The organism is Limnohabitans sp. TEGF003 (genome assembly GCF_055395455.1).
In genome coordinates, this window is record NZ_AP029225.1 from 1,550,919 (window position 1) to 1,604,747 (window position 53,829).

Consider the following 53,829-nt stretch of genomic DNA (forward strand, 5'->3'; position numbering starts at 1 on the left):
TTGCTGCCACAGGTCCATGAGCCGATCACCCCAGCGGTCGGTGCCCAGACGTGTCAGGTAGGCCACACGGGCCCCAGCACGTGCTGCGGCAATGGCGGCGTTGCTGGTGTCGCCGCCAAAGCCTTGCAGGTAGAGCGGGGCATCGTCGGCATGTTCATGAGGCCGCTGGTTGAACTCGACCATGGCTTCGCCAAGCGCCACGATGTCCAGAGTTGGGGTGGTGTGGTTCATGTCAAAAAAGGGCAGCGGGGCTGAATTGGAGGTGGGAGAATCATCGGCAAACTTGGATCGCCATGGGCGACATATTGGAGACGATCAACATGTGGACAGCAGGCATAGAGAGCGATTTTGTACTGAACGCGAGCTGCAAGGGCTTTCCCTTGACGGCGGAGCCTTGTCGTGTGTCCGAGCTGGGGCAACGTGGCTGGCACCTGCTCGATGATGCGCTGGCTTACCCGGTGGCCGTGCTGCGCCGCCCAGCCCTCACTCATAATCTGGCCTGGATGCAGGATTTTGTGCAACGCAAAGGTGTGGCCCTCGCCCCGCACGGCAAAACCACCATGTCGCCCGAGCTGTTTCGCCTGCAGTTGCAGGCAGGCGCCTGGGGCCTGACTTTTGCCAATGTGCACCAATTGCGCGTGGGCCTGGCGGCGGGCGCGCAGCGCGCCATCATCGCCAACCAGCTGGTGTCCGATGCTGATCTGGACGGGTTGGATGCTTTGTTGCACCAGCACCCTCAAGCGCGTGTCTGGTTTTTGGTGGATTCGCTGGCGCAGCTGGACGCACTGGCCGATTGGGGTGCACGGCGGGGCCATGCCCGTTGTTGGGACGTGTTGCTGGAGTTGGGCATTGCGGGCTACCGCACCGGTTGCCGCACGCACGAACAAGCCCTGGCTTTGGCGCAGGCCATCGCCGCATCGCCCATTGCGTCTTTGGGCGGCGTGGAATGCTACGAAGGCGGGTTGGGCCGTTGTGACAGTGCCCACGACATCGAGGCCGTGAGCGCTTTGGTGCGCAGCGTACAGGCGCTGGTGCAGCAAATCGATGCGCAGGGCCTGTGGGGCGGTGATGAAGTCTTGCTCTCGGCGGGGGGCTCGGCGGTGTTTGACCTCGTGATTCCCATGCTCAAAACTCAGGTCAAGAGCCGCCCAGTGCAAGGCGTGTTGCGCTCGGGCTGTTATGTCACGCACGACCACTGGAACTACGCCCGTTACCTCAAACTGGTGGAAGAGCGAGAGGGTTTGAGTTCGTCCTTGCAGCCTGCGCTGGAAATCTGGGCCAAGGTGCAGTCGGTGCCCGAGCCGGGGCTGGCGATTTTGAGTGCGGGGCGGCGGGATCTGTCCTTTGACCAATGCATGCCCATGCCGGTACGCTGGGCTGCGCGTGGGGAAAGTGGTGAGGGTGCCATGCAGGCCACGCACGAGTCCTGGAAAGTCAAGGCGCTCAGCGACCAGCATGCGCACATGGTGTTCGATGCCAGTGGGGTGTGCCCGCAAGTGGGTGACCGGGTGGCCTTGGGTATTTCTCACCCCTGCACCACGTTCGACAAATGGCGCTGGATGGCGGTCATCGAAGACGATGGGCGCATCAGCGGGGCGATCAGCACGCATTTTTAAGATACAGGTGCAGCCATGAAAAAGGCCGCCACGCGGATGTTGCGTGGCGGCCTGGTGTCAGGTCACTTCAAGCCATTCAAGGCTTCGGCCGGATAGCCAGGTCGGGTTTTGCAGTCTTCAATGTATTGCTCGATGATGGCCTCGAAGCTCGCATCGGCGCGCAAACCCAAGGCATGTGCACGGTCAAAAGTGCAGCCTTTGGCCCAGTTGTCCACGATGCCTGCGATGCGCTCGTCCTTGGCAAAGGTCACGCGGGCACGCACAGCAGGGCCGGCCACTTTTTCCAGCGCGGCCAGCATCTCGCTGACCTTCACGTTCAGGCCGGGCAGGTTCAGTGCCATGCGGCCACCGAAGGCTTCGCGGCTGGCCTCGAACACGGTGATCAGGCCGTGCACGGTGTTGCCGGGTGAGGACATGGGGTGCGACACGCTCGCGTCCACCGGGCAGGTGGTGGCGGTGCCGGCCAAAGGCTCGCGGATGATGCCGCTGAAGAAAGAGGATGCTGCGCCGTTGGGCTTGCCCGGGCGCACGGTCACCGTCATCAGGCGTGCGGCGCGGCCATCGATGTAGCCCTTGCGGGTGTAGTCGGCCACCATGTACTCGATCATCAGCTTGTGTGTGCCATACGAGGTTTGTGGCGTGGGCAAGGTGGTGTCGGCCACCAGGGCAGGCATGGGGTTGGCCGCGTCGGGCCCGAACACCGCAACCGAGCTGGCAAACACCAGCCGTGAAACTTTGCCCGAAGCACGGATGCTGTCGAGCAGCAAGCGGCTGCTGTCCACGTTGGAGCGCAGGCCCAGATCAAAGTCCAGCTCGCATTCGCCCGACACGGCCGAGGCGAGGTGGAACACACCGTCAAAGCCGCTTTTGAACAGGTCGCCTTGTTCCAGCATGGGGCCTGCGTGGCCTTTCACTCGCGGATCGGCCAGCAAATCGGCAGGTGCAGGGAACAGGTCGGCAATGACCAGTTCCTTCACGGTCTGGCCATTGAGCTGACCGCGTTTCAAAATCTCGCGGGCCAGGCGTGCACCCAAAAATCCGGCACCACCGGTGATCAAAATATGCATTGAAAAATCTCCTGAATAATGTAATAGGTCGTGTCTCAAAGCCCGAATGGCATGCCGGACTTGGTGCTACAGCTCAACCGCTGGGTCATGCTGGATTTGAACCGGGAGCCACACCGGGCTGTCATGCCGGACTTGATCCGGCATCCATGGTTGTGCACAGATGGATCCCGGGTCAAGCCCGGGATGACAAAACAAATCAAGCCCGGGTTGACAAATTGAGCGTAGCCCTGGGTGGTCATTTCAGTGGTTGTCTTTCGGAACGGCCGCGCCGCGCTGGCCAACCAGGAAGTCCATGTCGGCGCCTTCATCGGCTTGCAGCACATGGTCGATGTAGAGTTTCCAGTAACCCGATTGCATGGCAGGCTCAGGTTTTTTCCATTGCGCCAGGCGTTTGGCCAGCTCTTCGTCGCTGATGAGCAGCTGCAGTTTGCGCTCGGGCACGTTCAGCTCGATCATGTCGCCGTTTTGCACCACGGCCAGCGGACCACCCGCAGCGGCTTCGGGCGTGGTGTGCAGCACCACGGTGCCGTAGGCCGTGCCGCTCATGCGGGCGTCCGAGATGCGCACCATGTCGGTGATGCCCTTGCGCAGCACCTTGGGCGGCAGCGGCATGTTGCCCACTTCGGCCATGCCGGGGTAGCCCTTGGGGCCGCAGTTTTTCAGCACCAGGATGCAGTTTTCGTCCACGTCCAGGTTCTCGTCGTCGATGCGCTTGTGGAAGTCGTCGCTGTCTTCGAACACCACTGCGCGACCGGTGTGCACCATGAGTGCAGGCGTGGCCGCGCTGGGCTTAATGACTGCACCGCGAGGCGCCAGGTTGCCACGCAAGATGGCAATGCCCGCCTTTTCCTTGAAGGGCGCGTCAAACTTCTTGATGACACGTGGGTCGTAGTTGACCGCATCGGCGATGTTTTCGCTCACGGTCTTGCCGCTCACCGTCACGATGTCTTTGTGCAGCAGGTGCTCGATCTCCTTCATCACCACAGGCAAGCCGCCGGCGTAGCAGAAGTCTTCCATCAGGTGCTCGCCCGAAGGTTGGAGGTTGAGCAGGCAAGGCAGTTCGCTGCCCAAGCGCTCGAAATCGTCCACGGTCAGCTTCAGACCCAGGCGGCCAGCGATCGCGATCAGGTGGATCACCGCGTTGGTCGAGCCGCCAATGGCCGCCAGCGTGCGGATGGCGTTTTCGAACGCCTCTTTGGTCAGCACCTTGCTGATGGTCTGGTCGGTGTGCACCATCTCGACGATGCGGCGACCGGCTTCGCGGGCCAGAACATTGCGGCGGCCGTCCACGGCAGGGTAGGCTGCGTTACCGGGCAGGCCGATGCCCAGGGCCTCGACCATGCTGGCCATGGTGCTGGCGGTGCCCATGGTCATGCAGTGGCCGTGGCTGCGGTGCATGCAGCTTTCGGCTTCAAAAAATTCGGTCAGTTTGAGTGTGCCTGCACGCACCTGTTCGCTCATGCTCCACAGGCCTGTGCCCGAGCCGAGTTCTTGCCCACGCCATTTGCCGTTCAGCATGGGGCCGCCCGACACGCCGATGGTGGGCAGACCGGCGCTCGATGCGCCCATCAGCAAGCTGGGGGTGGTCTTGTCGCAGCCCATGAGCAGCACCACGCCGTCGATCGGGTTGCCACGGATGGATTCTTCAACGTCCATGCTGGCCAGGTTGCGGTAGAGCATGGCGGTGGGGCGCAGCAGCGTTTCGCCCAGTGACATGACGGGGAATTCGAGCGGGAAGCCACCGGCCTCGTACACGCCGATCTTGACCTGTTCGGCCAGTGTGCGGAAGTGCGAGTTGCAGGGCGTGAGTTCGCTGAAGGTGTTGCAGATGCCGATCACGGGGCGACCGTCGAACTGATCGTGCGGCACGCCCTTGCCTTTGACCCAGCTGCGGTAGGCAAAACCATCGCGGTCTTGGCGGCCAAACCATTGCTGGCTGCGCAGTTCTTCGGGTTTTTTGCGGGTGTTTTTGCTGGATTTGTCGCTCATGGTGCAGGTCCGGGTGGGTGGAGTGAATTGTAAAATACTATCGTATGACGATAGAAAAACAAGCCGATCTTGTAAAGCCTGTGACATGCGGATAAACCCTTGACGACTTGATCGAACGTCACAGGGTTTACCAGAGCGCTTGGCAGCTATTTAGTCATCATATGATGAGCCATCAACCTCTTTTGCTCATGATCAAGAATTTTCACGGATACACCCTCGATTTGCTGGGCATGGCCATCTTGTCGGGTCGCTATGCAGTCGGTGCCAGTTTGCCGCCTGAGCCGCTTTTGTGCGAAGAATTCGGCGTCAGCCGAACCGTGGTGCGCGAGGCCATCAAATCCCTGGTGGCCAAAGGTTTGCTGTCGACCGGTCCCAAGGTGGGCACGCGTGTCATGCCCGATGCGCACTGGAATTGGTTCGATCCGGATGTGGTGACCTGGCAGGCCCGCTGCGGATTGACGCCTGAATTTTTGAAAGACTTGCAAGAGCTGCGCCGTGTGGTGGAGCCTGCTGCTGTGCGCCTGGCCGCCGAGCGCGCCACACCCGAAGACATCGCCTGTATCGAAGCGGCCTACGCCGGAATGAAGCAGGCGGTAGAAGAGGGGGGCGACTATGTCACCCACGATTTGCGTTTCCATGCAGGCTTGTTGCAGGCCTCTCACAACCGCATGCTGGTCCAGATGAGCAAGGCGCTCAATGCCTTGCTGCGCACGAGCTTCGAAATTTCAACCCGCATCAAGGACGGTGCGCGAAATTCCTTGCCGTTGCACCGCGCGGTGCTCAATGCTGTCGTGGCCCGCAATCCCGCCAAGGCAGAGCGGGCCATCATGGTGCTCATCGAAGGGGCCAGCGACAACATTGACAAAGTGCTCTCTTCGAGGCGCAAGTTGCCCATGGTTTCAGGGCCGACCGTGACCCGTCAGCTCACAGGTTCAAATCAAGCCGCCAGTCGGAAATCACGCAGCCCCAAAACCCCGCCCAAGGGCTGAATCGAGCTCGGCTCAGTCGTTCCAGCGCGTATGGAATTTGCCGGGACGGTCGATGCGTTGGTAGGTGTGCGCGCCAAAATAGTCGCGCTGCGCCTGCAGCAAATTGGCGGGCAAACGCGATGAGCGGTAGGCGTCGTAGTAGCTCAGGGCGCTCATGAACGAGGGCACGGCCACGCCGTGCAAGGCACCCATGGCCACCACTTCGCGCAGGTCTTGGTGACACCTTGTCATCACCCCGGCAAAGTGGCTGTCCATCAAGAGGTTGTCCAAATTGGGCGCGCGGTCAAAACTGGCCCGAATGTCTTCGAGCAAGCGTGCTCGGATGATGCAACCTGCGCGCCAGACCGAGGCCACGGTGCCCATGGGCAGTTGCCACTGGTGTTCGCGGTCGGCTGCCTTGAGCAGGCTGAAGCCTTGGGCGTAGGCGCAAATTTTGGCCGCCAACAGTGCGTTTTTGATCTGGCCCAGCACGGCATCCCGCGCGCCTGCTGTGCGGGGCAAGGGGCCGGGCAATACCTTGGAAGCCAGGGCCCGCTCGGCATGCAGGCCGCTCAGTGTGCGCGCGAACACGGCATTGGCAATGGTCGGTGCGGCGACGCCCAGATCGAGCGCAATCTGGCTGGCCCATTTGCCCGTGCCTTTTTGTTCGGCCGTGTCCAAAATCAGGTCCACCAAGGCACGCCCTGTTTCGGGGTCGGTGTACGCCAGGATGTCTGCGGTGATACCGATCAGGTAACTGGCCAGCTCGCCCTGGTTCCACTGGTGGAACACCGAGCTCATCTCGGCCGGGCGCATGCCCAACAAGTGATGCATCAGCCAATAGGCTTCGCAGATGGTTTGCATGTCGGCGTATTCGATGCCGTTGTGCACCATTTTCACAAAGTGGCCTGAGCCGCCGGGGCCCATCCATTCGCAGCAGGGCTGACCATCGTCGGTTTTGGCGGCAATGGCTTGCAGCATGGGCCGCACCCGTGGCCAAGCGGCTGACGAGCCACCCGGCATGAGGGCTGGGCCATGCAGCGCGCCTTCTTCGCCACCGCTGACACCCGCACCCACGTAGTGGATGCCCGAGCCCTCCAGGGCCTGCAGGCGGCGCTGGGTGTCGGTGTAGAGGGTGTTGCCCCCATCGATCACCACATCACCCGCGCTCAGCAAAGGGCTCAGCTCGGTCAGAACCGCGTCTACGGCGGCTCCTGCGGGCACCATCAGCCACACGCAACGCGGCGTTTGCAAGGTGGCCACCAGCTCCTGGAGCGAAGCCGCAGCCTGCGCATTCAGGCCATGTGTGCGCTGGCCAAAGCTGGCGCGTTTGCCTGCATCCAGGTCAAAACCACCCACGCCAAAACCGTTGCGCACCAGATTGAGCGCCAGGTTTTCACCCATCACGCCCAGGCCCACCAGGCCGATGTCCATCCTCTGCATGGTTTGGTTTCAACCCCGACCGACGAAGGGCATGTTGGTGGCCATCACGGTGGTGAACAAGATGTTGGCCGACAAGGGCAGACGCGCCATGGTCATGAAGGTCTCAACCACGGCGCTCATGTCCATGCGGGGCTCGGCCTTGATGCTCAGGTCGGCCTGGTGCACGCCTTGCGCCATTTTGAGGGTCATGTCCGAGGCCACGTTGCCGATGTCGATCTGGCCCACAGCGATGCTGTAAGGGCGGCCGTCCAAAGACGCGGCGCGTGTCAAGCCCGAGATGGCGTGCTTGGTGGCGGTGTAGGCAATCGAGCCCGGACGGGGCACATGGGCCGAGATCGAGCCGTTGTTGATGATGCGGCCGCCTTGCGGGCTTTGCTCTTGCATCAGCTTGAAGGCATAAGACAAGGTGTAGAACGCGCCATTGAGGTTGATGTCCACCGCGCGGCGCCACTCGTCGCCGGGCAAGTCGCCCGGCAAGGTGTAGGGCAGGGAAATGCCCGCGTTGTTGAACACCAGATCGAGGCGGCCAAAGCGCGTGCGGATCTGATCAAACAGGGCTTTGACTTCGGGCTCTTTGGACAGGTCGGTCGGGATGGCATGGCCGTTGGCCGCGTTGGGGCCAGCTTCGGCCACGGCAGCGGCCAGCGCATCGGCGCGACGCCCCACCAGAACGACTTGCCAGCCTTCTTGGAGAAGGGCCAGGGCGCAGGCTTTGCCGATACCGGAGCTGGCACCGGTGACGAGGGCGATTTTGGACATGGTGTGAACTTTCTAGAAAGGAACAGAAAACGCCAGATTTTCAGGCGTTTTGAAAAGAAATCTGTACCTTGAGTGACTGGCTCTTGTCGGCCGCCAGGTCAAAGGCTTCGATGGCGCGCTCCAGGGGCAGGACACTCGTGATCACGGGTTTGCCGTTGACCAGGCCTTCGTTCAAAAAGCGCACCGCAGTGGCAAATTCGGCATGGAAGCGGAAGGTGCCGCGCAGATCCACTTCTTTGGCCACGATCTGTGTCATGGGCAGGCTGATGTCCCCGCCCATGCCCACGGTGATCAGCACGCCCCGCGGCACGATGGTGTCCAGGCCCACGCGCAAAGCGGCTTCGCTGCCCGAGGCCTCGAACACCACGTCAAACTGGCCTTTGTCCACCTTGTAGGCGTCCAGCGCTTGGGGTTGGGACTTGAGGTTGATGGTTTCGTCCGCGCCCATCTCCTTGGCGCACTTCAGGGGCAAGTCGGCAATGTCGGCCGCCACGATGCGGGCCGCGCCCGCACGGCGCAAAGCGCCAATCAACAGCGAGCCAATGGGGCCGCAACCGGTCACCAGGACCTGTTTACCCAGCACGCTGCCAGCGCGCTGGATGGCGTGCAAGCCCACCGACAAAGGCTCGGCCAAAGCGGCTTCGGACAGGCTCAGGTGGTCGGCAATCGGGTGGGCTTGATAGCCCTCGATGATGAGCTGCTCGCTGAAGCCACCCTGGATGTGCGGGAAGGGCATGGCGCTGCCGTAAAAACGCATGTTCAGGCAATGGTTGTGCTGGCCCGCCTGGCAAAAGCGGCATTGGCCGCAAGGGCGCGAGGGCGAGATGGCGATGCGCTGGCCTGGCTGTATACCGCTGGCCTGGCTGCCCAAAGCGTCCACCACGCCCGAAATTTCGTGGCCCAGCGCAATAGGCTGCTTGATGCGCACGGTGCCAAAGCCGCCGTGCTGGTAGTAATGCAGGTCCGAGCCGCAAATGCCGCCATAGGCCACATTCACGCGCAACTGGTGTTCGCCCAAGGGGGGCAGCTCGGTGTTTTCAATGCGCAGGTCTTGGGCCGAATGGCAGACAACGGATTTCATGGGAGGCTCCTCTCAAAAGCTTCAAAGGGTGGCGGTCACGCCGCCGTCAACGTAAAGGATATGGCCATTCACAAAACGCGAGGCGTCGGAGGCCAGAAACACCGCCGCGCCGCCCAGGTCCTGCACATCGCCCCAGCGGCGGCTGGGCGTGCGACTCACCAGCCAGCTGCTGAAAGCCGGGTCGTCCACCAGTTTCTGGTTCAGCTCGGTCTTGAAGTAGCCAGGGCCGATGCCATTGACGTTGATGCCGAACTGTCCCCAGTCGATGGCCATGCCTTTGGTCAGCATTTTCACGGCGCCTTTGGTGGCGGTGTAGGGTGCAATGCCGGGGCGGCCCAGCTCGCTTTGCACCGAGCAGATGTTGATGATCTTGCCGTGACCACGCGGGATCATCTTTTTGGCGACCGCCTGGCCCACGAAGTACACGCTGTCCAGGTTGGTTTTCATGATCGTGTGCCAGTCGCTGTCGGCATATTCGTGCAGCGGACCGCGAATCTGCATGCCCGCGTTGTTGACCAGGATGTCGATCGGCCCCTCGGCATCGATCTGGTCCACCGCCGCACGCACGCTGTCCGCATCGGTCACGTCAAACACCGCGCTGCTGACCGACAGGCCTTGGGCTCGCAGGGCCTGCTGCGCCGCCTCGACTTTGCTGGCGGTGCGCCCGTTGAGGATGACATGGGCCCCGGCTTGTGCCAGCGCCTCAGCCAGGGCCAGACCAATGCCAGCAGAGGAGCCCGTGATCAGGGCGCGGCGGCCTGTCAGTTGGAAGGTGTCGAGTACGTTCATGGCTTCAATCGGTGGGCAGTGTGTATTCGTCTGCGCTGAAGACGGTGTGGAAGACGGTGCCATCGAACATGGCGATCAAATCCTTGGACACTTCGCGGCTTTCCATGCGCACGGCCGAGGCCAGTGCGACCTCGATCGATTCGCGGCTCGGGTAGCGCACCGACAGCACCATGCCGAAGTGTGGGTCGTTCACATCGCTCTCGACCTGGCGCAGGACACGCACTTCTTGAGCGCCCGGAAAACGGGTCCACAGGGGCACGAGTTTTTCGCGGATGTAGCGGTTGAAAGCGTCTTCCATGCCGGGTTTGACTTGGCCCTGAAAGAATGCACAGCGGATGAACATGGTGAGTCCTTTTGAAAATCAGAGGGCAGTCTGCAGACGGCGCTGCAGGGCCTGCAGTGCATGCGCCACCATGTCCTGCACCGTTTCGGTGATGGGCAGGCGGATGACGTCGGGTTCATCGGCCTGGGGGATTTCGAGTGTGCGGAATTGGCTGTCGAGCAAGCCGGGCTGCATGTAGTGGCCCACGCGTTGGCGCATGCGTTGCTCGATCAAGGCAAAGTCGCCATCGAGGAAAACAAAGCACACATCACCGGCTTGAGCGCGGATGCGGTCGCGGTACACCCGCTTGAGGGCTGAGCACGCCACCACACGGCCTTGAGGGTGGGGTTGCGACAAATAGTCGCCAATGCGGTCCAGCCAAGGCCATCGGTCGGCGTCTTCAAGCGGGACCCCGGCGCGCATTTTGGCCACGCTCTCGGGCAGGTGCAGGTCATCGCCATCGACCATGTCCAGTGACAGTCTCTCACCCAGCGCCGCAGCCATGGTGGACTTGCCGCAGCCGGACACCCCCATGACGATCAAGCGCAAGGGCGGCTTGTTCATGCTCGGCGAGGGGCTCACTTGTGCAGCATGGCCGCGCACTCGGGCACAGGTGTGCGCAAGGGCTGACCTGAGATGCCCGCTTTCATGTTGGCAAAAGCCAGATCGGCCATGGCCTGGCGGGTCTCGGTGGTGGCGCTCGCCATGTGCGGTGTCAGCACCACATTGCGCATGCTCCACAGGGCTTGGGGCACGTTGGGCTCGTTGGCAAAGACATCCAGGCCTGCGCCCGCGATGGTGCCGTTTTGCAGCGCAGCGATCAGCGCCTCTTCATCGACCACGCTGCCACGCGCCACGTTGATCAAAAAGCCACGCGGCCCCAGCGCCTTGAGCACATCGGCGTTGATGAGGTGTTTGGTGCCCGCACCGCCGGGGGTGATGACGACCAGAAAATCCACGTTCGCTGCCAGTTCGGCGGCAGAGGGGTAGTACTTGAAACCGACGTCACGCTTTTCGCTGCGCGCGGTGTAGGCGATCGACATGCCAAAGCCGCTGGCGCGTTGGGCGATGGCTTTGCCGATCCGCCCCAAACCCACAATGCCCATGCGGGCGCCAGAGACTTTGCGGGCCAGCGGCATGGGGCCGTTTGGCCATTGGCCTGTACGCACAAACTGGTCGGCTTGCGGGATGGTGCGGCCCACCGACAGCACCAGGCCCATGGCCAGGTCGGCCACATCGTCGGTCAGAACCTCGGGGGTGTGGGTGACGGGAATGCCGTGCTCGATGGCGGCGGGCACATCCACGCCGTCGTAGCCCACGCCAAACACCGACACCACTTTGGCATGGGTCACTTGGGCCAGCAGGCTGCGCGGCACACTGGCTTCGCCCGTCCCTGCCACACCCATGATGCGGGGGGCCAACTGGGCAAAAGCCGCAGGGTCGGTCACATGGGTGCGGTCATGCACGGTGTAGAGGGTTTCCAAAGCCTGGAGGTAAAAAGGGTGCAGTTTGGCCACGGCCAGTACATCGGGTTTGGTCAAGGGTTCTCCTGGAGCTTCAAGGGCAAATGCGTCTATCGTATCGGTGCACTCTCCGGACCCATCTACGGATAAACCCCTGCACACCGAGCCGCGTCTTCAGCCTCGTTGACAATCAGGCTTTGGTTTTAATGGAGGCCTTGAGCCATGCATGCCCTGAAAAAAGTCATTCTCTTCACCGACACCGATGGCCGTGCCCGTTTCAGGGACGAAGAGGTGCCCCTGACCGAGGGCACACCGCAAAGCCGCTTATCGGCCCTGATGGCAGCCAGCGCCTGCCAGCTGCGCCAAAGCCCGGTAGGCTTTCGCAGCACTTTCCATTGCACCGGCAACCCGCAGTGGTTGTTTGTGTTGGCGGGTCAGATGGAGATTTTTTTGCAAGACGGCAGCTCACGCATTTTTGGCCCCGGCGAGTTCTTTTACTCGGCCGACACCCTGCCCGAAGGGGCCACGTTTGACCCCACCGTGCACGGCCACTGGAGCCGCCAGGTGGGCCCAGACCCCTTGGTGACCCTGTTCGTGCGCGACTGATCTTTATCAACCACCGAGGCAAAAAAAGAGCCCGCATGCAGCGGGCTCTGTTCATGGGGCTGGGCGCTGATCAGCGACCGAAGCCACCACGGCCTCCGCCACCACCGTTACCGCCGCGGTTGCCACCCCCACCGTAGCCACCACCGCCTTGACGGCGGCCGCTGCTGGCCAGGCTGTCGATGCTGGTGCGGGTGGGGTCAGGTTGGCCACTGGTGCGCACGGGCTTGCGGTTGGGCAAGTCCAGGCGCGCAAACTGTGTGGTTTTGAGCGGGTCAATGTGGCGTGGCAGCTCGTCGCCATCGCCCCGGCGGCGGTCTTGACCACCCTGGCCGCCACGGGCTGGGCCACGGCCTTCAGGACGTGGGCCACGTGGTGCGGGACGGCCTTGGCCATCACCACGGTTGTCAAAACGCGGATCGCCGCGCTGCTCCTGGCCACGACCACCTTCGCGGCGGCCATCGCCTTGACCTTCAAATCGGGGTGCGCCTTGCGGGCCATTGCGGCGTGAGGGCGGTGGGCCGTTGCGCGAAGGACGCGGCTGACCTTGGCCTTCGCCTCGGGCCTGGCGCGGACCACCACCGCCACCGACCGCGGCTTTGTTGTCCCGGATGCGTTGCATCATGTCCTGACGCGCGGCCTTGGCCGCAGCGGCCATCACATCGCGGCTGGGCGGCTTGCCTGCACCGCCCCACAGGGTCTGGCGACCCATGGCGATGGGCTCGGCCACTTCGCCGGGTTCGGGGCCAAAGCCTTCGAGCATCTGGACCGGAATCTCCTGCTTGGTGAAGCGCTCGATGTCCATCATGAAGCCTTCTTCGTCCAGACAGACCAGGCTCACGGCCTCGCCGCTTGCACCTGCGCGGCCTGTGCGGCCAATGCGGTGCACATAGTCTTCCGACACGTTGGGGATCTCGTAGTTCACCACGTGTGGCAAGTCTTCGATGTCGATGCCGCGCGCTGCAATGTCGGTGGCGACCAAGGCACGGATCTCGCCGCTCTTGAAGCCCGCCAAAGCTTGTGTGCGGGCGGTCTGGCTCTTGTTGCCGTGCAAAGCCATGGCTTTGACGCCATTTTTGGTCAAAAAGTCGGCCACATTGTTAGCGCCAAATTTGGTTCGGGTGAACACCAGCACCTGGCTCCAGTCGTGCTTCTGGATGATGTGCAGCAGCACGTCTTTTTTCTTGTTGCGGCCCACGGGGTGGATCACCTGCGTGATGCGTTGCACCGTGGTGTTGCTGGGCGTGACCTGGATGCTCTGCGGGTTCTTGAGCAGGTTGCCCGCCAACTCGCGGATCTCGTCGCTGAAGGTGGCCGAGAACAGCAGGCTTTGCTTTTCTTTGGGCACCAGGGCCAGCACTTTTTTCACGTCGTGGATGAAGCCCATGTCCAGCATGCGGTCGGCTTCGTCCAGCACCAATATCTCGACGGTCGACAGGTCCAGGAAGCCCTGGCCCTGCAGGTCCAGCAAACGGCCCGGTGTGGCCACCAGAATGTCCACGCCTTTTTTGACCTTGTTGATCTGCGGGTTCATGCCCACGCCACCAAAGATCACGGTGGAGTCGAGCTTCAGGTATTTGCCGTAATCGCGCACCGACTCTTCGACCTGGGCGGCCAGTTCGCGGGTGGGCGTGAGCACCAGGGCACGGATGGCTTTGCCGCCAAAACGGTTTTTGCCCGCCTCACTCAGGCTCAGCTTGTGCAGCATGGGCAAGGTGAAGGCGGCGGTTTTGCCCGTGCCGGTTTGCGCACCAGCCAACAAGTCCTGACCGGCCAGGACGGCGGGGATGGCTTGAGCCTGGATGGGCGTGGGGGTTTCGTAGCCGAGCTCGCGCACAGCTTGCATGATGGCCGGGGCCAGGTTCAATTCTTCAAAGTTCATTTTTCACAGAGCGCCATGTCCGGCGCAGGCATCGGCTCAATCAACTGCTGTTGGCAGTGTCCAGTGAGGGCCGATAAGTCTTAGGGTGGGCATGGAAACCGCAGGCGCTTGTTTTGAGCGTGCCTGGGTCAGGCCCCAGCAGAAGTGCTGATGCTGGGGCAACTGGAGGCCTCAGCGAAGTGCATTGTCGCACAAAGCCAGGCCGGTCATGTATTTGAGGCCTCCAGGCGCTTGCGCGGCTTCACGGCACATGGGGTCAAACCCCAATTCAAACCCGCGCAGGGGCCCATTAGACTGGGCTTCACATTTCATCCCTCTACGGAACACCATGCGCCCCACCCACGATCGCCGTTCATTGATGCAAGTCGCTGCATGGGCCTCGCTTGCCCTGGCTGCCAGCAGCGCTTGGGGCCCCGTGGCCGCCCAAACGCCCAAGTGGCCATCCAAGCCCATCAAAATCGTGGTGGCCTTTCCCCCCGGCGGCCTCACCGACGCCTACGCCCGCAACTACGGCGACTTCCTCAGCACCCGGTTGGGCGTGCCCGTGGTCATCGAAAACAAGCCCGGCGCGGGCGCCATCATTGGCATCGACGCGGTGGCCAAGTCGCCCGCCGATGGCTACACCTTTGTCATGAGCACCTCGGGCACCTTCTGGCAAAACCGGATTCTTTACTCCAAGCTGCCCTACAACCTCGACAAAGACCTGACCCCGGTGACTGTGTTCCCCTCCGGTCCGCTGGTGGTGGGCATCAACGACAAAATCCCGGCCAAAAACATGGCCGAGTTTGTGGCCTGGGCCAAAAAGAACCCGACCTCCATGGGCACCTATGCGCCGGGCTCTTACCCGCACATGGTGGCCGACCAGACCAACCGCCAGCAAGGCACGGCCATCCAGTCGGTGCACTACCGGGGCGAAGCACCCATGTGGCTTGACGTGGCCTCTGGCCAGTTGCAAATCGCGGTGGGCAGTTTCCAAGCCTTCAATGCCGTGGCCACCCGGGGCGTGCGCGCCATTGGCGTGACCGGCAGCTACCGGTCACCCAAGCTGCCCGATGTGCCCACCCTGACCGAGCAAGGCAACACCGAAAAACTGGTCACGCTCGAAGGTGGCCTGCCGCTGGTGGCCCCCACGGGCACGCCCGAAGCCATCCTCAAACGCATGGCCGACGAAGCCGTGGCCTGGTCCAACACCGACAAAGCTGCCAAACTGCGCGAAACCTTTGCCATCCCGAACAAACCCAAAAACCTCGCCGACACCCGCAAGGACTGGGAAGCCGAAGTACCCGTTTGGATCAAGCTGGCGGTGGACCTGGGGATCAAGCTGGACTGATGCATTGGCTTTGCGCCGTAGGGGTGCGCTGCATTTTGTTGGAGCGCACCCCCGTGCGCGATAGCTTGCAGACCGGTGACCTGAGCCCAAGCCAAGCAAGCCCCGGCATTTTCTAAAGTGCCGGGGCTTTTGTCTGTTTGCACCCCTAGAATGGACACCTTCGTATAAAAAACCGCCCGCTGAATGACCCCAGAAGCCAAAGCCCGCGTTCAAATTGATGAACTCTTGCAAGCCGCTGGCTGGCATGTTTGCAACATCGACCAAGTCAATCTGCATGCGGCTCAGGGCGTGGCCATCCGTGAATTCCCACTCAACCCCGGCCACGGCTTTGCCGACTACCTGCTCTATGTGAACGGCAAAGCCTGTGGCGTGATCGAGGCCAAGAAAGAGGGCGTCACCCTCAAAGGGGTCGAGGCGCAGTCCGAGCGCTACGCCCAGGGGCTGCCAGTTGCCTTGCCCGCTTGGCGCAGGCCTTTGCCGTTTTTGTTTGAATCCACCGGGGTCGAGACCCAATTCACCAACGGGCTGGACCCGCACCCGCGCTCGCGCCGGGTGTTTGCGTTTTTCCGGCCCGAACTGCTGGCGCAGTGGTTGCACATGTTGCCCCCAGCGGCAGGCCCGCAGGCCGCCAACGAAGCGCCATCGACCTTTTTGGCCCGCATGCGCGACATGCCCGAGCTGGTCACCCAATGGGGGCAGGGCGGGGCCAACTACCAGCTGTGGCCCGCGCAAATCAAGGCGGTGCAAAACCTGGAAAAAAGCCTGGCCGCCAACAAACCCAAAGCCCTCATCCAGATGGCCACGGGCAGCGGCAAGACCTTTACCGCCATCAGCTTCATCTACCGCCTGATCAAATTTGGTGGTGCGCGGCGCGTGCTGTTTTTGGTCGACCGGGGCAACCTGGGCCGCCAGACCAAAAAAGAGTTTGACCAATACGCCAGCCCCTACAACAGCTACAAGTTTGGCGAAGAGTTCATCGTCCAGCACCTGCAAGGCAACCAGGTGGACACCAGCGCCCGCGTGGTCATTTGCACCATCCAGCGCATGTTCAGTTTGCTCAAAGGCAAAGAGCTGCCGCCCGAGGCCGACGAAGAAAGCACCGAGGGAGCCGAAAGCCTGTTCAAAGACCCCGAACCCATTGGCTACAACCCGGCCTTTCCGATTGAGCTGTTTGACATCGTGGTGACCGACGAAGCGCACCGCAGCATCTACAACCTGTGGCGGCAAGTGCTGGAGTATTACGACGCCTATCTGGTGGGCCTGACCGCCACGCCCAACAAACAAACCTTTGGCTTCTTCAACCAAAACCTGGTCATGGAATACGGCCACACCCAGGCCGTGGCCGATGGGGTGAACGTGAATTACGACGTGTACCGCATCCAGACCGAAGTGAGCGAAAAAGGCGCCAAGGTGGAAAAAGGTTTTTGGCTGGAAACCGTGGACAAAGCCACCCGCCGCAAAAGCGCCTGGCAGTTGGACGAGGACTTTGAATACGACCCCGCCGAGCTGGACCGCAGCGTGCAAACGCCCGACCAAATTCGCAAAGTCATCACCACCTTCAGGGACCGACTGCACACCGAAATCTTCCCTGGCCGCACCGAGGTGCCCAAGACGCTGGTCTTTGCCAAAGACGACAACCACGCCGAAAAGATCGTGGAAATCCTGCGCGAAGAATTTGGCAAGGGCAACGAGTTTGCGCAAAAGATCACCTACCGCACCACAGGCACCAAGCCCGAGGATTTGATCAGCGCCTTCAGAAACAGCTACTTTCCGCGCGTGGCCGTGACGGTGGACATGATCGCCACCGGCACCGACATCAAGCCGGTGGAGATTGTGGTGTTCATGCGCTCGGTCAAAAGCCGCAGCTTTTTTGAGCAGATGAAAGGCCGCGGCGTGCGCGTGTGCAACCCGGCCGACCTGCAAGCCGTGACGCCCGACGCCAAGGTCAAGGACCACTTTGTGATCGTGGACGCCGTGGGCGTGTGCGAGCGCGACAAAACCGACAGCCGCCCCATGGACACCAAAAAAACCGTGCCCTTGGACAAACTGCTGCTAGCCGTGAGCCTGGGCAATGTGGAGGACGACGTGCTGAGCAGCGTGGCCGCCCGCCTGGCCCGGCTGGACAAAGACCTGAGCCCCGCCGACCACGCCCAAGTGCTGGCGGCCAGCGGCGGCCTGAGTCTGACAGACTTGGCCAGCGGCATTTTGCAAGCGCTGAATGCTGACCCCGATGACCCCAGCAATGTCATTCCCGCGCAGGCGGGAATCCAGTCTGCTGTGCGCCCCTTTGCCAACCCCGCGCTGCGCACACTGATATTGCAGCTGCGCCAAAAGGCCGACCTGGTGGTGGACGTGGTGACGCAAGACACGCTGCTGAACGCGGGTTTTAGCGAAGCGGCCAGTGAACGCGCCAAAGGCCTGGTGCAAAGCTTTGAAGCTTTCATTGCCCAGCACAAAGACGAAATCACCGCGCTGCAAATTTTGTACAACCGCCCCAGCCGCGCCCCGCTGACCTACCGTGACGTCAAAGCCCTGGCCGACGCGCTGCACGCGCCGCCGCACCTGATCGACGAAAGCCAGCTGTGGCAAGCCTACGCCGCGCTCAACAAAACGAAAGTGAAAGGCACCAGCCAGCGCCGCCTGCTGACCGACTTGGTCAGCCTGGTGCGCTTTGCCATGCAGCAAGACAACGAACTGGTGCCCTACCCCGAGCGGGTGCGCGCCAACTTTGATGCGTGGTTGGCTCAAACGAATCAAGCCCGTGCATCCAGTCATTCCCACCCCTCTAGTCATTCCCGCGAAGGCGGGAATCCATCCCCATTCACCCCCGAACAACTGCACTGGCTAGAAATGATCCGAGACCACATCGCTGCGAACCTGGGCATCGAGCCCGACGACTTTGAATACGCCCCCTTCAACAGCGAAGGCGGCCTGGGCAAAGTGCACCAGCTGTTTGGCGCGGAGCTGACGCAGGTGATTGAAGCGATGAATCGGGAGTTGGTGGCGTGAGCGAATTGAAAGAGCGGATCAAAGGGCGTCTCGGTGATCTGCTGCCGTTGAAATATGGCAAGAGTCTGCCTGCTGCTGTACGCGATAACACTGGCTCCGTGCCTGTTTACGGTTCCAGTGGTGTAGTTGGAAATCACTCGGCAGCCCTGACCAGTGGCCCAGCGATCATTGTTGGACGCAAAGGCAATGTGGGCGCAGTGCATTACTCGGCAGTGCCTTGCTGGCCAATTGATACCTCGTACTTCGCTGAAGCGCCAATCGGGCATGACCCACGGTACTACCGCTATCTGCTGAGTTCGCTCGGCTTGGCCCGACTGGACAAATCAACCGCGATTCCAGGGCTGAGTCGTGACGACTACAACGCTGTCGAAGTGACGATTCATCCGCCCGAGCAGCAGGCGGAAGTCGTCGCAGAGATCGAAAAACAGTTCTCCCGCCTCGACGAAGCCGTCGCCAACCTCCAGCGCGTCAAAGCCAACCTCAAACGCTACAAAGCCTCCGTCCTCAAAGCCGCCGTCGAAGGCCGCCTCGTCGAAACCGAAGCCAGCATCGCCCAACGCGAAGGCCGCAGCTACGAAACAGGCGAACAGCTTTTGCAGCGGATTCTTGAAGTTAGGCGAGAGCGACCCAAAGGGAAATCCAAATACAAAGAACCTGCGTTACCTAATTTGGATGCGTTCACAGAGTTGCCTGAAGGCTGGGCGTGGGCCTCTGTTGAGCAGGTAGTCGCTCATCTGACCGATGGCGATCACCAGGCACCACCGCAGACGGACGCGGGTGTTCCTTTTTTGGTAATTGGTAACGTACGTACCGGCGAAATTGATCTGTCAAATACACGTTTTGTTGGCGAGGATTACTACAACTCGCTTGATCCATATCGACAACCAGCTAAAGGTGATTTGCTTTATACATTAGTTGGTAGTTATGGAATACCAGTGCGAGTGAAGACCATTGAACGTTTCTGCATTCAACGGCACATGGCGATTCTTCGTCCGCATTCGGAATCACCAATGGACTATCTGACGATTGCCATGGCGAGTGACAACGTGTTCAAGCAGGCGACCGAAGTTTCAACAGGAACCGCACAAATGACAGTTCCCCTAGGCGGCCTCCGCAGTATCGCGTTTGGCTTGCCTCCCAAGCACGAACAAACCCGCATCGTCGCTGAAGTTGATCGTCACCTCTCCATCATCTGTGAAGTCGAAACCGAGGTCGACGAAAACCTCCAGCGTGCGCAGGCGCTGCGGCAAGCTACGTTGGCTGATAAGTTCAGCAGCAGTTGAGATGCTAAAAAATATTAAAGGGCAGCATGAAGTTTCGTATCGCAGAGGTTGAGGTTCCGTCGACAGATCCATTTAGGTTTGATGCGCTTGAACGGAAGCCAGTAGTCGAGTTTCTTCGCAACCTGATTAATCAGATGGAGGGGCCGTTTGTTTTGGCCTTGGATTCTCCTTGGGGGACAGGTAAAACGACTGTGGTTCGAATGTTGAGAAGATCTCTGGAAACCGAGTGCTTCCAATGTGTTCACTTCAATGCATGGAAAGACGATTACGTTATCGATCCATTGATACCCATGGTTGCGGCCATCGATGAGCTCAAATCAGGTGGCGAATGCTCCGATTGGAGCTTTCGTACCAATATGGCGACGGTCAAAAAAGCAGTTGGTTCGATTGCAAAGCGTGGTTTGATTGCGGCTGTTAAAGCTGGCACTCTGAATCTTTTGGACTTGGATGACGTAAGTGAAGGTGTTGCTGCCGACATGGCTAGCGAATCAACCTCTGACTTGATAGATGCGTTCCAAAAGGAAAAGGCATCACTAGAACAGTTTCGTGATGCTCTTGAAAAAGCTGTAGATACACTGACCAAGGGAGATCGCTCACGACCGCTGATTTTCTTTATAGACGAGTTGGATCGCTGCCGTCCAACTTATGCGATTGAGCTGCTAGAGCGGGTGAAGCATGTTTTTGATGTGCGCAACATGGTTTTTGTGTTGTCGATAGACAAGAAACAACTGGAGGCCATCACTGCAGCTGTTTATGGTGAGCGCATCGATGCACCGGAGTACTTGCGGAGATTCATTGATTTGGAATATGTCCTACCAGCGCCGCACACCAAAGACTATACGCAAGAGCTGATTAAGCGCTTCGAATTCAAAGAGTTTTTCGATACTCGCAAACAGTATCCAGAACTGGCTTATGACTACGAATCTTTTGTTGAGGCCTTCACGTTTCTCGCCGGTCTATTTGGCTTGTCTTTGCGTGCACGAGAACGATGCCTGACCCGTTTGGCTGTTGTGGTAACGCAAACACCGCCAAAAAATTATCTCGATCCTATTGTTCTTTCTTTGTTGTTGGTTTTGCGTACCAGCAGGCCAGATCTATACACGGGTTTAGTCAGTGGTGCGCTTGCACCAAGCAGTCTCATGGTGACTTTGCGACAACTGCCTAACGCACAGCAATTTTCAGTGTCTAGAATTTCCACAGTTCTTGAGACTTATTTGATCGTCGGGGATGTTGTGCGTGAACGTGGGGAACAAGTTCTCAAAGATCTTCAGGAGTTGGCACAAGGACAGTCAGATACAGATTAAGCAATTCGTGCTAAAGAGATTTTGCATATGAAGTCCCGTATCAGCGGTCGTTGGAATTTTTCAATCAAGTCTGTTGCCAATAAGGTGGATTTAGCAGTCAAGCTTGGCGATGACAATTGACTTGAATTTGACTTTTACTTGATGAGTACAGTTCCTTTCTCCTTCCGCATCGTCAAGCGGTCCAACTGGGAGGGCCGTGCGCTGGAGTTTCCAAACGATGCGATGTCTAAATCCAGTTTTGTTCCTCATTACTTCCAATCTCTGTCCTTAATTTTCAAGGAGACTCCATGAACTTCGAAGTCCTTGGTCCTTTTTTCATAAAGACACCAAATATGATCACTATTGATCAAATCAAAGAGTTGAAAAAATCGATCAAAGAAGATGCGGATCTCGCGGGGCTGTTAAGTGGTCCAGGTTGCTATGTATTTGGGGTCAAATCATCCCGATCCAAGCGGGTCATGCCTTGGTACGTTGGCAAGGCCGAAAAACAATCTGTTTTAAAAGAGGCAACCAATGCGGCCCATCTGCAGATGTACAACGAAGTGTTAAACATTTATGTACGAGGCCGTCCAGCGTTGATTTTTCTGCCTCAAGTCACGCCCACTGGTAGGCCGGCTGCCTTGGCTAAAGGTAGTGGAAAGAAGCCATCTGTTGAGTTTATGGAGGACTGGTTGATCGCCGCGGCGTTGAAGTCCAATCCCCGCTTGATCAACATCAAAAAGACCAAGATGCTCAATAAGTTGTGGGTGCGCGGACTTTTCAATGCGCGACCCGGCGACAGTAATTCAGATTCCAAAGCACTAAAGGCATCTTTGTCTTTGTGACCGGTTATTGAGATTTCCTTACTCCCTTTGCATCTTCGCTGCCGACAGTGATCCCGATGGTCCGCTGCGCGGTAACGATGTGTTTACGGTGTGATGCGGGTGCAGGTGAGTTAGCCCCCTGAATCACAGTCCCGTCGGTATTCCTTAAACTAAGAAACAGGAATACGACCATGGATATGACTATGTCTTCAGCAACGCCCACCCGGGTTGAAGTGGTGACCAGCGTTCAGCGCCGCAGGCGCTGGACCCCCGAGCAAAAGCTTGAAATCGTCAAACAGACCAACGAGCCTGGCAACTCCGTCTCGACGGTTGCCCGGCAATTCGGCATCACAGCAGCGCAACTCTTTCAATGGCGAAAGGCCTACCTGCAAGGCTCACTGATGGCGGTGGGTGCCAACGAAACCGTGGTGCCAGCGTCAGAGCTTCAAGAGGCCATGCGCCGCATCAAACAACTCGAAGGCGCACTGGGCCGCAAGACTTTGGAGAACGAGATTCTCAAGGAGGCTGTGGACTTCGCCAAAGCAAAAAAGTGGATTGCGCGCTCGCCAGTATTGCCCGGGGGCGAGCAGTGAGGGCCGTCTGCCATGCCCTTAGCGTGTCGCGCAGCCATGTGTTGGCCAGACGAGATCGCCCGTGCGAATGGGCAGACTTGAGAAAGTCACCCCCACGCAACGATGACGCTGCCGTCAAACAAGCCATTGCCAACGTGGTCAAGGACCGCGCCACTTACGGCTACCGCCGTGTCTGGGCAAGGTTGCGATTGGAGGGATACGACCGTGTCAACCACAAGCGGGTTTACCGGGTGATGCGTGATGAAGGTTGGCTGCTGTACCGGCATGGAGAAAAGCCCGTCGACACCAGAAAGCACGAAGGCAAGGTGGCAGTCAAGGACAGTGACGTGCGATGGTGTTCAGATGGCTTGGAGCTGTCATGCGACAACGGCGAGAAAGTGCGGGTGGCGTTTGCGCTGGACTGCTGCGACAGGGAAGTCATGAGTCGCCCCTGCAAAACCCCTGCAACCCGCATGAATGCTTGTGATCTGGGGTGAATCCGGATGGTCAGAACTCTCAAATAGTTATTCAATGGAGGCTGTTTTCTGGGAGTTTTTGAAAGCAGCGCCATGACCGATGACTTTTTCCGCAACCGCCTGGACCAGATGATCGATTTGCGTCACCCGCTTGCGGTACTGGCCAACCGCATGCCTTGGCAAGAAATCGAAGCTTCCCTCGCCCATCGTTGGGCACGCCAGGTCAAGGCGGGCAAGAAGATCGAAGATTTGGATTTGTTTGGCCCGGTCTCGGCCGTTGCCGGTGGCGGCGTCTCCAATGCTGGCCGTCCTCGTTTGCCCACCCGTCTGATGGTGGCGCTGCTGTACCTCAAGCATGCGTTCAACGAGAGCGATGAAGACGTGATTCAGCGTTGGGGCGAGACCCCCACTTGGCAATACTTTTCTGGCAATGAGTATTTCGAGCACCAATGGCCGTGCGACCCGACACAACTGGGGCGCTTCCGTAAAGCCCTTGGCGAAGAAGGTGTGGAAGAGCTGCTGGCCCGCACCATGGAGGTGGCCGTCACGCTCAAGCTGATCGCCAAGAAAGAGTTGACGCGCGTGATCGTGGACTCCACGGTGCAAGAGAAAGCCGTGGCGCACCCCACCGACAGCAAGCTGCTGGAGACGGCCCGGTCCAAGGTGGTCGAGGTGGCCAAAGCCAATGGCATCGAGCTCAAGCAAACCTACGCCAAAGAAGGGCAACTGCTGGGCTACAAGGCTGGGCGCTATGCCCATGCCCGTCAGTTCAAACGCATGCGCAAAATGATCAAACGCCAGCGCACCATCGTTGGACGGCTGCAGCGCGAGGTGGCTCGCAAGATGACCACGCTCAGCCAAGCCATACAAGACACCTTGGGCCAGACCTTGGGCAAGGCCAAACGCTTGGTCACGCAGACCGGCAGCCGCAAGGCAGTGGACAACCGCGCCAAGCTCTACAGCTGGCATGCACCCGAGGTGGAGTGCATCTCTAAAGGTAAAAGCCGCAACCCCTACGAGTTTGGTGTGAAGGTGGGTCTGGCCATGACGCTCAAGGGCAATCTGATCGTGGGCGCCAGGAGCTTTCCCGGTAACCCGTATGACGGACACACCATGCACGAGCAGATCGAGCAAAGCGCCATCCTGATGCAAGGCTTGGGGGTCAAGCCCGAGGTGGTGTACGCCGACCTGGGCTACCGGGGTGTGGACAAGGACAACCCGCACATCGAGATCAAACACCGTGGCAAGGACAAGCGGCTCACAGATGAAGAGCGCAGGCTGCTCAAACGCCGCCAAGCCATCGAGCCGATCATCGGGCACCTCAAAGCGGATCACCGCATGGATCGCTGCCACCTCAAGGGCTCAGAGGGTGATGCGCTGCACGCGGTGCTGTGCGCGGCGGGCTACAACATCCGCTGGCTGCTGCGGATGATCGCCAAGAAAGGCCTGGGCCTTTTGTTGTGCCTGTTGCAGGTGAGTGGTTTAGCGGGTTTGTTTGAGAAATTGGCAGAAATCTTCGGCCTCAAACGACTGCAAAACTCAGATCAACGCTGGGCGCTGGCTTGAAATGAATTTTGCAGGGGCGACTCATGAGCTGGGTGGCTACCACCAAAGGCATCGATGCGGCCTTGGTGGGCGATTTGATGATGCAGGCGGTGGAAAATAGATTTGGTGCAGATGGCAAGCCGCCCAAGCCCATTGAATGGCTCACGGACAACGGCAGCTGCTACACGGCGGCCGAGACCAGGAGCTTTGCCAAGCAATTGGGGCTCAAGCCGGTGACCACACCTGTGACCAGCCCACAAAGCAACGGCATGGCCGAGAGTTTTGTGAAAACATTGAAGCGAGACTACGCGAAATTGGCCGAGAGGCCGGACTCGCAAACGGTGATGGCGCTATTGCCCAAATGGTTCGATGACTACAATTCTTACCATCCGCACAGCGCACTGGGATATCTGCCCGCCAAGCTGTTCAGGGCAAAACGAGCGGTAAATTAAACATACCGGCGGTACTGGGTTATGGGGTCAAGACCAGCAGGCAAGTTGTCATGTTGAACGTGCCGCGTTCCAAGCGGCTGCGGCGCCCGGTGTTTGTGGGCACGAATCGGCGTGATCGTTTGATGCAATCACTGGATTTGCGTTAAAGTAATGATTCCTTACTTTTGGATGAAAGCATGCTTGCCAAAATCACCGCCAAAAACCAGCTCACTCTGCCCAAGAGCTTGACGCAGGCTGTGGGCGCGACCGAATACTTTGATGTTGAGGCCCGTGACGGGCAGCTCATCTTGACGCCAGTGCGCATTCAACGGGGCGATGCGGTGCGCGCCAAATTGGCCGAGCTGAACCTGACTGACGATGACATCGCCGATGCGGTGGCGTGGGCCAGAACGCCTGCGCTTGCCCCCGCCATGGTCAACGAGCCTGCTGCGGTTTATGACGTGACGCCCGCCAAGCCCAAGAAGTCGGCTGCCAAAAAGGCCAAGCCCACAGCATGAGCGACGCTGTTCGCGTGGTGCTGGACACCAATGTGGTCTTGTCTGCGCTGGTGTTTCGTGGCGGCGCAGCCGGGCTGGTGCGCCAGGCCTGGCAGCGCGGGCGGGTGTTGCCACTGGCCAGCACAGCTACGGTGCAAGAGCTGGTGCGTGTGTTGGCTTATCCCAAGTTTCGTTTGTCGCAAGCTGAACAAGACGAGTTGCTGGCCGACTACCTGCCGTATGCCGAAACCGTGCGCATCCCACAGCCGCCACCCACGGTGCCCGATTGCCGCGATGTGCTGGATTTGCCTTTCATGCACTTGGCGGTAGCTGGCAAAGCGCAAGTGCTGGTTTCTGGCGACCGCGATCTGCTGGCCATTGCGCCCGAGTTTGAGCGTGCCAGTTCGTGCCCGATCATGGCCTTGGATGTTTTTTGCCAAACCTACTGTGCTCAGGGGGAATCGCAGCCATGAGTCGGCTATACCAGCGTCTCTGGACCGGCTATTGCGTGAGGGGTAACTCCCCCCAATTGGCTGAGGACTCCCATCATTTGCGGGGTAACTCCCCCCAATGCTCCCCCCAATTGCTGTCTGACTCCCGTCATTTGGTCTGGGACTCCCGTCATTTGACGGGGGACTCCCCTCATTAGAGCCTCGAACTCCTGTCATTGGCAGAGTCAGCACCTGGCAAAGCCAAGAATTTGAATAAATTAGATTACCCATGAACACCACCACCCACACCCTCGTCCAGAAGCTCTGGAACTATTGCAGCGTGCTGCGCGACGATGGCATGAGCTATGGCGACTATGTGGAGCAGCTGACGTATTTGCTGTTCCTCAAGATGGCCGACGAGCGCAGCCAGCCGCCTTACAACCAGACCAGCATCGTGCCCGCTGCCTACGCCTGGCCCACGCTGTTGGGGCGCGATGGCGACGATTTGTTTGACCACTACCGCCACGCCCTTGAAAAGCTGGGGCAAGAAAAGGGCACGCTGGGCCTGATCTTTGCCAAGGCGCAAAACAAGTTTCAAGACCCGGCCAAGCTGCGCCGCGTGATTGTGGACCTGATCGACGCCGAGACCTGGACGGTGCTGGGTGCCGACGTGAAGGGCGATGCCTATGAAGGCCTGCTGGAAAAGAACGCGCAAGACACCAAGAGCGGGGCGGGGCAATACTTCACGCCCCGTGCGCTGATCGCGGCCATGGTGGAGTGCATCGACCCCAAGCCCGCTGAGCGCGTGTGCGACCCGGCCTGCGGCACGGGCGGCTTTTTGTTCAGCGCGCACCAGCACATGGTCGAGCGCAACCCCAACCTGACCAAGGACGAGAAAAAGCACCTGAAAGAAAGTGCCTTTGTGGGCTTTGAGCTGGTGCAGGCCACGGCCCGTGTGTGCGCCATGAACCTGCTGCTGCACGGCATTGGCTCTGAGAAGTCGGTGCCGGTGCGCGTGGGCGATGCGCTGGGCGCTGACCCCGGTGACCGCTTTGAGGTGGTGTTGGCCAACCCGCCATTTGGCAAGAAGAGCAGCACCGTGATCGTGGGCGAGGATGGCCGCGTGTCGAGCGAGAAAGACACCATCGAGCGCGACGACTTTTGGGCCACCACCAGCAACAAGCAGCTGAACTTTGTGCAGCACATCAAAACCCTGTTGGCTATTCATGGTCGCGCAGCTGTGGTGTTGCCCGACAACGTGCTGTTTGAAGGTGGTGCAGGCGAGACCATCCGCAAAAAGCTGCTGCACGAGTGTGACTTGCACACGCTGCTGCGTCTGCCAACGGGCCTGTTTTATGCACAGGGCGTGAAGGCGAACGTGCTGTTCTTTGACAAAAAGCCAGCATCCGAGAAGCCCTGGACGCAAAAGCTCTGGATTTACGACCTGCGCACCAACAAGCATTTCACACTCAAGACCAACCCGCTGCGTCGGGCCGACTTGGACGAGTTTGTGCAGCTCTACAAAGTGGGCAAGCGCCACGAACGGGCCGAGACTTGGAGTGCCGAGAACCCCGATGGCCGCTGGCGCGCCTACAGCTACGACGAGCTGATCGCCCGCGACAAGACCAGCCTGGACATTTTCTGGCTCAAGGACGAGAGCCTGGCCGACAGTGACAACCTGCCCGCCCCGGCGGTGATCGCGCAGGAAATTGTGGAAGACCTGCAAGCCGCGCTGGAGCAGTTCAAGTTGATTGCAGGCGATTTGGGTGCCGATGTGCCCGAAGAGGCGGTTTAATCGTGGCCATGAACAAAACCGATCAACTGAGTTTTTTCGGCTTTGAAGCCGGGGGCTCAGACAAGCCCGCCAAACCGGCCAAGCCTGCCAAAGTGCCTGCGCCAGCCGTTGCTGGCACACCCACCGCAGCCGCCGCGCCTGAGCCCGTTGTTGCTCCTGCACCCGCTGCGCCTGAAGCCTTGAGCGCTCCAGTCCCCCCTGCCGCCCCTGCTTCCGAACACGAAGCCATGGCCCAAACCCTGGCGCAGCACCCGGATTTTCGTGTGCTGCGCCGTTTGCAGCCTGTTGCAGACTATGGTGGCCTGCATGGGCAGCCCACACAGCGCGTGATCGTGCTTGACACCGAAACCACCGGGCTGGACAGCAAAACCGAAAGCATCATCGAGCTGGCCATGTTGTCGGTGCTGGTCGATGCGGCCACGGGTTTGCCCGTGGGACCGGTCAGCATTTACGAGTCGTTTGAAGACCCGGGCAAGCCGATTCCGCCGCAAATCACCGAGATCACGGGCATTGACGACAGCATGGTGCAGGGCCAACGCATCGACGACGCGGCCGTTCATGACTTGGTGGCGCAGGCGGATTTGGTCGTGGCGCACAACGCCGGGTTTGACCGCCCGTTCGTGGAGGCGCGTTTTCCGGTGTTTGCCAGCAAGGCCTGGGGCTGTTCTTTTCAAGGCATCGATTGGAAGAAAGAGGGCAGCGGTTCGGCCAAGTTGGAGTTTTTGGCGTCCGAGCGTGGCTGGTTTTACGACGCGCACCGGGCGCAGGTCGATTGCCATGCCTTGCTGCAGGTGCTGGCCTCGCCCTTGGCCGATGGTCAGACCGGTTTGTCGCGCCTCTTGGCCGGGGCCGGGCAGACCCGCTACAAACTGCGGGCCACGGGCGCGCCCTTTGAAGCCAAGGACAAACTCAAGGCCCGGGGTTACCGCTGGGACGGCGAAGGCCGGGTCTGGTGGTGCAGTTTGGCTTCCGACGCGCTGCTGGACGCCGAATGTGCCTGGTTGCGGGCCGAGGTGTATGGCGCGCGCAGCGCCCGGGTCCAGATCGAAGCGCTGGACAGCCGGGTGCAGTATTCCAGCCGTCCGGGTTTGCAGTCAGAGCGGCAGCTTTAAACAGCTCGACTCGGCGTCGGTCACTGGCGCTCATCGAAGGCCCCTTCGCGACGAGGGCGTCGCTCCCACAGGGGCAGTCTCTGAAGGGGACCGATTTCACAAACAGGGACAGCCTGCCACAGGGATAGCGCCTTTGTTGGATGCCGCGTCACGGCAAGCTGGGATAATGCGCGGTTATTGGTATTTTTTCAGGCGGGTATAAATGGCTCAATACGTATTTTCGATGAACCGGGTTGGCAAGATCGTGCCGCCCAAACGTCACATTCTCAAAGACATTTCTTTGTCTTTCTTCCCTGGCGCCAAGATCGGCGTGCTGGGCACCAACGGCTCGGGCAAGTCCACTTTGCTCAAGATCATGGCCGGTATCGACAAGGAAATCGAAGGCGAAGCCATTCCGATGGCGGGCCTGAAAATCGGTTATCTGCCGCAAGAACCCGTGATGGACCCTGAGCAAACCGTGCGCGAGGCCGTGGAAAGCGGCATGGGCGAAGTCAAGGCCGCGCAGGCCCGCCTGGAAGAGGTGTACGCCGCCTACGCCGAAGAAGATGCCGACTTTGACGCCTTGGCCGCCGAGCAGGCCAAACTCGAAGCCATCATCGCCACAGCAGGCGATGCGTCCGACCACCAACTCGAAATCGCGGCCGACGCGCTGCGCCTGCCCCCATGGGACGCCGTGATCGGCAAGCTGTCGGGCGGTGAAAAGCGCCGTGTGGCTTTGTGCCGCTTGCTGCTGTCGCGCCCCGACATGCTGCTGCTCGACGAACCCACCAACCACCTGGACGCCGAATCGGTGGACTGGCTCGAGCAGTTCCTGCAGCGTTTCTCGGGCACCGTGGTGGCCATCACCCACGACCGTTACTTCCTGGACAACGCCGCCGAGTGGATTCTGGAACTCGACCGGGGCTCTGGCATCCCTTACAAAGGCAACTACTCCAGCTGGCTGGAGCAAAAAGAAGCCCGTCTGGAGCAGGAGCAGCGCACCGAAGACGCCCGCACCAAGGCCATGAAGAAAGAGCTGGAGTGGGCACGCGCCAACCCCAAAGGCCGTCAGGCCAAGAGCAAGGCCCGTCTGGCCCGCTTTGAAGAGCTGTCGGACTTCGAATACCAAAAGCGCAACGAGACGCAGGAAATTTTCATTCCTGTGGCCGAGCGCTTGGGCAATGAAGTGTTCGAGTTCAAGAACGTCAGCAAGTCCTTTGGCGACCGCGTGCTGATCGACAACCTGAGCTTCAAGGTGCCTGCGGGCGCCATCGTCGGCATCATCGGCCCCAACGGTGCCGGTAAGTCGACCTTGTTCAAACTGATCGCGGGCAAAGAGCAGCCTGACAGCGGCGAGGTCAAGATCGGCCAGACCGTGCGCATGGCCTTTGTGGACCAAAACCGTGACGACCTGAACAACGACAAGACCGTCTGGGAAGACGTCTCGGGCGGTCTGGACATCCTGAACGTGGGCAAGTTCCAGATGGCCAGCCGTGCGTATTGCGGCCGCTTCAACTTCAACGGTGGCGACCAGCAAAAGAAGGTGGGCATGTTGTCGGGCGGTGAGCGCGGTCGTTTGCACCTGGCCAAAACCCTTATCGCGGGCGGCAACGTCTTGCTGCTGGACGAGCCCTCGAACGACCTGGACGTGGAAACCCTGCGTGCCCTGGAAGATGCGTTGCTGGAGTTTGCGGGCTCGGTCATGGTCATCAGCCACGACCGCTGGTTCCTGGACCGCATCGCCACCCACATCCTGGCCGCCGAAGGCGACAGCCAGTGGGTGTTCTTTGACGGCAACTACCAGGAATACGAAGCCGACAAGAAACGCCGCCTGGGCGAAGAAGGCGCCAAGCCCAAGCGCGTGCGCTTCAAGGCTTTGAAGTAATCTGCTGCTTTGCACAAGACAACGGGCCCTTCGGGGCCCGTTGTCGTTGGTGTCGCTGAAGAGTTGGTGTTTTGTGGGAGGCCGCCCCTGCGGCCGAATGCGTGCTGTGGCCACGCAAATATTCGCGAGCAGGGGCTCGCTCCCACAAAAAATTCAGCCAGTGCCTTTTTCCCAGTGGGAGACTGCCCCTGCAGCCGAATGTTTGCTTGTCAACCTACAGCGCGGTCAGCCTGGCCCGCGCCTTGTCGGCCCACAGTTGCAGACTGGCCATCAGGTCTTTTTGGCTGAACGAGCAGCTTTCTTCGCTGAACAGGGCGCTGGCTTCGATGCGGTCGAGCAGGTTGCCCAGCACTTCGCCAAATGGGTCGGGCAAGGGCAGACTGGCCGCACCGCTGCGCCATTGGCGGATCATGTCGCTTTGGGCCAATTGGCCTTGGCCGCAGGCCGTCAGCGCCTGGGTCATGCGGTCGAGGGTGTCAAGGGCGGTGCTCATCCATGTGTCTCCTGCCGGGTCCATTCCCCATAGGGTGGGGGCTTTTCGAGGTGACAATCATGCCCCATGAAAGCCAAACCTCTCAAACCCATGCGCCTGGAAGATATTCTGTTTTGCCAGGGCTTTGGCACCCGCCGCGTGTGTGCGGGCCTGGTCCAGCAGGGCCATGTGCAAGTCCATGGCCAAACCGTCACCGATGCGGGCGAATTTTTTGATTTGGAGGGGCTGCATTTCACGGTGCAAGGCACAGACTGGCCGTTCAAGGACAAAGCCTATGTGCTGCTGAACAAGCCGACCGGCACCGAGTGCTCGCAAAAGCCCTCCACCTGGCCCAGCATCTACACCCTGCTGCCCGCGCCTTTGCGCCAACGCCCGCAAAAAGCAGCGGTGCAGGGCGTGCAGGCGGTGGGTCGGCTGGACCAGGACACCACGGGCTTGCTGCTGCTCACCGACGACGGGCAGTTCATCCACAAGATGAGCTCACCCAAGCACCATGTGCCCAAGGTGTACGAGGTGACGACCAAGCACCCGATCACCCCCGAGATGGTGGACAAATTGCTCAGCGGCGTGGTGCTGGACGACGACCCCAAGCCGGTCAAGGCGGCCGCCTGCGAGGCCGTGAGCGAGCTGCACCTGAAGCTGACCCTCACAGAGGGCAAATACCACCAGGTCAAGCGCATGCTGGCGGCGGTGGGCAACCGGGTCGAGGGCCTGCACCGCTCGCAAATTGGCGGTTTGGTTTTGGGGGACTTGGCACCCGGTCAGTGGCGTTGGTTGACTGACGAAGATCTGGCTCTGCTCAAGCCTTGAGCTGCTGCGTGCAGGGTGTCAGGCCACCACCATTTGGTCGCAGGGGCGGCCTCCCACGGGCACGGGGCTTGGTGCTTTTTGTGGGAGCGAGCCCCTGCTCGCGAATGCTTGTAGGCCTCAAGCTTGTTCAGAGAGCGCAGGCCCATCCGCATTCGGCCGCAGGGGCGGCCTCCTACAAGGACTGTTGCATGAAGGCCTGAATCGCCTGCATCACGGCTTCTGCTTGGTCGCGTTGGGGTGAGTGACCGCAATCGGGCAGCTTGAGCAGTTGCGCCTGCGGCACGGCGCGGGCAATTTCGTCGATCTGGGCCATGGTGCCGTAGGGATCGTTTTCGCCCTGGATGGCCAGCAAGGGCGCGCGGATGCTGCCCAGTTCGGAGCGGATATCGAAACCGCGAAAGGCCTTGCTCAGCCAGACATCGTTCCACTGCCAAAACGCGCAGTCCACATCGGCATGGTAAGGGGCTAGACGCTGGCGCAGGGGGCCGTGTTCGTAGGCTTGCCGAGCGGCCAGGATGGCCTGAATCGAGATGTCTTCGACCATCACATGCGGCGCCATGACCACACAAGCGGCCACCTCAAAACGGCTGGCGTGGATCAGGGCGATGGTGCCGCCGTCCGAATGGCCCACCAACACAGGCCGCTGGATGTTCAGTACCTCCAGCAAGGCGGGCAAAATTTCCAGGGCTTCGCGGTGCATGTAGTCGGGCAGCAGGCGGCCGTGGCGCAAGCCCGCCGTTTCGCCCGAAGGGCCGCGCACATTGGCCACCGGATCGGATTGGCCATAGCCCTGGCGCGAGTAAACCAGGCCCGCGCAACCCAGGCGTTGGCACAGGCGTGCGGGCCAGTCGCGCCACATGGCGACGCTGCCCAGCCCTTCGTGCAGAAAAACCAGGGTGTGGGCGGGGCGGATGGTCTGGTCGGGCTGCCAGTGGACCACCTCCAAAGTGAGGTTTTTCAGTGAGAGCTTCGTGGGGGTGAGCGAGGGCGTTGCTGTGGGCATCCGGGGTCCTGAATCGGCGTTTACACTTGGATGTGATTTTGAAAGCGTTTTGTGATTGATTTGCGTTGGGTGTCTCGTTTTTTTGTGGGTGCGGCTTGGGTGCTTTTGCTTTGCGGCAAGACGGTTCAGGCGCAGCCCCCGGTTTTTGTTCTCAATTCCCTGGATGGCAATGTCAGTGTGATCGATCCGGTCAGCTGGAAAGAGACCCAGCGCATTCCCACGGGCAAGGAACCCCACCACCTGTACCTCACGCCCGATGAAAAGTCGGTCATTGTGGCCAACGCCATGAGCGACTCGCTGACCTTCATCGACCCGCGCACCGCCCAGGTCCAGCGCACCGTGACCGGGATTCTGGACCCCTACCACCTGCGGTTTTCGCCCGACATGAAATGGCTGGTGATCGCCGCCAACCGCCTTGACCATGTGGACATCTACCGCTGGGACGGGCAAAACGCCACCTTGGCCAAGCGCATCTCGACCGGCAAAACCCCCAGCCACCTGTGGATTGACAGCCAAAGCAAGACCGCCTGGGTCTCGATGCAGGACAGCGACGAGATCGTGGCGATTGACCTGGGAAAGCAAACCCTCAAATCACGCACTGCGGTCGGCCCCATGCCCGCCGACGTGTTCGGCACGCCGGACGACAAATTTTTGCTGGTCGGCCTGACCGGGGGGGATGGTGTTGAGGTGTACGACATCGGCAGCGGCCAACCCAAACTGGTCAAGAAAATCCCCACGGGCAAGGGCGCGCACGCGTTCCGGGCACTGGGCGACAAACGCCATGTGATGGTCAGCAACCGCGTGACCAACACCATCAGCCAGATCGACTACACCCAGATGGCCGTGGTCGCGGATTTTCCCGGCCCCTCCGGCCCGGACTGCATGGACATCACGGCCGATGGCAAATACATCCTGGTCGCTTCGCGCTGGGCCAGAAAACTGTCGGTGATCGACATCGCCACGCGCAAAGTGGTGCGGCAGGTTCGGGTCGGCAAATCGCCCCACGGGGTGTGGACACTGGACCATGCGCCACGCTATTGAGTGGTGTCGTGGGCTGCTCGTCGGCGCCTTCTGGGCGGGCAGCTTGTCCGCTCTCGCGGTCACATGCGAGAAGCCGGTTTATTTGACCTTCGACACAGGCCACATGGGCGTGGCCCCTTTGATCGCCGAAGTGTTGCAGCGCCAGCAGGTGCCCGTCACTTTTTTTGCGGCGCATGAAAAAACCCGCGAGGGCGATGGCACCTTGGGCCAGCATTGGGCCCCTTGGTGGCAGGCGCGTGCCGCAGAAGGTCACGCCTTTGCCTCGCACACCTGGGACCACGCTTACTGGCGGGCCGACCTGCAAGAGGGCGAGGTTTTGAAGTTCCGCATCCGCCCCAGCGCGGGCGACCAAGCCGGTCAGACCCTCAGCTGGACGGCTGCGCAGTATTGCGACAACTTGCGCCAGGCGGCGCAGCGTTTGCAGGCCTTGACCGGCCAAGCGCCACTGCCCTTGTTCAGGGCGCCGGGCGGCAAAACCTCGCCCCGCTTGATCGAAGCGGCGCGGCAATGCGGCTTTGCCCATGTGGGCTGGTCCGATGCCGGCTTTTTGGGCGACGAGCTGTCCAGTGCCACCCACCCCAACGCCCAGTTGCTGCAAAAAGCGCTGAAAAACATTCGCGCTGGCGACATCCTGATGGCGCATTTGGGCATCTGGTCGCGGCAAGATCCGTGGGCCCCGGCCGTGCTGGAGCCGCTGATTGTGGGCCTGAAGGCCCGAGGGCTGTGTTTCGCCACTTTGCGCGAGCACCCGGCTTACCGGGACTGGGTGCGGCAGCGGCCCTTGGCGCTGCCGGTTTTGCCCGATTCGCGACAATGAGGCCATGGACTTTTTGATCGACCTGTTTGACCGCGGTCAGCAGATGCTTTTCGAGGCCGTCGTGCAACCCCTTGCCTTTGCGGCGGGCCAGGGCCAGCTGCTGGAAAAAGCCTACGAAGGCACGGGCTGGGTGGTGGTTGGCCTGTTGCAGCTGCTGGTGATGTGCGGGGTGATCGGCCCCATGCAACGGCGCTGGCCTGCCGAGCCGCTGCGCGACCGACAAGCGGTGCGGGTCGACGTGATCTACACCCTGATCCACCGCCTGGGGCTGTTCAAGCTGGGCATGTTTTTCACCCTCGACTACGCCTTCGAGCAAGGCCTGGGCGTGTTGCGGGCCTGGGGCATGCCCACGCTGCACCTGGATGGCCTGTGGCCCGGGGTGACCGATCTGGCCCTGGTCAGTTTCGTGCTGTACCTGGTGGTCTTTGATTTTGTCCATTACTGGATCCACCGTGCGCAGCACCAGTCCAACGCCTGGTGGGCCTTGCATGCCTTGCACCATTCGCAGCGGCAGATGACCATGTGGAGCGACAACCGCAACCACTTGCTCGACGACATGCTCACCAGCCTGATTTTGTCGGCCGTGGCGGTCTTGATCGGCGTGGGGCCGGGGCAGTTTGTGGCGCTGGTGGCCATCAGCCAGCTGAGCGAAAACTTCCAGCACGCCAATGTGCGCCTCTGGTTTGGCCGCGTGGGCGAACGCCTGTGGGTTAGTCCGCGCTTTCACCGCAGGCACCACAGCGTGGGCATCGGGCATGAATTTGACGTTCAAGGCCGCAAAGTCCTGGGCGGCTGCAACTTCGGGGTGCTGCTGCCTTGGTGGGACATGCTGTTTGGCACGGCCGATTTTCAGCTGCGCTATGACCCCACTGGCGTGCGCGACCAGGTGGAGCAGGGCCGCGATTATGGCCGAGGCTTCTGGGCCCAGCAACGACTGGGCCTGCTCAGGCTGTTGGGCCGCGCCTGAGGCGGCGTCTCTGGCCGCACCACGGGCGGCAGTTTGGCACGCCAGCCCCGCTCAACTGTTAAGCTTTCGCCCATGAAACTCCTGATCGATTCCTTTTGGCGCGCGGCGATGTATTGCCTCTACCCCCGGGTGATCGGCTTGTCGTTTTTGCCGCTGGTGCTGATCGTGGCTTTGTCCTGGTTGCTCGGCTACCTGTACTGGGACATCGCCGTCACCGGGGTGCGCGGCTGGCTGGATGCGTCCAGCTGGCTGGCGGTGGTCTGGCGCTGGCTCGAAGGCATTGGTTTGCCCGACCTCAAGACGGTGGTGGCCCCTTTGCTCGTGATTTTTTCGGTCACCCCTTTGGTGGTGGTGGCGTCTTTGCTGGCGGTCTCGTTCCTGATGACGCCTGCACTGACCCGCCTGGTGGCCGACCGGCGCTTTGCGGCCCTGCAGCGCAAGCACGGCGGCAGCCTGGCGCTGAGCCTGTGGTGGACATTTTTGTCCTTGCTGCTGGCGCTGGGCGCTTTGTTGCTGACTTTGCCGATGTGGCTGGTGCCGCCCTTGGCCATGGTGCTGCCTGCGCTCATTTGGGGTTGGCTCACCTACCGCGTCATGGCTTTTGATGTGCTGGCCGAATTCGCCAGCGCCGACGAGCGCCACGCCCTGATGGCGCGCCACCGCATGAGCTTTCTGGGCATGGGCGTGGTCACCGGGCTCATGGGCGCTGCGCCCAGCTTGGTGTGGGCTTCGGGGGCTTTGTTTGCCGCAGCCTTTGTGATCCTGGTGCCTGTGGCCATCTGGATCTACACCTTGGTGTTTGCGTTTTCTTCGCTGTGGTTTGCCCACTTTGCGCTGGCGGCCTTGCAGGCGCTGCGCAACGAACCGCGCAATGAACCCCATCGCGCGGCTGTCGATGACGTTTTACCCGCCGTGCCGGCTTCGCCCCATGCCGCTGCCCGGCTCGGCCCGGGCCCGGAAGACAAGGCCGACAGCGTCACCGATGTCGAACCCCGCCCCAGCCTTTGAACCGACTGCTTTTTCTTCAAGACCACCATGACCCCCACCTTTGGCCTGATCATCATTGGCGACGAAATCATGTCCGGCAAGCGCCAGGACAAGCACATGCCCAAAGTCATCGAGTTGATGACCGCGCGCGGCCTGAGTCTGGGCTGGGCCGAATACGTGGGCGACTCGCCCGAGCGCATCACCGCCACCCTGAAACGCGCATTCGCCTCGGCCGATGTGGTGTTCAGCTGCGGCGGTATCGGGGCCACGCCGGACGACCACACGCGCCAATGCGCGGCCAAAGCGCTGGGCGTGCCTTTGGCCCTGCACCCCGAAGCCAAGCGCTTGATTCACGAGCGCATGCAGGACACCGCCAAGGAGCAGGGCGTGGCTTACGAGCCGGACCGCCCGGACAACGTCCACCGCCTGAACATGGGGGTGTTCCCTGAAGGGGCAGCCATCATCCGCAACCCCTACAACAAGATTCCCGGGTTCAGCTGCACAGGCGCGGGCGGCGGCGCGGTGCATTTTGTGCCCGGCTTTCCGGTCATGGCCTGGCCGATGATCGAATCGGTGCTGGACAGCCAATACAGCGCCCATTTCCGGCGCAACGCGTACATCGAAAAGTCGGTGATCGTCCTCGGGGCGATGGAAGCCACCCTGACGCCCTTGATGGAGTCCATTGAGGCCGCGCACCCCGGCGTCAAGGTGTTCAGCCTGCCCAGCGTGGACCACCCGCAGTGGGGGCGCCACATCGAGCTGGGGGTCAAGGGCGAACCGGCCGATGCCGAACGGGCTTATCTGGACCTGCGGCAAGGCCTGAAGGCTTTTCCTTTGGAATATGGCCCCGAATTGGTGCGTTGATCTCGGTATCACCAAAATGGTGCAAAATTGCACCATAAAAGTGCATTGTCACGGAGCTGGACAAACCGTTGAGGTGTCCAGTGGCTTGAAAAAGTGAAAGCCTGGCGGCGGTGGCCATCGACCATGCCGAGAGGGCACGCTTTTTATCCCCCGGAGATGCCCAACGGGTCGCCTGCAGGGCACAATCTCGGGTTGTTCGGCTGCGGTTTGGGCCTCAAGTTGGCACAGAAACTGCAAGACCCGTGAGCAAGCTTTTTAACCCCTTTCCATTCAGGAGATTTTGATGGCCAAGACCGTCGCAGACGTGATGAAGATGGTGAAAGAGAACGAAGTCAAGTTCGTTGACTTCCGTTTCACCGATACCCGTGGCAAATGGCAGCACATCACTGCGCCCGTGTCGCAGTTCGACGAAAGCAAGTTCGAAGAAGGTCAAGCGTTTGACGGTTCTTCCATCGCGGGCTGGAAAGGCATTGAAGCTTCGGACATGTTGTTGATCCCCGATCCCAACAGCGCCCTGATCGACCCCTTCTTCGAAGAAGTCACACTGGTCTTGATCTGCGACGTGATCGAGCCCAACGACGGCAAGGCCTACGAGCGTGACCCACGTTCGATCGCCAAGCGCGCCGAGACTTACCTCAAGCAATCGGGCCTGGGCGACACCGCCTTCTTTGGTCCCGAGCCAGAATTCTTCTTGTTTGACGACGTGCGCTGGAGCACCGAGCCGAACAACAGTTTCTACGCCATCGACGAAGCCGAAGCCCCCTGGAATACCGGCACCAAGATGGACAACGGCAACAGCGGTCACCGCAACCGCGTCAAGGGGGGCTACTTCCCCGTGCCACCCGTGGACAGCACACACGACATGCGCAGCGAAATGTCGCTGATCCTCGAATCCGTGGGCATCCCGGTCGAAGTGCACCACCACGAAGTGGCTGGCGCTGGCCAGTGCGAAATCGGCACCAAGTTCTCCACACTGGTCGAGCGCGCCGACTGGACCCTTTTGCAAAAGTACGTGATCCACAACGTGGCCAACGCCTACGGCAAAACCGCGACCTTCATGCCCAAGCCCTACGCTGGCGACAACGGCTCCGGCATGCACGTGCACCAGTCCATCTGGAAAGACGGCAAGAACCTGTTCGCAGGCAATGGCTACGCTGGCTTGTCTGAATTTGCCCTGTACTACATCGGCGGCATCATCAAGCACGCCCGCGCCCTGAACGCGATCACCAACCCCGGCACCAACAGCTACAAGCGCCTGGTCCCGCACTACGAAGCGCCTGTGAAGCTGGCTTACTCGGCCAAGAACCGCTCGGCTTCGATCCGCATCCCCAACGTCGCCAGCGACAAAGCCCGCCGTGTGGAAGCCCGTTTCCCCGATCCATTGATGAACCCCTACCTGGGCTTTGCCGCCCTGTTGATGGCGGGTCTGGACGGCATCGAAAACAAGATCCACCCCGGCGAAGCCGCGACCAAGGACCTGTACCACCTGCCGCCAGAAGAAGACAAGTTGGTGCCCACCGTCTGCCACAGCCTGGACCAGGCGCTGGAAGCCCTCGACGCCGACCGCGCCTTCCTGACCAAGGGCGGCGTGTTCACCGACTCGTGGATCGACGCTTACATCGAACTGAAGATGCAGGAAGTCAACCGCAGCCGCGTGGAAGTCTCGCCTGTCGAATACGACATGTACTACTCGCTGTAATTCACCATGCGGCACATTGCACCTGCCCGTGCAATACCCACCAAGGACGGCTTCGGCCGTCCTTTTTTTATGCACGCCCTGCGTCAGGGTCTGCTCGTGGTGTCGGCTGCCGCCGGGTGCCAGAGTGGACTGACTCAGGAGGCCATTTACCGCTGTGGCCAGGAATACACCAACGCCCCGCGCGACCCGTCCCGCTGTGAGCGGCTCGCTGAACAGGCCGTCACGGTCATCCCTGGGGTGCGCCCCCAAGCGGTGCCCGTCAAGACAAGCACCGAAGGCCAGGCACCGGACGAGTCGCGCAGCACCCAAGCCGAGCCCGCACGCGCCAGCACCACCCGGCAAACCGAGCGCGATGCGCAGGCGCGCACCATTTTGGTCCAGGAGCTGGAGCGGGTGCAAAAGCAGCACCAAAGCTGGGTGCAAGCGTACAAGCAAGGGACCCCCATCCAGCTCTCGCCCGAACACGCGGCCCCCCTGCAAGACCATGAGCGTGTGGCAGCGCTCAAAGCCGCCATCGACCGCGCTGCGCGTGACATCGACAGCTTGCAACGTGAGTTGGCCCAGAGAACCGTGAAACCATGACCGTGCCCGTTGCCCGATTTCTGGCTTTTGACTTGTTGGCCACGCCTGTGGCGGTGTTGCAGGGCCAGGGCCGTGTGCGCTTTGTCAATGCAGCGCTCGAAGACGCCTTGGGCATGTCCCGACGCACGCTGTACGACACGCATCTGCCCGACTATTTTGTGGACCCACAGCCTCTGATTTCGGCTTTGTCCGGGGCCCAGTCCAACGAGTTTGCCGCGCTGCGCTACGAAGCCCAGTTGCGCCGACTGCACCACGAAGACCCGTTGCCTGTGCATGTGATCGTCGCCCCGTCGGACCAGCCCCATGAGGTGATCGTCGAGCTGCTGCCTGTGGAGCAGCAAACCCGCCAGGAGCGCGAAGACCGCCTGTCCGAGCAGGCCCAGGCCAACAAGGAGCTGATCCGCAACCTGGCGCACGAGATCAAGAACCCGCTGGGCGGCATCCGGGGTTCGGCCCAGCTGCTCGAGATGGAGCTGGACAGCAAGGACTTGACCGAATACACGCAGGTCATCATCCACGAAGCCGACCGCCTGCAGACGCTGGTGGACCGCTTGCTGGCCCCACACCGCAGGCCCCATGTGGTGAGCGATGTGAACATCCACGAGGTGTGTGAGCGGGTGCGCGCCCTGATCCTGGCCGAGTTTCCCAAGGGCCTGAAGGTGGTGCGCGATTACGACATCTCGATCCCTGAGTTTCGGGGTGACCGCGAGCAACTCATTCAGGCGGTGCTCAACATCGCGCACAACGCGGCGCAGGCCCTGCAAGAGCGCATCGCACAGGGCGATGCACAGATCACGCTCAAGAGCCGAATCTTGCGCCAAGTCACGTTTGGCAAGCAGCGTTATCGCCTGGCATTGGAATTGCATGTGATGGACAACGGGCCTGGTGTTCCAGACTCGATCAAGGACCGCATTTTCTTCCCGTTGATTTCGGGGCGCGAAGGCGGCTCGGGCCTGGGGCTGACATTGGCGCAAACCTTTGTGCAACAGCACCACGGCATGATCGAATGTGACAGCGAGCCTGGTCGTACGGACTTCAAGATTTTGATTCCGTTGCCTTAATGCACACAAGAGTGACCACAGAAAGCGCCACGTTGATGAAGCCGATCTGGATCGTAGACGATGACCAATCCATCCGCTTTGTGCTTGAAAAAGCACTGCTGCGCGAGGGACTGCCCACCCGCAGCTTCACCAACCCACGCGAGGTGCTGAAGGCGCTGGAGGCCGAAGGCGAGAGCGATGGCCCGCAGGTGCTGGTCAGCGACATCCGCATGCCCGGCGGCTCGGGGCTGGATTTACTCGCTGCCATCAAGCAGCGCATGCCCGGTTTGCCCGTCATCATCATGACGGCTTTTTCTGATCTGGACAGCGCGGTGTCGGCCTTCCAAAGCGGCGCGTTTGAGTACCTGCCCAAGCCCTTTGACTTGCCCAAGGCGGTGGAGCTGATCCGCCGCGCCGTGGGCGAGAGCCAGCGCGAAGACGTGGCCGAAGAAAAAATGGACGATGCCCCCGAGATGCTCGGCCAGGCCCCGGCCATGCAGGACGTGTTCCGCGGCATCGGCCGTCTGGCGCAAAGCCATGTCACGGTGCTCATCACGGGCGAGTCGGGCTCGGGCAAAGAGCTGGTGGCGCACGCGCTGCACAAACACTCGCCCCGCGCCAACCAGCCCTTTGTGGCCATCAACACCGCCGCCATCCCGAAGGATCTGCTCGAAAGCGAACTCTTTGGACACGAGCGCGGCGCGTTCACGGGCGCGCAGGCCTCCCGCCGGGGCCGCTTTGAGCAGGCCGATGGCGGCACGCTGTTTCTGGACGAGATCGGCGACATGCCCTTTGATTTGCAAACGCGTTTGCTGCGCGTGCTGTCGGACGGCAACTTCTACCGCGTGGGCGGCCACAGCGCCGTCAAGGCCAATGTGCGCGTGATCGCCGCCACCCACCAGGACCTCGAGCAGCGCGTCAAGGAAGGCGTGTTCCGCGAAGACCTGTACCACCGCCTGAATGTGATTCGCCTGCGCCTGCCCGCACTGCGCGAGCGGCGCGAAGACGTGCCCGCCTTGGCCCGCTACTTTTTGCAGCGCAGCGCCCAACAACTGGGCGTGGAGCCCAAGCGCATTTCAGATCAGGCACTGGAGCGCCTGGTCCAGTTCCAGTTCCCGGGCAATGTGCGCCAGCTCGAAAACATTTGCCATTGGCTGACCGTGATGGCCCCGGCGCAGGTGATTGAACTCAAGGACTTGCCGCCCGAAGTGCAGCAAAGCCCCGGCGCAGCCGCTGAGCCAGCTGCTTTGCCCTCAGGCATGGCCGCGCCCCACGCCAGTTTTTCAGCGTCGGATGCCGCTCAGCACGCCAGCGACCAGGTTGGGGCCGTATCGCCGCCAACCTTGGGTTCGGTCGAAGCGGGGTCTGTCACCGCCGCCAGCACTGCCGCCAGCACTGCCGCAATGGGCTGGGAGCTTGGCTTGGAACAGGAGGCGCTGGCCTTGCTCAACGCAGGCCGCACCGATGTGTGGGACGCGCTGACCCGCCGCTTTGAGCGCCAACTGATCGAGGCCGCCCTCACCACCACGCGAGGCCGCCGCATCGAGGCCGCGCAAAAACTGGGCATCGGCCGCAACACCATCACCCGAAAAATCCAGGAGTTGGGCCTGGACGACGCTTGAACTATTTCCCTGTCTGTCATCCCGGACTTGATCCGGGATCCATGCCTTCGACGGTGATGGATACCCGCCTTCGCGGGTATGACGATCAGTGAGGGGCACTCCCTCTGTCTGTCATCGCGGACCCCCTGTCTGTCATCGCGGACCCCCTGTCTGTCATCGCGGACCCCCTGTCTGTCATCCCGGACTTGATCCGGGATCCATGCCTTTCTGGGCGCGTGCTTCAGCACTGGCCCGGCGGTCAGGCAAATGGGTCTTGCAGCACCACGTCGCTCAGGGGTCTGGCCACGCAAGGGAGCACGCAGCCCTCGGCTTTTTCTTCGGCGGTCAGGCCGGGCCATTCCATCTCGTAGTGCACCTGGCCCGAGACCAGTTGCCCGATGCAGGTGCGGCACGTACCCGATCGGCAGGAGCTGGGCCACTGCAAGCCGCCTTGCTCCATCGAGTCGAGCAGGCTTTGTGTTTTCCAGGCGTCAAAGCTGCCGCCGTCGGGCGCGATGCGGCCATTGAAAAAAGGGATTTCTTGGGACATGGTGGGCGAGTGTAGTGGCTTGGCTCCATGGGGTGAGGCGCTTGCACAGGTTTGCCTTGCGCGACAGCCCCGGGCGGCGAGGTGTGCCAAGATGGCCGCTCACAGAACATTTCGCTGCCCGTGAATCACCCACTGCATCAGCCCCGAACATCTGCCCCAACCCGCTGGCTGGGCCCCGGCATCGTCTTCGCCGTGCTGGCCATGGCCAGCCTGAGCTTCAGCGACGCCACCAGCAAATGGGTCATGCTCAGCGTCACGCCTTTGATGGTGCTGTGGTTTCGTTATGCGGTGCAGGCTTTGGGCACCACGGTGGTGCTGGCTCCTGTGCGGGGGCGTGCCATGTGGCGCACCGACAAGCTGCGCTGGCAGTTGCTGCGCGGCTTGCTCATGGTGTCGTGTAGCTTGTTGGCTTTTTATTGCCTGCAGCGCATGCCTGTGGCCGAGTTCACCGCCACCGTCATGCTCACACCCTTGGTGCTCACGGCCCTGGCCCGCTTTGTCATGAAAGAGCAGGTTTCGTTGCTGCGCTGGCTCATGGTGGTGGGCGGCTTGATCGGGGCCATGCTGGTCATCCGCCCGGGTGGGCAGGTCGACAGCTCGGTCGGCTGGATGGCGCTCACGGTGGTGCTGACTTATGCCGTGTTCCAGGCCGTGACCAGCCACATGACGCGCACCGAAGACCCGGCCGTGATGCAGCTCTACACAGGCTGGGTGGGCTGGGCGGTGAGCACGGTGCTGGTGTTCAACGCCTGGGTCACGCCGCAAAGCCTGAACGAGTGGGCGCTGCTGCTTTTGGTGGGCCTGGCCGCCACGCTGGGCCAATACCTGCTGATCGTGGCTTTTTCCAAAGCCCCGGCCTCGGTCGTTTCGCCTTTTCTCTACACCGGGGTGGGCTTTTCCACGCTCATGGGGTGGTGGCTGTTTGACCACATCCCCGATGCCTTGGCCTTCACGGGCATGGGCCTGGTGGTGTTGTGCGGTGTGGTGTCGGGCCGCATCCAGGGCTCGGGCAAAACCTGAACGCTCAGGGTTGGGGGGCGATGAAAGGTGACGTGGCCGACCATTCGACCGGGGCCTTGAACGCCAAAGCTTGATCGGTGAAAGGGTGCACAAAGGCCAGCTCTTGCGCGTGCAGCAACAAGCGCGGGCTCAGTGCCTTGATGTCCGAAGGGGCGTACAGCGAGTCGCCCAACATGGGGTGGCCAATGCTTTGCAGGTGCACGCGCAGCTGGTGGGTGCGGCCTGTCACGGGTTCGAGCTCGATCAGGCTGGCGCTGAAACTGTCACTGTGGCTGCTTTGCAGGGCACGCCAGCGGCTGCGGCTGGCTTTGCCGTCGGGGTGAATGATGTGCAGCGGGCGGCGCTCCCAGTCGAGCAGGATCGGGCCGTCGATGGTGCGCCAGCCGTCTTCGTCGGGCACCACGGCCGCTTGGGTTTGTTCTGGCTGCCCAGCGACCACCGCCACGTAGCGTTTTTTGACCTGCCGGGTTTCAAACAGCTTGCTGAGGCGGCGCTGGGCTTCGATGCCCCGTGCCATGAGCAGCAGGCCCGAGGTGTCCTGGTCCAGGCGGTGGACGATCAGGGCTTCGGGGTAGCGGTCTTGCACCCGTTTGGACAAGCAGTCTTGCTTGTCCGGGCCGCGACCGGGCACCGACAACAAGCCGCTGGGTTTTTCCAGCACCAGCAGGTGCTCGTCTTCGTGGATCGGGGTCATGCAGAGCGGGCCGGGCGTGCAGAGCGCTCGGCGGGAAAAATCACTTGTCCTTGACTTTGCCTCGCGGCGCCACAAAGGTGGACGGGGCCATGGGGCGGTCTGACGTGAACGTCTTGGGGGGCGAGGTGTCTTTCTTTGGCTTCTTGGCCATTTTGTTGCTGCGTTGTTCGCCTTTGGCCATGTTGTTTCCTTGGATAGACATCCCGGTTTGGGAAGCCCTTGATGTTAAAGCACAAAGCCGCAGGATCTGCGGCTTTGTGGAGGGGCGGCACCTGACGCTCCAAGAGCGGCAGGTGCGCTGCGACCTTATTTGACTTCGGTCACGAACTGCGCAGTGGGGCGGCGCACTTTTTTCAGGTTGGCCAGCCAGTCGCCTTCGGCGGCGCGGTAACCCAGGGGCACGATCACCACGCTGCGCAGACCGCGGGCGCTCAGGCCCAAGATCTCGTCCACCGCTTTGGGGTCAAAGCCTTCCATGGGCGTGGCGTCCACTTCTTCGAAAGCGGCGGCGATCAAGGCTGCGCCCAAGCCGATGTAGGCCTGGCGTGCAGCGTGCTCGTAGTTCACCTCGGGCATGCGTGCGGGGTAGTTCTTGAGCAACATCTGGCGGTAGTTTTCCCAGCCTTCGTTGGTGCCGCCGCGTTGTGCGTTCGTCAGGTCAAACATCATGTTGATGCGCTCGGCCGTGTAGTTGTCCCAAGCAGCAAACACCAACAGGTGCGAGCCGTCGGTGATCTGGGCCTGGCCCCAGGCCTTGGGCTTGATCTGCTCGCGCACGGCGGGGTTGGTCACCACGATGATTTCAAACGGCTGCAGACCGCTGGAGGTCGGGGCCAAGCGGGCGGCTTCGACGATGCGGTCCACTTTGTCTTGGGGCACCACCTTGGTCGGGTCCATTTTTTTGCAGGCGTAGCGCCATTCGAGTTTGTTCAGCAAGTCAGACATGGGGATTCCGTTGGATTGAAAGATGCGCGATTGTGCAGGAAGACGCGTTGCATTGGCGTCGCGTTGGCGCAAGCCACTGCGCCGGGCTCAGACTTGCTGCCAGGTGCCCGTGGGCAGGCCATCCAGCTTGTAAGGCCCAATGGCGGTTCGTATCAGCCGCAGCGTGGGCAAGCCCACGGCCGCAGTCATGCGCCGCACTTGGCGATTGCGGCCCTCGCGGATGCTCAGCTCCAGCCACGAGGTGGGAATGCTTTGCCGCTCGCGAATCGGCGGGTGGCGCGGCCACAGGTCGGCTGGCGGCTCCACCGCTCGGGCGCGGGCGGGCAGGGTGGGGCCGTCGTTCAGCGTCACGCCCCGGGCCAAGGCGGTCAGGGCTTTGTCGTCCACCAAGCCCTCGACCTGCACCAGATAGGTCTTTTCCATCTTGAAGCGCGGGTCGGCAATGCGGGCCTGCTCCTTCCCGTCGTCGGTCAGCAGCAGCAAACCTTCACTGTCGGCGTCCAGCCGCCCGGCCACATACACCCCCGGCAGGTCGATGTGGTCCTTGAGCCCCTGCCAGCGCCCCTCCGGGGTGAACTGGCTGAGCACGCCATAGGGCTTGTTGAAACGGATCAGCATGGGCAAGCACGTCTTGTTATCGAGCGCTGAGCGTATCAGGTCGGTTAGCATCGACCGCATGAGCACCCAATACGAATGCCTGAAAAGCCCCGACCTGTACGCCGAGGCCTTTGGCATCGCCCCGCCCCAAGCCCTGCTGGGCAAAGAAGTCTGGCCGCGCCAGCCGGGGTTTTTCATCCGCAAGGCGTTTGTGCCCGGGCAGCCCGCCGCAGAGCCATCTGCTGAACCCGGTGCTGAACCCAACGCTGAACCCGCTTGCGAGGTGGCAGCGCCTGCCGCCCCCGCCTGCCCGTTGGTCATGGAGCTGGCCCAAGGCCAATTCGGTCTGGTGCCCACCTGGGTCAAGTCGGCGTCAGACGCCAAACTCCGCTCCACCAAGTTGGCCGTCACGCGCTATGAAACCATGAGCACCGCTACGGCCACGCGGGAGACCTGGCTCAAAGGCCAGCGCTGCATCATCCCCATGCAGGCGTTTTTTGAAGACGACTGGCGCAGCCGCAAAGCCGTGCCCACCCGCATCGCCCGCGTGGACGGCCAGCCCATGGGCGTGGCAGGTTTGTGGGAGCGCTGGGCCAAAGATGGTGAAGAAATCATCAGCTTCACCCTGCTCACGGTGAACGCCAACAGCCACGCCCTGATGAACCGCTATGGCCAAAACGGCAACGAAAAACGCATGCCCGCCATCCTGAACGAGGGCGCCTACGGTGCCTGGCTCAACGCCCCCCTAGACAAAGCCCGCGAGTTCATGCGCGCCTACCCGGCCAACCTGCTGCTGGCCAACCCGGTACAGAAAAAGTAAGGCCCGTCCACCTGTCTGTTGCCATACCCTGTTGTTTGTCATACCCGCCTAGAAACGTCATACCCGCCTTTCACTGTCATACCCACCTTTCACTGTCATACCCGCGCATGCGGGTATCCATGGCAGCGGAACGCATGGACCCCGGATCAAGTCCGGGGTGACAAATGTTTGCCGTGCCTGCGTGAACTGTCACACCGCCTAGAAACGTCATACCCGCCCAGAACTTTCATGCCCGCCTTTCACTGTCATACCCGCGCATGCGGGTATCCACGGCAGCCGAAGGCATAGACCCCGGATCAAGTCCGGGGTGACAAATGGTTGTCCTACTCGCCTAGGACTGTCATGCCCGCACCTCACAGCGATTGCCGATAACGCTCCAGCATCTGGGCTTGTGACTCCACCTCAATCTCCTCGCCTCTGAAGGCGCTGATCTGGTCGCGCATCATCTCGCTCATGCTGGGCATTTGTGCCCGGTCAGTGTGGCGCGAGGTATCCCACAACCGCGAACGCATGAACGCCTTGGCGCAATGCAGGTACACCGACTCCACCGTCAGGCGGATCACCAGCGCGGGCGTGCGCCGCGCATCGGCACACAGCGCCAGATCTGCCGAGTCGGTGGACAAGACAGCGCGGCCATTCACGCGCAAAGTCTCGTCAAAGCCCGGCACCATGAACAAAGTGCCCAGGCGGCCCGTGGCGATGATGTTCTCCAGCGTGTCCAGCCGGTTGTTGCCCGGCGCATCGGGCACCAGCAGCGTCTGCGCGTCCAGCACCTTGACGAAACCAGGCTCGCCCCCGCGCGGCGAAGCGTCCATGTGCCCATCGGCATCGCTGCTGGCCAACACCACAAAGGGCGACAAGCCAATGAACTGCACCGCATGCGCATCGAGTGCCGGGATTTCCTTTTTGAGCGAACGCTCACGGGCAGGGCCGTAGAGCTGGCGCAGGGCGGGGAGGGTGGTGATGTGCATGGATAACTTCAGTGAGATCAATTCACACGGCTTTGCCAATACGCAGGCCGACGGTGCAAATGGGCGACGGCCACGATCAGAATGCCTTGCTCATCTTGGCTGTAAATCACGCCGTATGGAAATCTGCGCAGGCGGCAGCGGCGGGTGTTGTTTGAAAGCGGAGCCAGCCTTGCGGGTGGCGCTCAATGAGCTGAATGGTGCGCAGAAACTCCACCAAAAACGAATCGCCCAAGCCTGGCGCTTGTTCCCTGTACCAATGGATCGCCTCTTCCAGCTCGACTTGAGCGGCGGGCAGCAGCCGCACACTCATGCTGATTTGGCTTGGTATTTGGCAATGACCTCGTTCAGTGGGATGGCTTGAACTTCGCCCCGGCGGTAAGCGCTTAGGCGGGACTCTGCCTCTTGTGCCCATTGCCCATCCAGCGAGCTGTCACGCTCGTCCAGCGTGTCCAAAATCTGATCGACCAAAGCCATGCGCTCATCGGGCGGCAGTTGTGATGCTTGATCGCAGAGTTGTTTGGCGGTGGGCATGGTGGACTCCAAAGGTCAGAGGCAAGTCAGTTTAGCGAAGTTCAGCGCTCAAGGGCATTCAAGCCGCTATCCAATCGATGAATAAGTGTCGGATCTGAGCGCCTGGCTGTGAGGGCTAAAACTCCGACCCGGTTTACCCAGAAACGATGGAATCGAGCTGAACTTTTGAGTGTGGGCAGGGCTGTTTGCAGAGTGTCCCAAACCACGGTTTCTCATAGCGGGCGGGCTTCTTGCACCACCGCATCCCGAAACTTGGCAGGCAAGTCTTTGGGCGTGAGCACATCCACGGACACACCCAACCAAGTTTGCAATTCGTCTTGCAAGCCACCCAGATCAAACAGCGTGGTGCCGGGTAGAGGGTCGACCAACAAATCCAAGTCGCTGCCCTCGACGTCGTGGCCATGCAAAGCCGACCCAAACACGCGCGGGTTGGCCACGCGATAACGGGCTGCGGCTTGGCAGACGGCGTCGCGGTGTTGGCTGAGTGCTTGGGATGGTCGCATGGGGTGTAGTTTAAAGCGATTGACCAGCGGCAGTGACGAAACTTTCTTCAGCTCCGCCATGCCCGACGCGAACAGTGCAATGCACGCATGCAGTGGGTGTTGGGCTGATGCATACACGATGCCGTCCAGCTGCTGCGCCCGGCACTCTTGCGCAAAGGCTTGGGTGATGGCGACACGTTGAATTTGACGTACGGGGTAGGGCTCGGCCAGCGCTCGCACATCGGCCAAACGCAAACGGCCTTTGGTGGTGAACGTCACCAGCGACTTGCGGGCCAAGTCGTCGAGCGAGCGGCTGTGCACATCGCGCCGAAAAATCGACTCATAAAGCCCGGTGTGCTCGCTGTCGGCCAGATAGGCCGTGGGTTCGGAAGGTAAGCAAAAACGCCCCGATTGCAAACCGGTGGGTGCCAACAACAAGCCGTTGATTCGCACGCTGGTTTTGCGCGCACGCGTCAGCTGCACGCGGTGAAACGTCTGGCCCGGGGCCAGTTCAAGGATGGGAGGATGCGGTCAATGCCCCTCTGCCGTGGCCAGATCGATCACGCGCTGGGCGGGTGTGCCTTGCTCCAGCGCGGTGCGGGGTGACTGGCCGTCCAGTGCCGGGTGCGGACTTTCCAGGAAAGCCAGCAGTTGCCAGCCGTCGGTCGAACCCAAGGCAGCGGCCATGGGCGCGATGACCGGAAAGATGAACGGCTCGAACTGCCAGCGGGGCAGCTTGTAGCCACGGCGCAGGTGTGACACGCCAATGCAGCGGCCGCTTTTGATCCAGGCGTTCATGGTCACGCGGGTGGTGCCCGACAGGGTAGCTGCTTCGTCGGTGGTGATCATGTCAGCGGCCTGAATGCGTTGCAGCCGGTACTGCGCGCCAAAGCGCAGCAGCGCGTTGGTTTGTGTTTCTGAGGCGTAAGTGTCTTGGCCGCTGGCTTTGTTGCGGGGCATTTCCACGACGGCCGATAGCGGGAAGGTGAGCGTGTTCATGGTGTTCTTCCTGGTGCACCAGCTTGACCAACAAAACGGGGCCAGCACCCAAGATGCTGGCCCCGTGATTTTAGGAAAATTTGTAAAGTTCGTTATCTTGTTGGGATCGTTTCTGATCAAGCAGCGGCTTTGACGGCATGAGACAGCTCATACAGTCGAGCGGCTGAGAGTTCTAGTCCATTGGGCCAGCAGAGTGCACCAGCATCTACAAAGCATCTCGAAAAATAAGCCGGGTCACGCAAAGCCTCCAATAATGTGCCTTGGCGGTCGGCCAAGTAACGGGCTCCATCAAAAACGCCCTGCGTATGGTCGCTGAAGGTCAGTTCCAATTGATGGGCTGCAATGGTCTTTACATCAAGCAACTTAATCACGGTCGGCTCCTTGTATGCGGTCTAGAGGTTCGAAGTGTTGGGCTTTTTCCCAATTATTCAACAGTTCCGTTTGGTGAAGAAGGCACCAGTCTTTCACAATGCTGGCTACTTTCGTGGAAGCTCGCCTTGCGAGACCAAGCCGGTTTCAATCGCGACCAAAGCCTCAAACCCTTGGTACTCCACATGGATATGCGGTGGCGGGTGATCGTCGTGCCACATGCGCACGATGATTCCGAAGAAGATGGCAATCGTTGGCATGGATCACACTCCTAAGCGCGGGAGGCACGCCGCATCAATCGACTCGGGGTGTTGAGCAATGGCGGGATGCATCGGGCAAGTTTAGCGAGGTTCTGTGGCCAAGGGTATTCAGGCCGATGTCAAAACCATGACGATCTTAAAACCCCGACCCCGACCCCGGCTCACTCAAATAGCCAGCTCCTCGGGCGTGGACTCGCTCTGTATATAGCCCGTAAGTAAGCAAAAAGCCAAGCTGACATAAAATGTGCAGAATTCTGCAATGTCATAGGAGCCAGTCATGGGTTTTTCTGCCAGCGACGTCGTGCCGTTCACGCAAGCACGCTCCCATCTGTCCGAGCTGGCCGACCAGGCCAAGGCCGGGGCAGAGAAGATCATCACCAAAAACGGCGAGAGCTATGTCGCGCTGATCGACGCTGACCGACTGGACTATTACCACCGGCTGGAGCGCGAACGCATCCACCTGCTGTTGATCGACGACGCCCAGCGCGGCCTGGCCGACATCACCGCAGGCCGCACGTTTGAAGCAGACGCCGCGCTGGCCCAGCTGCAACAGCAGCGCAAGTCCGCCATCAAACTCCCGACCAAGCAACGTGGCTGACCCGCTGTACCGGGTCGAGCTGACCGCCAGCTTCCTGGAGCGCCTTGAATCCATTCAGGCGTTTTGGGTGGAGGCGGATGCGGGCTTGGCATTCGATGACTTGCTGGCCGAGCTTCGCGCCACCGTCATCCCGAACCTGCGGCGCTTTCCGCGCATGGGACGGCGCTACTTGGCCAACCCACCCCAATCGACCGAGGCGCTGGCGCTGCTGGCGGCCATGCCTGCGGGAGCGCCGGATGCGCTGCGCGAATACCTGCATGGCGACTGTCTTGTGCTCTACGCAGCCATGGAAGCCCAAGAGACGGTGGTCTTGCTGTCCATTCGGCATCACCGCCAACTCTCGTTTGATTTTGCGCGGCTGTGGCCGTCAGCACCATCGACGTATGACTAAACAGCTCAAAACCACTGTGGCCAAGATTGAATCCGAGGAGCAACCCGCATGAGCAGCAAAAAAAATCTGCCCACCATTCGTTCATCTGCAGCCGAATACCTCACCTTTGTTGCCGCCAGCGGCCAAGGCGGGGTAGATGCTGTGTATGCCGACGAAGATGTGTGGCTGAGCCAAAAAATGATGGGGGAGCTCTATGGCGTCAACGTTCGCACGGTGAGCGAACACCTGAAAAACATCTTTGCTGACAACGAGTTAGAGCAAGACGCAGTTATCCGGAATTTCCGGATAACTGCCGCAGACGGCAAAAACTACAACACCCAGCACTACAACCTATCGGCCACCATTGCGCGTGGTTCAAAAAGCTAAACGCCCCCCCGATTCACCCCAAACAACGACAAGGTTTCAGCATGACGAGCATCCCCGACAAGTTCGACGCCGACAGCAAAATCAAGCTGTTCGAATCGCAGCACATTCGCAGCGAATGGGATGCCGAGGCTGAGAAATGGTGGTTTTCGGTGCTGGATGTGGTGGCTGTGTTGACCGACCAGCCCGACTACAAGAAGGTGCGCAACTATTGGAAGTGGCTCAAGAACAAGCTGATCGCCGAAGGCAGTCAGTTGGTTAGTGCCACTAACCAATTGAAAAGACTCAAAACCCCGACCCCGGCTCACTCAAAAACACCAGCTCCTCGGGCGTGGAGGGGCGGCCCAAGATGGCGTTGCGGTGGGGGTAGCGGCCGAAGCGCTCGATGATGGCTTGGTGGCGCTGCTCGAAGCGCAGGGTGTCTTCCATGCCCGGCTGCGCAAACAGGGCGGCGGCTTGGGTGTGCACCAGGGCGGACTCGCTGTGCATGTAGGGCATGTAGGCAAAGCTGCGCTGCGCCAAGGGCAGGCTGCGGTCTTGCCCACTGGCCACCAGCTCTTGCGCCAGCGCTAAGGCCAACGCGTCTTGCGCAAAGGCTTGCGGGGTGTCGCGGTAGACATTGCGCGAGAACTGGTCGAGCACCAAGACCTCGGCCAAGCGCCCCTCGGGCGTGGTGCGCCAGCCAAACAACTCACACCGCGCCGCCGCCGCCAGCGTGGCCCCGAAGCGGGTGCGGATGGTTTCGTCCAATGCCGCGTCTTTGGCGAAGTGGTGCTTGGGGGTGAGTTCGGTGAACCAGAAGTGGAGGACTGTTTGTGGGTTCATTGCGATAGCGCTGTTGGAATCAGCCAGAACAGCCGTTCCATCAAGCCGCCCGCTTCACAGACAGCTTGACGGTGTAACCCAACTGCGCCGCCACATTGACCAGTGCATCCAGCGTGAATTTGTGAGTACGACCTTTCACCAAATCGTTCATGCGCGGTTGGCTGATGCCAGCGCGTTTCGCGGCCTCGGCTTGGGTGATGTCGAGTTTGAGGATGACCTTGCGGATGTGCGAGACCAAGTCGGCGCGCAGCAACAGGTTTTGCGCTTCAGGCTCGGCAAAGCCGAGGTCGTGGAAGACGTTGTCGCTGCCAACGACCATGTTCAGTTTGTTGCTCATGACTGTTTGCCTGCCTTTCTTGTGTTCAGCAATGCGTGGTAACGGTTGTGCGCCAACTCCAAATCGGGGGCGCCAGTTTTCTGCGTCTTCTTGACGAAAGCATGCAGCACATACACCGCCTCTGAAAATTTGGCCACGTAAATCACCCTGTACTGGTTCCCGGCTCGCACCCGGATCTCGAAAACGCCAGCGCCCACGGTCGTCATGGGTTTGAAGTCGCTGGGCATCAAACCGTTTTGAATCTGCCGCAACTCCGTACCCACCATGGCCCGAGCTTCATCGGGAAATTCTCTGACCGCATTGAGACTGGTGCCTAGCCACTGGATGCGTTTCATTTTATATCCGTTTTGATAATTTCATGCGGGCTGTGGTGTGGTTCCGACCATAACCCTCCATCGCCAGAATAAGGTAAAAATGAATCCAAAGAAAATATATTTGTGTGATTTTTTTACCTTTTATGAGTGCTGTATGCTTCGCCGCGTGTGAAGCTGTCCATCCGTTTTTTTGCCCCCCATGTCCATCGACTCCAACCAAATCGTTTACGTGTTGACCAACCCCGCCATGCCAGGGCTGATCAAAATTGGCATGACCACCCAAATGGAGGTGGAAGCGCGGATGAAGCAGCTTTACAGCACGGGTGTGCCTGTGCCTTACGACTGCGCGTTTGCGTGTCAAGTCAAAGACGCAAGCGAAGTGGAGCGCGCTTTGCACTATGCGTTTGGCAAAGACCGGATCAACC

General features: G+C 60.7%; 62 protein-coding genes and 1 pseudogene (2 of these 63 running past the window's edge). 33 read left to right on the top strand and 30 right to left on the bottom strand.

Annotated elements, in window-relative coordinates; genetic code table 11:
• Positions 1-231: the 5' end (the start) of a sugar kinase gene (locus tag ACZ5RT_RS07635; protein WP_464454082.1), read on the bottom strand. 741 nt of this gene lie to the left of the window's left edge; only the first 231 of its 972 coding nucleotides appear in the window; it begins with the start codon at positions 229-231; the stop codon falls past the left edge of the window.
• A gap of 62 nt (positions 232-293) precedes the next feature.
• On the opposite strand from ACZ5RT_RS07635, the gene ACZ5RT_RS07640 reads away from it, so the two are divergent.
• Positions 294-1,616, top strand: a complete 1,323-nt coding sequence (locus ACZ5RT_RS07640; protein WP_464454083.1) for an alanine racemase — start codon at positions 294-296, stop codon at positions 1,614-1,616.
• 62 nt (positions 1,617-1,678) lie between these two features.
• On the opposite strand, the gene denD is transcribed toward ACZ5RT_RS07640, so the two are convergent.
• Both denD and ACZ5RT_RS07650 read right to left on the bottom strand, forming a co-directional pair.
• Entirely contained in the window at positions 1,679-2,683 is a 1,005-nt protein-coding gene (gene denD / locus ACZ5RT_RS07645) for a D-erythronate dehydrogenase (protein ID WP_464454084.1), read from the bottom strand.
• Between the two features lie 240 nt (positions 2,684-2,923).
• Positions 2,924-4,672, bottom strand: a complete 1,749-nt coding sequence (locus ACZ5RT_RS07650; protein ID WP_291923932.1) for an IlvD/Edd family dehydratase — start codon at positions 4,670-4,672, stop codon at positions 2,924-2,926.
• Between the two features lie 188 nt (positions 4,673-4,860).
• Between ACZ5RT_RS07650 and ACZ5RT_RS07655 the strand changes: the two genes are divergently transcribed.
• Entirely contained in the window at positions 4,861-5,661 is an 801-nt protein-coding gene (locus tag ACZ5RT_RS07655; RefSeq protein ID WP_464454085.1) for a FadR/GntR family transcriptional regulator, read from the top strand.
• Between the two features lie 12 nt (positions 5,662-5,673).
• Here ACZ5RT_RS07655 and gndA read toward each other — a convergent pair whose 3' ends face one another.
• Genes gndA through ACZ5RT_RS07690 form a run of 7 tightly spaced genes read right to left on the bottom strand, consistent with a single transcriptional unit; the run spans position 5,674 to position 11,575 of the window.
• A complete protein-coding gene (gene gndA, locus ACZ5RT_RS07660) occupies positions 5,674-7,083 on the bottom strand; it encodes an NADP-dependent phosphogluconate dehydrogenase (protein ID WP_464454086.1) in 1,410 nt (469 codons plus the stop codon).
• Between the two features lie 9 nt (positions 7,084-7,092).
• Positions 7,093-7,842: an SDR family oxidoreductase gene (locus tag ACZ5RT_RS07665; protein WP_464454087.1), complete on the bottom strand. Its 750-nt coding sequence runs from the start codon at positions 7,840-7,842 to the stop codon at positions 7,093-7,095.
• Positions 7,843-7,882: 40 nt separating this feature from the next.
• Entirely contained in the window at positions 7,883-8,923 is a 1,041-nt protein-coding gene (locus tag ACZ5RT_RS07670) for an L-idonate 5-dehydrogenase (RefSeq protein ID WP_464454088.1), read from the bottom strand.
• A gap of 21 nt (positions 8,924-8,944) precedes the next feature.
• A complete protein-coding gene (locus tag ACZ5RT_RS07675; protein WP_464454089.1) occupies positions 8,945-9,712 on the bottom strand; it encodes an SDR family oxidoreductase in 768 nt (255 codons plus the stop codon).
• Between the two features lie 4 nt (positions 9,713-9,716).
• A complete protein-coding gene (locus tag ACZ5RT_RS07680) occupies positions 9,717-10,055 on the bottom strand; it encodes an RNA-binding protein (protein WP_422170629.1) in 339 nt (112 codons plus the stop codon).
• Between the two features lie 18 nt (positions 10,056-10,073).
• Positions 10,074-10,598 carry a gluconokinase gene (locus tag ACZ5RT_RS07685; protein ID WP_291923945.1) on the bottom strand — a complete coding sequence of 175 codons (525 nt, stop codon included), beginning with the start codon at positions 10,596-10,598 and terminating at the stop codon, positions 10,074-10,076.
• 14 nt (positions 10,599-10,612) lie between these two features.
• The gene (locus ACZ5RT_RS07690) at positions 10,613-11,575 is read right to left on the bottom strand and encodes a 2-hydroxyacid dehydrogenase (protein WP_291923948.1); all 963 of its coding nucleotides are present in this window, start codon (positions 11,573-11,575) and stop codon (positions 10,613-10,615) included.
• A 144-nt stretch (positions 11,576-11,719) separates the two neighbouring features.
• Between ACZ5RT_RS07690 and ACZ5RT_RS07695 the strand changes: the two genes are divergently transcribed.
• Positions 11,720-12,103, top strand: coding sequence for a cupin domain-containing protein (locus ACZ5RT_RS07695; RefSeq protein WP_291923950.1), 384 nt, complete (start codon positions 11,720-11,722; stop codon positions 12,101-12,103).
• Between the two features lie 70 nt (positions 12,104-12,173).
• Here the strand turns inward: ACZ5RT_RS07695 and ACZ5RT_RS07700 are convergent, their stop codons facing one another.
• Positions 12,174-13,982, bottom strand: coding sequence for a DEAD/DEAH box helicase (locus tag ACZ5RT_RS07700; protein WP_464454090.1), 1,809 nt, complete (start codon positions 13,980-13,982; stop codon positions 12,174-12,176).
• A 328-nt stretch (positions 13,983-14,310) separates the two neighbouring features.
• Between ACZ5RT_RS07700 and ACZ5RT_RS07705 the strand changes: the two genes are divergently transcribed.
• From ACZ5RT_RS07705 to ettA, 14 genes are all read left to right on the top strand, one after another.
• Positions 14,311-15,312 (top strand): Bug family tripartite tricarboxylate transporter substrate binding protein, encoded by a 1,002-nt coding sequence (locus ACZ5RT_RS07705; RefSeq protein WP_464454091.1) that lies wholly within the window; start codon positions 14,311-14,313, stop codon positions 15,310-15,312.
• Between the two features lie 183 nt (positions 15,313-15,495).
• Positions 15,496-18,321 (top strand): type I restriction endonuclease subunit R, encoded by a 2,826-nt coding sequence (locus ACZ5RT_RS07710; protein ID WP_464454092.1) that lies wholly within the window; start codon positions 15,496-15,498, stop codon positions 18,319-18,321.
• A complete protein-coding gene (locus tag ACZ5RT_RS07715; RefSeq protein ID WP_464454093.1) occupies positions 18,318-19,604 on the top strand; it encodes a restriction endonuclease subunit S in 1,287 nt (428 codons plus the stop codon). Before ACZ5RT_RS07710 ends, ACZ5RT_RS07715 begins: the two co-directional genes overlap by 4 nt.
• A 26-nt stretch (positions 19,605-19,630) precedes the next feature.
• On the top strand, positions 19,631-20,908 hold the full coding sequence (locus ACZ5RT_RS07720) for a KAP family P-loop NTPase fold protein (protein ID WP_464454094.1): 1,278 nt from the start codon (positions 19,631-19,633) through the stop codon (positions 20,906-20,908).
• A gap of 287 nt (positions 20,909-21,195) precedes the next feature.
• Positions 21,196-21,732, top strand: a complete 537-nt coding sequence (locus ACZ5RT_RS07725; RefSeq protein WP_464454095.1) for a hypothetical protein — start codon at positions 21,196-21,198, stop codon at positions 21,730-21,732.
• Between the two features lie 170 nt (positions 21,733-21,902).
• Positions 21,903-22,304, top strand: a complete 402-nt coding sequence (locus ACZ5RT_RS07730) for a transposase (protein WP_464454096.1) — start codon at positions 21,903-21,905, stop codon at positions 22,302-22,304.
• Positions 22,305-22,381: 77 nt separating this feature from the next.
• A complete protein-coding gene (locus ACZ5RT_RS07735; RefSeq protein WP_464454097.1) occupies positions 22,382-22,780 on the top strand; it encodes an IS3 family transposase in 399 nt (132 codons plus the stop codon).
• Between the two features lie 72 nt (positions 22,781-22,852).
• Positions 22,853-24,325, top strand: a complete 1,473-nt coding sequence (locus ACZ5RT_RS07740; protein ID WP_464452555.1) for an IS5 family transposase — start codon at positions 22,853-22,855, stop codon at positions 24,323-24,325.
• Positions 24,326-24,348: 23 nt separating this feature from the next.
• A complete protein-coding gene (locus ACZ5RT_RS07745) occupies positions 24,349-24,756 on the top strand; it encodes an integrase core domain-containing protein (protein ID WP_464454098.1) in 408 nt (135 codons plus the stop codon).
• Between the two features lie 176 nt (positions 24,757-24,932).
• Positions 24,933-25,253, top strand: coding sequence for an AbrB/MazE/SpoVT family DNA-binding domain-containing protein (locus ACZ5RT_RS07750; RefSeq protein ID WP_464454099.1), 321 nt, complete (start codon positions 24,933-24,935; stop codon positions 25,251-25,253).
• The gene (locus ACZ5RT_RS07755) at positions 25,250-25,705 is read left to right on the top strand and encodes a putative toxin-antitoxin system toxin component, PIN family (RefSeq protein ID WP_464454100.1); all 456 of its coding nucleotides are present in this window, start codon (positions 25,250-25,252) and stop codon (positions 25,703-25,705) included. The genes ACZ5RT_RS07750 and ACZ5RT_RS07755 overlap by 4 nt, the downstream gene beginning before the upstream one ends.
• A gap of 247 nt (positions 25,706-25,952) precedes the next feature.
• Positions 25,953-27,458, top strand: a complete 1,506-nt coding sequence (locus ACZ5RT_RS07760; protein WP_464454101.1) for a class I SAM-dependent DNA methyltransferase — start codon at positions 25,953-25,955, stop codon at positions 27,456-27,458.
• A gap of 8 nt (positions 27,459-27,466) precedes the next feature.
• On the top strand, positions 27,467-28,570 hold the full coding sequence (locus ACZ5RT_RS07765) for a 3'-5' exonuclease (RefSeq protein WP_464454102.1): 1,104 nt from the start codon (positions 27,467-27,469) through the stop codon (positions 28,568-28,570).
• 202 nt (positions 28,571-28,772) lie between these two features.
• The gene (gene ettA, locus ACZ5RT_RS07770; RefSeq protein WP_108427758.1) at positions 28,773-30,434 is read left to right on the top strand and encodes an energy-dependent translational throttle protein EttA; all 1,662 of its coding nucleotides are present in this window, start codon (positions 28,773-28,775) and stop codon (positions 30,432-30,434) included.
• 214 nt (positions 30,435-30,648) lie between these two features.
• Here the strand turns inward: ettA and ACZ5RT_RS07775 are convergent, their stop codons facing one another.
• Complete coding sequence (locus ACZ5RT_RS07775) at positions 30,649-30,927, bottom strand: hypothetical protein (RefSeq protein ID WP_422170619.1); 279 nt, start codon at positions 30,925-30,927, stop codon at positions 30,649-30,651.
• 90 nt (positions 30,928-31,017) lie between these two features.
• Here ACZ5RT_RS07775 and ACZ5RT_RS07780 point away from each other — a divergent pair, with 90 nt between their 5' ends.
• Positions 31,018-31,737, top strand: a complete 720-nt coding sequence (locus ACZ5RT_RS07780; RefSeq protein WP_291940601.1) for a pseudouridine synthase — start codon at positions 31,018-31,020, stop codon at positions 31,735-31,737.
• Between the two features lie 172 nt (positions 31,738-31,909).
• Here ACZ5RT_RS07780 and ACZ5RT_RS07785 read toward each other — a convergent pair whose 3' ends face one another.
• Entirely contained in the window at positions 31,910-32,740 is an 831-nt protein-coding gene (locus ACZ5RT_RS07785; RefSeq protein ID WP_464454103.1) for an alpha/beta fold hydrolase, read from the bottom strand.
• 84 nt (positions 32,741-32,824) lie between these two features.
• Between ACZ5RT_RS07785 and ACZ5RT_RS07790 the strand changes: the two genes are divergently transcribed.
• The 9 genes from ACZ5RT_RS07790 to ntrC all read left to right on the top strand — a co-directional run bounded on the left by ACZ5RT_RS07790 (position 32,825) and on the right by ntrC (position 42,359).
• Positions 32,825-33,781: a YVTN family beta-propeller repeat protein gene (locus ACZ5RT_RS07790; RefSeq protein WP_422170660.1), complete on the top strand. Its 957-nt coding sequence runs from the start codon at positions 32,825-32,827 to the stop codon at positions 33,779-33,781.
• Complete coding sequence (locus ACZ5RT_RS07795; RefSeq protein WP_291923964.1) at positions 33,765-34,598, top strand: polysaccharide deacetylase family protein; 834 nt, start codon at positions 33,765-33,767, stop codon at positions 34,596-34,598. Before ACZ5RT_RS07790 ends, ACZ5RT_RS07795 begins: the two co-directional genes overlap by 17 nt.
• Positions 34,599-34,602: 4 nt before the next feature.
• Positions 34,603-35,565 (top strand): sterol desaturase family protein, encoded by a 963-nt coding sequence (locus tag ACZ5RT_RS07800; protein WP_464454104.1) that lies wholly within the window; start codon positions 34,603-34,605, stop codon positions 35,563-35,565.
• Positions 35,566-35,637: 72 nt separating this feature from the next.
• Positions 35,638-36,573, top strand: a complete 936-nt coding sequence (locus ACZ5RT_RS07805; protein ID WP_464454105.1) for an EI24 domain-containing protein — start codon at positions 35,638-35,640, stop codon at positions 36,571-36,573.
• 27 nt (positions 36,574-36,600) lie between these two features.
• Entirely contained in the window at positions 36,601-37,416 is an 816-nt protein-coding gene (locus ACZ5RT_RS07810) for a competence/damage-inducible protein A (RefSeq protein ID WP_464454106.1), read from the top strand.
• 283 nt (positions 37,417-37,699) lie between these two features.
• On the top strand, positions 37,700-39,115 hold the full coding sequence (gene glnA / locus ACZ5RT_RS07815) for a type I glutamate--ammonia ligase (RefSeq protein WP_464454107.1): 1,416 nt from the start codon (positions 37,700-37,702) through the stop codon (positions 39,113-39,115).
• Positions 39,116-39,184: 69 nt separating this feature from the next.
• Complete coding sequence (locus ACZ5RT_RS07820; protein WP_464454108.1) at positions 39,185-39,697, top strand: hypothetical protein; 513 nt, start codon at positions 39,185-39,187, stop codon at positions 39,695-39,697.
• Positions 39,694-40,758 carry a nitrogen regulation protein NR(II) gene (gene glnL, locus ACZ5RT_RS07825; RefSeq protein ID WP_464454109.1) on the top strand — a complete coding sequence of 355 codons (1,065 nt, stop codon included), beginning with the start codon at positions 39,694-39,696 and terminating at the stop codon, positions 40,756-40,758. Before ACZ5RT_RS07820 ends, glnL begins: the two co-directional genes overlap by 4 nt.
• A gap of 35 nt (positions 40,759-40,793) precedes the next feature.
• Positions 40,794-42,359, top strand: a complete 1,566-nt coding sequence (gene ntrC / locus ACZ5RT_RS07830; protein ID WP_464454110.1) for a nitrogen regulation protein NR(I) — start codon at positions 40,794-40,796, stop codon at positions 42,357-42,359.
• Between the two features lie 238 nt (positions 42,360-42,597).
• On the opposite strand, the gene ACZ5RT_RS07835 is transcribed toward ntrC, so the two are convergent.
• Positions 42,598-42,888, bottom strand: a complete 291-nt coding sequence (locus ACZ5RT_RS07835; protein WP_291930087.1) for a 2Fe-2S iron-sulfur cluster-binding protein — start codon at positions 42,886-42,888, stop codon at positions 42,598-42,600.
• A 120-nt stretch (positions 42,889-43,008) separates the two neighbouring features.
• Between ACZ5RT_RS07835 and ACZ5RT_RS07840 the strand changes: the two genes are divergently transcribed.
• Entirely contained in the window at positions 43,009-43,908 is a 900-nt protein-coding gene (locus ACZ5RT_RS07840) for a DMT family transporter (protein ID WP_416560702.1), read from the top strand.
• A gap of 4 nt (positions 43,909-43,912) precedes the next feature.
• Here ACZ5RT_RS07840 and ACZ5RT_RS07845 read toward each other — a convergent pair whose 3' ends face one another.
• The 4 genes from ACZ5RT_RS07845 to ACZ5RT_RS07860 all read right to left on the bottom strand — a co-directional run bounded on the left by ACZ5RT_RS07845 (position 43,913) and on the right by ACZ5RT_RS07860 (position 46,165).
• On the bottom strand, positions 43,913-44,602 hold the full coding sequence (locus tag ACZ5RT_RS07845; RefSeq protein ID WP_464454111.1) for an RluA family pseudouridine synthase: 690 nt from the start codon (positions 44,600-44,602) through the stop codon (positions 43,913-43,915).
• Between the two features lie 40 nt (positions 44,603-44,642).
• Positions 44,643-44,783, bottom strand: coding sequence for a hypothetical protein (locus tag ACZ5RT_RS07850; protein ID WP_019427071.1), 141 nt, complete (start codon positions 44,781-44,783; stop codon positions 44,643-44,645).
• 125 nt (positions 44,784-44,908) lie between these two features.
• Positions 44,909-45,547, bottom strand: a complete 639-nt coding sequence (locus ACZ5RT_RS07855) for an NAD(P)H-dependent oxidoreductase (protein WP_464454112.1) — start codon at positions 45,545-45,547, stop codon at positions 44,909-44,911.
• An 87-nt stretch (positions 45,548-45,634) separates the two neighbouring features.
• Positions 45,635-46,165, bottom strand: coding sequence for a pseudouridine synthase (locus ACZ5RT_RS07860; protein ID WP_416560704.1), 531 nt, complete (start codon positions 46,163-46,165; stop codon positions 45,635-45,637).
• 58 nt (positions 46,166-46,223) lie between these two features.
• On the opposite strand from ACZ5RT_RS07860, the gene ACZ5RT_RS07865 reads away from it, so the two are divergent.
• On the top strand, positions 46,224-46,964 hold the full coding sequence (locus ACZ5RT_RS07865; protein WP_422170599.1) for an SOS response-associated peptidase: 741 nt from the start codon (positions 46,224-46,226) through the stop codon (positions 46,962-46,964).
• 353 nt (positions 46,965-47,317) lie between these two features.
• On the opposite strand, the gene ACZ5RT_RS07870 is transcribed toward ACZ5RT_RS07865, so the two are convergent.
• The 9 genes and pseudogenes from ACZ5RT_RS07870 to ACZ5RT_RS07910 form a co-directional block, all read right to left on the bottom strand.
• Entirely contained in the window at positions 47,318-47,935 is a 618-nt protein-coding gene (locus tag ACZ5RT_RS07870) for a pyridoxamine 5'-phosphate oxidase family protein (RefSeq protein WP_464454113.1), read from the bottom strand.
• A 17-nt stretch (positions 47,936-47,952) separates the two neighbouring features.
• Entirely contained in the window at positions 47,953-48,102 is a 150-nt protein-coding gene (locus ACZ5RT_RS07875; RefSeq protein WP_464454204.1) for a hypothetical protein, read from the bottom strand.
• Positions 48,042-48,245, bottom strand: a complete 204-nt coding sequence (locus ACZ5RT_RS07880) for a hypothetical protein (RefSeq protein ID WP_464454114.1) — start codon at positions 48,243-48,245, stop codon at positions 48,042-48,044. Before ACZ5RT_RS07880 ends, ACZ5RT_RS07875 begins: the two co-directional genes overlap by 61 nt.
• Positions 48,242-48,466, bottom strand: a complete 225-nt coding sequence (locus ACZ5RT_RS07885) for an addiction module protein (RefSeq protein ID WP_416560708.1) — start codon at positions 48,464-48,466, stop codon at positions 48,242-48,244. Before ACZ5RT_RS07885 ends, ACZ5RT_RS07880 begins: the two co-directional genes overlap by 4 nt.
• 212 nt (positions 48,467-48,678) lie before the next feature.
• On the bottom strand, positions 48,679-48,969 hold the full coding sequence (locus ACZ5RT_RS07890) for a nucleotidyltransferase family protein (RefSeq protein WP_464454205.1): 291 nt from the start codon (positions 48,967-48,969) through the stop codon (positions 48,679-48,681).
• A gap of 51 nt (positions 48,970-49,020) precedes the next feature.
• Positions 49,021-49,431, bottom strand: a pseudogene (locus tag ACZ5RT_RS07895) (RES family NAD+ phosphorylase); the annotation flags it as partial.
• A gap of 48 nt (positions 49,432-49,479) precedes the next feature.
• Positions 49,480-49,947, bottom strand: a complete 468-nt coding sequence (locus ACZ5RT_RS07900) for a hypothetical protein (RefSeq protein ID WP_464454115.1) — start codon at positions 49,945-49,947, stop codon at positions 49,480-49,482.
• Between the two features lie 116 nt (positions 49,948-50,063).
• On the bottom strand, positions 50,064-50,318 hold the full coding sequence (locus ACZ5RT_RS07905) for a DUF2442 domain-containing protein (protein WP_416560712.1): 255 nt from the start codon (positions 50,316-50,318) through the stop codon (positions 50,064-50,066).
• A 105-nt stretch (positions 50,319-50,423) separates the two neighbouring features.
• Positions 50,424-50,576, bottom strand: a complete 153-nt coding sequence (locus ACZ5RT_RS07910) for a DUF4160 domain-containing protein (protein WP_424380235.1) — start codon at positions 50,574-50,576, stop codon at positions 50,424-50,426.
• A gap of 277 nt (positions 50,577-50,853) precedes the next feature.
• Here ACZ5RT_RS07910 and ACZ5RT_RS07915 point away from each other — a divergent pair, with 277 nt between their 5' ends.
• Genes ACZ5RT_RS07915 through ACZ5RT_RS07925 form a run of 3 tightly spaced genes read left to right on the top strand, consistent with a single transcriptional unit; the run spans position 50,854 to position 51,931 of the window.
• Positions 50,854-51,174: a type II toxin-antitoxin system Phd/YefM family antitoxin gene (locus ACZ5RT_RS07915; RefSeq protein ID WP_464454116.1), complete on the top strand. Its 321-nt coding sequence runs from the start codon at positions 50,854-50,856 to the stop codon at positions 51,172-51,174.
• On the top strand, positions 51,167-51,565 hold the full coding sequence (locus ACZ5RT_RS07920) for a type II toxin-antitoxin system RelE/ParE family toxin (RefSeq protein ID WP_464454117.1): 399 nt from the start codon (positions 51,167-51,169) through the stop codon (positions 51,563-51,565). Before ACZ5RT_RS07915 ends, ACZ5RT_RS07920 begins: the two co-directional genes overlap by 8 nt.
• Positions 51,566-51,613: 48 nt before the next feature.
• Complete coding sequence (locus tag ACZ5RT_RS07925) at positions 51,614-51,931, top strand: hypothetical protein (RefSeq protein ID WP_464454118.1); 318 nt, start codon at positions 51,614-51,616, stop codon at positions 51,929-51,931.
• 282 nt (positions 51,932-52,213) lie between these two features.
• Here the strand turns inward: ACZ5RT_RS07925 and ACZ5RT_RS07930 are convergent, their stop codons facing one another.
• Genes ACZ5RT_RS07930 through ACZ5RT_RS07940 form a run of 3 tightly spaced genes read right to left on the bottom strand, consistent with a single transcriptional unit; the run spans position 52,214 to position 53,425 of the window.
• The gene (locus ACZ5RT_RS07930; RefSeq protein ID WP_464454119.1) at positions 52,214-52,753 is read right to left on the bottom strand and encodes a DUF924 family protein; all 540 of its coding nucleotides are present in this window, start codon (positions 52,751-52,753) and stop codon (positions 52,214-52,216) included.
• A gap of 40 nt (positions 52,754-52,793) precedes the next feature.
• Entirely contained in the window at positions 52,794-53,090 is a 297-nt protein-coding gene (locus ACZ5RT_RS07935; RefSeq protein ID WP_464454120.1) for a helix-turn-helix domain-containing protein, read from the bottom strand.
• Positions 53,087-53,425 (bottom strand): type II toxin-antitoxin system RelE/ParE family toxin, encoded by a 339-nt coding sequence (locus ACZ5RT_RS07940; RefSeq protein ID WP_464454121.1) that lies wholly within the window; start codon positions 53,423-53,425, stop codon positions 53,087-53,089. Before ACZ5RT_RS07940 ends, ACZ5RT_RS07935 begins: the two co-directional genes overlap by 4 nt.
• A gap of 208 nt (positions 53,426-53,633) precedes the next feature.
• Here ACZ5RT_RS07940 and ACZ5RT_RS07945 point away from each other — a divergent pair, with 208 nt between their 5' ends.
• On the top strand, positions 53,634-53,829 hold the 5' end (the start) of the coding sequence (locus ACZ5RT_RS07945) for a GIY-YIG nuclease family protein (RefSeq protein WP_464454206.1). Its footprint extends 410 nt past the window's final position; the window shows 196 of its 606 coding nt (coding positions 1-196); its start codon is at positions 53,634-53,636; the stop codon falls past the right edge of the window.

Coding starts and splice junctions, on each gene's coding strand:
- ACZ5RT_RS07720 (WP_464454094.1), top strand. CDS start 19,631: ATGAAGTTTCGTATCGCAGAGGTTGAGGTTCCGTCGACAGATCCATTT.
- ACZ5RT_RS07870 (WP_464454113.1), bottom strand. CDS start 47,935: ATGCACATCACCACCCTCCCCGCCCTGCGCCAGCTCTACGGCCCTGCC.
- glnA (WP_464454107.1), top strand. CDS start 37,700: ATGGCCAAGACCGTCGCAGACGTGATGAAGATGGTGAAAGAGAACGAA.
- ACZ5RT_RS07820 (WP_464454108.1), top strand. CDS start 39,185: ATGCACGCCCTGCGTCAGGGTCTGCTCGTGGTGTCGGCTGCCGCCGGG.
- ACZ5RT_RS07680 (WP_422170629.1), bottom strand. CDS start 10,055: ATGTTCATCCGCTGTGCATTCTTTCAGGGCCAAGTCAAACCCGGCATG.
- ACZ5RT_RS07705 (WP_464454091.1), top strand. CDS start 14,311: ATGCGCCCCACCCACGATCGCCGTTCATTGATGCAAGTCGCTGCATGG.
- ACZ5RT_RS07640 (WP_464454083.1), top strand. CDS start 294: ATGGGCGACATATTGGAGACGATCAACATGTGGACAGCAGGCATAGAG.
- ACZ5RT_RS07785 (WP_464454103.1), bottom strand. CDS start 32,740: ATGCCCACAGCAACGCCCTCGCTCACCCCCACGAAGCTCTCACTGAAA.
- gndA (WP_464454086.1), bottom strand. CDS start 7,083: ATGCAGAGGATGGACATCGGCCTGGTGGGCCTGGGCGTGATGGGTGAA.
- ACZ5RT_RS07925 (WP_464454118.1), top strand. CDS start 51,614: ATGAGCAGCAAAAAAAATCTGCCCACCATTCGTTCATCTGCAGCCGAA.
- ACZ5RT_RS07880 (WP_464454114.1), bottom strand. CDS start 48,245: ATGAGTGTGCGGCTGCTGCCCGCCGCTCAAGTCGAGCTGGAAGAGGCG.
- ACZ5RT_RS07890 (WP_464454205.1), bottom strand. CDS start 48,969: ATGCGACCATCCCAAGCACTCAGCCAACACCGCGACGCCGTCTGCCAA.
- ACZ5RT_RS07910 (WP_424380235.1), bottom strand. CDS start 50,576: ATGCCAACGATTGCCATCTTCTTCGGAATCATCGTGCGCATGTGGCAC.
- ettA (WP_108427758.1), top strand. CDS start 28,773: ATGGCTCAATACGTATTTTCGATGAACCGGGTTGGCAAGATCGTGCCG.
- ACZ5RT_RS07650 (WP_291923932.1), bottom strand. CDS start 4,672: ATGAGCGACAAATCCAGCAAAAACACCCGCAAAAAACCCGAAGAACTG.
- ACZ5RT_RS07915 (WP_464454116.1), top strand. CDS start 50,854: ATGGGTTTTTCTGCCAGCGACGTCGTGCCGTTCACGCAAGCACGCTCC.
- ACZ5RT_RS07835 (WP_291930087.1), bottom strand. CDS start 42,888: ATGTCCCAAGAAATCCCTTTTTTCAATGGCCGCATCGCGCCCGACGGC.
- ACZ5RT_RS07935 (WP_464454120.1), bottom strand. CDS start 53,090: ATGAGCAACAAACTGAACATGGTCGTTGGCAGCGACAACGTCTTCCAC.
- ACZ5RT_RS07695 (WP_291923950.1), top strand. CDS start 11,720: ATGCATGCCCTGAAAAAAGTCATTCTCTTCACCGACACCGATGGCCGT.
- ACZ5RT_RS07940 (WP_464454121.1), bottom strand. CDS start 53,425: ATGAAACGCATCCAGTGGCTAGGCACCAGTCTCAATGCGGTCAGAGAA.
- glnL (WP_464454109.1), top strand. CDS start 39,694: ATGACCGTGCCCGTTGCCCGATTTCTGGCTTTTGACTTGTTGGCCACG.
- ACZ5RT_RS07725 (WP_464454095.1), top strand. CDS start 21,196: ATGAACTTCGAAGTCCTTGGTCCTTTTTTCATAAAGACACCAAATATG.
- ACZ5RT_RS07740 (WP_464452555.1), top strand. CDS start 22,853: ATGACCGATGACTTTTTCCGCAACCGCCTGGACCAGATGATCGATTTG.
- ACZ5RT_RS07885 (WP_416560708.1), bottom strand. CDS start 48,466: ATGCCCACCGCCAAACAACTCTGCGATCAAGCATCACAACTGCCGCCC.
- ACZ5RT_RS07730 (WP_464454096.1), top strand. CDS start 21,903: ATGGATATGACTATGTCTTCAGCAACGCCCACCCGGGTTGAAGTGGTG.
- ACZ5RT_RS07800 (WP_464454104.1), top strand. CDS start 34,603: ATGGACTTTTTGATCGACCTGTTTGACCGCGGTCAGCAGATGCTTTTC.
- ntrC (WP_464454110.1), top strand. CDS start 40,794: ATGAAGCCGATCTGGATCGTAGACGATGACCAATCCATCCGCTTTGTG.
- ACZ5RT_RS07765 (WP_464454102.1), top strand. CDS start 27,467: ATGAACAAAACCGATCAACTGAGTTTTTTCGGCTTTGAAGCCGGGGGC.
- ACZ5RT_RS07760 (WP_464454101.1), top strand. CDS start 25,953: ATGAACACCACCACCCACACCCTCGTCCAGAAGCTCTGGAACTATTGC.
- ACZ5RT_RS07795 (WP_291923964.1), top strand. CDS start 33,765: ATGCGCCACGCTATTGAGTGGTGTCGTGGGCTGCTCGTCGGCGCCTTC.
- ACZ5RT_RS07850 (WP_019427071.1), bottom strand. CDS start 44,783: ATGGCCAAAGGCGAACAACGCAGCAACAAAATGGCCAAGAAGCCAAAG.
- ACZ5RT_RS07855 (WP_464454112.1), bottom strand. CDS start 45,547: ATGTCTGACTTGCTGAACAAACTCGAATGGCGCTACGCCTGCAAAAAA.
- ACZ5RT_RS07655 (WP_464454085.1), top strand. CDS start 4,861: ATGATCAAGAATTTTCACGGATACACCCTCGATTTGCTGGGCATGGCC.
- ACZ5RT_RS07860 (WP_416560704.1), bottom strand. CDS start 46,165: ATGCTGATCCGTTTCAACAAGCCCTATGGCGTGCTCAGCCAGTTCACC.
- ACZ5RT_RS07670 (WP_464454088.1), bottom strand. CDS start 8,923: ATGAAATCCGTTGTCTGCCATTCGGCCCAAGACCTGCGCATTGAAAAC.
- ACZ5RT_RS07805 (WP_464454105.1), top strand. CDS start 35,638: ATGAAACTCCTGATCGATTCCTTTTGGCGCGCGGCGATGTATTGCCTC.
- ACZ5RT_RS07750 (WP_464454099.1), top strand. CDS start 24,933: ATGCTTGCCAAAATCACCGCCAAAAACCAGCTCACTCTGCCCAAGAGC.
- ACZ5RT_RS07685 (WP_291923945.1), bottom strand. CDS start 10,598: ATGAACAAGCCGCCCTTGCGCTTGATCGTCATGGGGGTGTCCGGCTGC.
- ACZ5RT_RS07710 (WP_464454092.1), top strand. CDS start 15,496: ATGACCCCAGAAGCCAAAGCCCGCGTTCAAATTGATGAACTCTTGCAA.
- ACZ5RT_RS07675 (WP_464454089.1), bottom strand. CDS start 9,712: ATGAACGTACTCGACACCTTCCAACTGACAGGCCGCCGCGCCCTGATC.
- ACZ5RT_RS07775 (WP_422170619.1), bottom strand. CDS start 30,927: ATGAGCACCGCCCTTGACACCCTCGACCGCATGACCCAGGCGCTGACG.
- ACZ5RT_RS07780 (WP_291940601.1), top strand. CDS start 31,018: ATGCGCCTGGAAGATATTCTGTTTTGCCAGGGCTTTGGCACCCGCCGC.
- ACZ5RT_RS07700 (WP_464454090.1), bottom strand. CDS start 13,982: ATGAACTTTGAAGAATTGAACCTGGCCCCGGCCATCATGCAAGCTGTG.
- ACZ5RT_RS07665 (WP_464454087.1), bottom strand. CDS start 7,842: ATGTCCAAAATCGCCCTCGTCACCGGTGCCAGCTCCGGTATCGGCAAA.
- denD (WP_464454084.1), bottom strand. CDS start 2,683: ATGCATATTTTGATCACCGGTGGTGCCGGATTTTTGGGTGCACGCCTG.
- ACZ5RT_RS07810 (WP_464454106.1), top strand. CDS start 36,601: ATGACCCCCACCTTTGGCCTGATCATCATTGGCGACGAAATCATGTCC.
- ACZ5RT_RS07930 (WP_464454119.1), bottom strand. CDS start 52,753: ATGAACCCACAAACAGTCCTCCACTTCTGGTTCACCGAACTCACCCCC.
- ACZ5RT_RS07845 (WP_464454111.1), bottom strand. CDS start 44,602: ATGACCCCGATCCACGAAGACGAGCACCTGCTGGTGCTGGAAAAACCC.
- ACZ5RT_RS07865 (WP_422170599.1), top strand. CDS start 46,224: ATGAGCACCCAATACGAATGCCTGAAAAGCCCCGACCTGTACGCCGAG.
- ACZ5RT_RS07900 (WP_464454115.1), bottom strand. CDS start 49,947: ATGAACACGCTCACCTTCCCGCTATCGGCCGTCGTGGAAATGCCCCGC.
- ACZ5RT_RS07745 (WP_464454098.1), top strand. CDS start 24,349: ATGAGCTGGGTGGCTACCACCAAAGGCATCGATGCGGCCTTGGTGGGC.
- ACZ5RT_RS07755 (WP_464454100.1), top strand. CDS start 25,250: ATGAGCGACGCTGTTCGCGTGGTGCTGGACACCAATGTGGTCTTGTCT.